This window comes from Brevundimonas naejangsanensis, from assembly GCF_003627995.1.
GTDB lineage: Bacteria > Pseudomonadota > Alphaproteobacteria > Caulobacterales > Caulobacteraceae > Brevundimonas > Brevundimonas naejangsanensis_B.
Map to the genome: position 1 here is coordinate 1570509 of NZ_CP032707.1, position 56255 is coordinate 1626763.

At 68.7% G+C, this 56255-nt stretch carries 53 protein-coding genes (2 of these 53 cut by a window edge); 28 read left to right on the plus strand and 25 right to left on the minus strand.

The features are described 5' to 3' along the window. The 4 genes from D8I30_RS07395 to D8I30_RS14400 form a co-directional block, all read left to right on the plus strand. Positions 1–56, plus strand: partial view of a DUF6481 family protein gene (locus D8I30_RS07395; RefSeq protein WP_121482171.1) — the 3' portion only. The gene continues 307 nt to the left of window position 1, outside the view; 56 of the gene's 363 nt are visible here — the last part of the coding sequence; its start codon lies off the left edge, out of view; the stop codon is at positions 54–56. 297 nt (positions 57–353) lie between these two features. Beyond that, on the plus strand, positions 354–833 hold the full coding sequence (locus D8I30_RS07400; RefSeq protein WP_121482172.1) for a Dps family protein: 480 nt from the start codon (positions 354–356) through the stop codon (positions 831–833). A 152-nt stretch (positions 834–985) separates the two neighbouring features. Beyond that, on the plus strand, positions 986–2182 hold the full coding sequence (locus tag D8I30_RS07405) for a cell wall hydrolase (RefSeq protein ID WP_121482173.1): 1197 nt from the start codon (positions 986–988) through the stop codon (positions 2180–2182). Positions 2183–2686: 504 nt separating this feature from the next. Then, positions 2687–3007, plus strand: a complete 321-nt coding sequence (locus D8I30_RS14400; protein ID WP_162938832.1) for a hypothetical protein — start codon at positions 2687–2689, stop codon at positions 3005–3007. Between the two features lie 80 nt (positions 3008–3087). Here D8I30_RS14400 and trxB read toward each other — a convergent pair whose 3' ends face one another. From trxB to D8I30_RS07455, 10 genes are all read right to left on the minus strand, one after another. Then, entirely contained in the window at positions 3088–4095 is a 1008-nt protein-coding gene (gene trxB / locus D8I30_RS07410; protein ID WP_121482174.1) for a thioredoxin-disulfide reductase, read from the minus strand. 123 nt (positions 4096–4218) lie between these two features. Continuing rightward, positions 4219–4563: a hypothetical protein gene (locus D8I30_RS07415; protein WP_121482175.1), complete on the minus strand. Its 345-nt coding sequence runs from the start codon at positions 4561–4563 to the stop codon at positions 4219–4221. Positions 4564–4760: 197 nt separating this feature from the next. Continuing rightward, the gene (locus D8I30_RS07420; protein ID WP_121482176.1) at positions 4761–5738 is read right to left on the minus strand and encodes a mitochondrial fission ELM1 family protein; all 978 of its coding nucleotides are present in this window, start codon (positions 5736–5738) and stop codon (positions 4761–4763) included. 157 nt (positions 5739–5895) lie between these two features. Next, complete coding sequence (greA, locus tag D8I30_RS07425; protein WP_121482177.1) at positions 5896–6369, minus strand: transcription elongation factor GreA; 474 nt, start codon at positions 6367–6369, stop codon at positions 5896–5898. A 198-nt stretch (positions 6370–6567) separates the two neighbouring features. Continuing rightward, positions 6568–6753, minus strand: a complete 186-nt coding sequence (locus tag D8I30_RS07430; RefSeq protein ID WP_121482178.1) for a hypothetical protein — start codon at positions 6751–6753, stop codon at positions 6568–6570. A 94-nt stretch (positions 6754–6847) separates the two neighbouring features. Then, entirely contained in the window at positions 6848–8176 is a 1329-nt protein-coding gene (locus tag D8I30_RS07435; protein WP_121482179.1) for an amidohydrolase, read from the minus strand. A gap of 62 nt (positions 8177–8238) precedes the next feature. Beyond that, complete coding sequence (locus D8I30_RS07440; protein WP_121482180.1) at positions 8239–8547, minus strand: DUF1294 domain-containing protein; 309 nt, start codon at positions 8545–8547, stop codon at positions 8239–8241. 186 nt (positions 8548–8733) lie between these two features. Next, the gene (gene carB, locus D8I30_RS07445) at positions 8734–12033 is read right to left on the minus strand and encodes a carbamoyl-phosphate synthase large subunit (RefSeq protein ID WP_121482181.1); all 3300 of its coding nucleotides are present in this window, start codon (positions 12031–12033) and stop codon (positions 8734–8736) included. A gap of 10 nt (positions 12034–12043) precedes the next feature. Continuing rightward, positions 12044–12364, minus strand: coding sequence for a ribonuclease E inhibitor RraB (locus tag D8I30_RS07450; protein WP_121482182.1), 321 nt, complete (start codon positions 12362–12364; stop codon positions 12044–12046). Between the two features lie 144 nt (positions 12365–12508). After that, positions 12509–13210, minus strand: coding sequence for an HAD family hydrolase (locus D8I30_RS07455; protein ID WP_121482183.1), 702 nt, complete (start codon positions 13208–13210; stop codon positions 12509–12511). Between the two features lie 370 nt (positions 13211–13580). Between D8I30_RS07455 and D8I30_RS14720 the strand changes: the two genes are divergently transcribed. The 5 genes from D8I30_RS14720 to D8I30_RS07475 all read left to right on the plus strand — a co-directional run bounded on the left by D8I30_RS14720 (position 13581) and on the right by D8I30_RS07475 (position 17588). Then, complete coding sequence (locus D8I30_RS14720; protein ID WP_240387172.1) at positions 13581–13865, plus strand: SDR family NAD(P)-dependent oxidoreductase; 285 nt, start codon at positions 13581–13583, stop codon at positions 13863–13865. A 3-nt stretch (positions 13866–13868) separates the two neighbouring features. Continuing rightward, a complete protein-coding gene (locus D8I30_RS14725) occupies positions 13869–14057 on the plus strand; it encodes a hypothetical protein (protein ID WP_240387173.1) in 189 nt (62 codons plus the stop codon). Positions 14058–14066: 9 nt separating this feature from the next. Next, complete coding sequence (locus D8I30_RS07465; protein ID WP_121482184.1) at positions 14067–15374, plus strand: amino acid permease; 1308 nt, start codon at positions 14067–14069, stop codon at positions 15372–15374. Positions 15375–15460: 86 nt separating this feature from the next. After that, on the plus strand, positions 15461–16621 hold the full coding sequence (gene carA / locus D8I30_RS07470) for a glutamine-hydrolyzing carbamoyl-phosphate synthase small subunit (RefSeq protein WP_121482185.1): 1161 nt from the start codon (positions 15461–15463) through the stop codon (positions 16619–16621). Position 16622: 1 nt separating this feature from the next. Then, entirely contained in the window at positions 16623–17588 is a 966-nt protein-coding gene (locus tag D8I30_RS07475) for a hypothetical protein (RefSeq protein ID WP_121482186.1), read from the plus strand. Positions 17589–17592: 4 nt separating this feature from the next. Here the strand turns inward: D8I30_RS07475 and D8I30_RS07480 are convergent, their stop codons facing one another. Then, complete coding sequence (locus D8I30_RS07480; RefSeq protein ID WP_121482187.1) at positions 17593–18783, minus strand: patatin-like phospholipase family protein; 1191 nt, start codon at positions 18781–18783, stop codon at positions 17593–17595. A gap of 142 nt (positions 18784–18925) precedes the next feature. Here D8I30_RS07480 and dnaG point away from each other — a divergent pair, with 142 nt between their 5' ends. The 4 genes from dnaG to D8I30_RS07500 all read left to right on the plus strand — a co-directional run bounded on the left by dnaG (position 18926) and on the right by D8I30_RS07500 (position 23830). Continuing rightward, positions 18926–20806: a DNA primase gene (gene dnaG, locus D8I30_RS07485; RefSeq protein WP_121483438.1), complete on the plus strand. Its 1881-nt coding sequence runs from the start codon at positions 18926–18928 to the stop codon at positions 20804–20806. Between the two features lie 66 nt (positions 20807–20872). Next, positions 20873–21139, plus strand: coding sequence for a hypothetical protein (locus D8I30_RS07490; protein ID WP_240387174.1), 267 nt, complete (start codon positions 20873–20875; stop codon positions 21137–21139). A 73-nt stretch (positions 21140–21212) separates the two neighbouring features. Continuing rightward, on the plus strand, positions 21213–23135 hold the full coding sequence (gene rpoD, locus D8I30_RS07495; RefSeq protein WP_121482188.1) for an RNA polymerase sigma factor RpoD: 1923 nt from the start codon (positions 21213–21215) through the stop codon (positions 23133–23135). Positions 23136–23200: 65 nt separating this feature from the next. Beyond that, positions 23201–23830, plus strand: a complete 630-nt coding sequence (locus D8I30_RS07500; RefSeq protein WP_121483439.1) for an HAD hydrolase-like protein — start codon at positions 23201–23203, stop codon at positions 23828–23830. 4 nt (positions 23831–23834) lie between these two features. Here the strand turns inward: D8I30_RS07500 and D8I30_RS07505 are convergent, their stop codons facing one another. The 3 genes from D8I30_RS07505 to D8I30_RS07515 all read right to left on the minus strand — a co-directional run bounded on the left by D8I30_RS07505 (position 23835) and on the right by D8I30_RS07515 (position 25295). Then, the gene (locus D8I30_RS07505; protein ID WP_121482189.1) at positions 23835–24185 is read right to left on the minus strand and encodes a DUF1428 domain-containing protein; all 351 of its coding nucleotides are present in this window, start codon (positions 24183–24185) and stop codon (positions 23835–23837) included. 75 nt (positions 24186–24260) lie between these two features. Beyond that, entirely contained in the window at positions 24261–25007 is a 747-nt protein-coding gene (locus tag D8I30_RS07510) for a YbhB/YbcL family Raf kinase inhibitor-like protein (protein ID WP_121482190.1), read from the minus strand. A gap of 75 nt (positions 25008–25082) precedes the next feature. Next, the gene (locus tag D8I30_RS07515; RefSeq protein WP_121482191.1) at positions 25083–25295 is read right to left on the minus strand and encodes a flagellar hook protein FlgE; all 213 of its coding nucleotides are present in this window, start codon (positions 25293–25295) and stop codon (positions 25083–25085) included. A 226-nt stretch (positions 25296–25521) separates the two neighbouring features. Between D8I30_RS07515 and D8I30_RS07520 the strand changes: the two genes are divergently transcribed. Next, positions 25522–27516 (plus strand): DEAD/DEAH box helicase, encoded by a 1995-nt coding sequence (locus tag D8I30_RS07520; RefSeq protein WP_121482192.1) that lies wholly within the window; start codon positions 25522–25524, stop codon positions 27514–27516. 94 nt (positions 27517–27610) lie between these two features. Continuing rightward, entirely contained in the window at positions 27611–27931 is a 321-nt protein-coding gene (locus D8I30_RS07525) for an Mpo1-like protein (protein ID WP_121482193.1), read from the plus strand. 248 nt (positions 27932–28179) lie between these two features. Here D8I30_RS07525 and D8I30_RS07530 read toward each other — a convergent pair whose 3' ends face one another. Beyond that, entirely contained in the window at positions 28180–28740 is a 561-nt protein-coding gene (locus D8I30_RS07530; protein ID WP_121482194.1) for a 3D domain-containing protein, read from the minus strand. A 394-nt stretch (positions 28741–29134) separates the two neighbouring features. Here D8I30_RS07530 and D8I30_RS07535 point away from each other — a divergent pair, with 394 nt between their 5' ends. From D8I30_RS07535 to D8I30_RS07545, 3 genes are all read left to right on the plus strand, one after another. After that, positions 29135–30166, plus strand: a complete 1032-nt coding sequence (locus D8I30_RS07535; protein WP_121482195.1) for a S1/P1 Nuclease — start codon at positions 29135–29137, stop codon at positions 30164–30166. Positions 30167–30406: 240 nt separating this feature from the next. Then, positions 30407–31192 carry an RNA methyltransferase gene (locus D8I30_RS07540; protein ID WP_121482196.1) on the plus strand — a complete coding sequence of 262 codons (786 nt, stop codon included), beginning with the start codon at positions 30407–30409 and terminating at the stop codon, positions 31190–31192. 210 nt (positions 31193–31402) lie between these two features. Next, complete coding sequence (locus D8I30_RS07545; RefSeq protein ID WP_121482197.1) at positions 31403–31726, plus strand: YnfA family protein; 324 nt, start codon at positions 31403–31405, stop codon at positions 31724–31726. Here D8I30_RS07545 and D8I30_RS07550 read toward each other — a convergent pair. Continuing rightward, entirely contained in the window at positions 31723–32424 is a 702-nt protein-coding gene (locus D8I30_RS07550) for an NAD-dependent deacylase (RefSeq protein WP_121482198.1), read from the minus strand. The genes D8I30_RS07545 and D8I30_RS07550 overlap by 4 nt on opposite strands. After that, complete coding sequence (locus tag D8I30_RS07555; protein ID WP_121482199.1) at positions 32421–33305, minus strand: LysR family transcriptional regulator; 885 nt, start codon at positions 33303–33305, stop codon at positions 32421–32423. The genes D8I30_RS07550 and D8I30_RS07555 overlap by 4 nt, the downstream gene beginning before the upstream one ends. A 178-nt stretch (positions 33306–33483) precedes the next feature. On the opposite strand from D8I30_RS07555, the gene D8I30_RS07560 reads away from it, so the two are divergent. Further along, positions 33484–34590 (plus strand): S-(hydroxymethyl)glutathione dehydrogenase/class III alcohol dehydrogenase, encoded by a 1107-nt coding sequence (locus tag D8I30_RS07560; protein WP_121482200.1) that lies wholly within the window; start codon positions 33484–33486, stop codon positions 34588–34590. A gap of 86 nt (positions 34591–34676) precedes the next feature. Next, positions 34677–35057, plus strand: coding sequence for a VOC family protein (locus D8I30_RS07565; RefSeq protein WP_121482201.1), 381 nt, complete (start codon positions 34677–34679; stop codon positions 35055–35057). A gap of 17 nt (positions 35058–35074) precedes the next feature. Here D8I30_RS07565 and D8I30_RS07570 read toward each other — a convergent pair whose 3' ends face one another. Next, complete coding sequence (locus D8I30_RS07570) at positions 35075–35356, minus strand: DUF4242 domain-containing protein (protein ID WP_121483440.1); 282 nt, start codon at positions 35354–35356, stop codon at positions 35075–35077. A gap of 108 nt (positions 35357–35464) precedes the next feature. On the opposite strand from D8I30_RS07570, the gene fghA reads away from it, so the two are divergent. From fghA to D8I30_RS07600, 6 genes are all read left to right on the plus strand, one after another. Beyond that, the gene (gene fghA / locus D8I30_RS07575; protein WP_121482202.1) at positions 35465–36298 is read left to right on the plus strand and encodes an S-formylglutathione hydrolase; all 834 of its coding nucleotides are present in this window, start codon (positions 35465–35467) and stop codon (positions 36296–36298) included. A 5-nt stretch (positions 36299–36303) separates the two neighbouring features. After that, entirely contained in the window at positions 36304–36534 is a 231-nt protein-coding gene (locus D8I30_RS07580; RefSeq protein ID WP_121483441.1) for a hypothetical protein, read from the plus strand. A gap of 103 nt (positions 36535–36637) precedes the next feature. Further along, entirely contained in the window at positions 36638–38461 is a 1824-nt protein-coding gene (locus tag D8I30_RS07585) for a DUF885 domain-containing protein (RefSeq protein WP_121482203.1), read from the plus strand. Positions 38462–38554: 93 nt separating this feature from the next. Continuing rightward, positions 38555–40345, plus strand: a complete 1791-nt coding sequence (locus D8I30_RS07590) for a DUF885 domain-containing protein (RefSeq protein WP_121482204.1) — start codon at positions 38555–38557, stop codon at positions 40343–40345. A 163-nt stretch (positions 40346–40508) separates the two neighbouring features. After that, positions 40509–41729, plus strand: coding sequence for an NADP-dependent isocitrate dehydrogenase (locus tag D8I30_RS07595; protein WP_121482205.1), 1221 nt, complete (start codon positions 40509–40511; stop codon positions 41727–41729). Between the two features lie 513 nt (positions 41730–42242). After that, entirely contained in the window at positions 42243–42791 is a 549-nt protein-coding gene (locus D8I30_RS07600) for a DUF2939 domain-containing protein (protein WP_121482206.1), read from the plus strand. Between the two features lie 187 nt (positions 42792–42978). On the opposite strand, the gene alaS is transcribed toward D8I30_RS07600, so the two are convergent. The 4 genes from alaS to D8I30_RS07620 form a co-directional block, all read right to left on the minus strand. Then, on the minus strand, positions 42979–45624 hold the full coding sequence (gene alaS / locus D8I30_RS07605; protein WP_121482207.1) for an alanine--tRNA ligase: 2646 nt from the start codon (positions 45622–45624) through the stop codon (positions 42979–42981). 250 nt (positions 45625–45874) lie between these two features. After that, the gene (gene rraA / locus D8I30_RS07610) at positions 45875–46357 is read right to left on the minus strand and encodes a ribonuclease E activity regulator RraA (RefSeq protein WP_121482208.1); all 483 of its coding nucleotides are present in this window, start codon (positions 46355–46357) and stop codon (positions 45875–45877) included. 477 nt (positions 46358–46834) lie between these two features. Beyond that, positions 46835–47914: a recombinase RecA gene (gene recA, locus D8I30_RS07615; protein ID WP_121482209.1), complete on the minus strand. Its 1080-nt coding sequence runs from the start codon at positions 47912–47914 to the stop codon at positions 46835–46837. Positions 47915–48083: 169 nt separating this feature from the next. Beyond that, positions 48084–49598: a CYTH and CHAD domain-containing protein gene (locus tag D8I30_RS07620; protein WP_121482210.1), complete on the minus strand. Its 1515-nt coding sequence runs from the start codon at positions 49596–49598 to the stop codon at positions 48084–48086. Between the two features lie 80 nt (positions 49599–49678). Here D8I30_RS07620 and D8I30_RS07625 point away from each other — a divergent pair, with 80 nt between their 5' ends. Then, positions 49679–51250, plus strand: coding sequence for a bifunctional GNAT family N-acetyltransferase/carbon-nitrogen hydrolase family protein (locus D8I30_RS07625; RefSeq protein ID WP_121482211.1), 1572 nt, complete (start codon positions 49679–49681; stop codon positions 51248–51250). A 143-nt stretch (positions 51251–51393) separates the two neighbouring features. On the opposite strand, the gene D8I30_RS07630 is transcribed toward D8I30_RS07625, so the two are convergent. From D8I30_RS07630 to D8I30_RS07640, 3 genes are all read right to left on the minus strand, one after another. Further along, the gene (locus D8I30_RS07630; RefSeq protein WP_121482212.1) at positions 51394–52452 is read right to left on the minus strand and encodes a CaiB/BaiF CoA transferase family protein; all 1059 of its coding nucleotides are present in this window, start codon (positions 52450–52452) and stop codon (positions 51394–51396) included. A 238-nt stretch (positions 52453–52690) separates the two neighbouring features. After that, entirely contained in the window at positions 52691–54628 is a 1938-nt protein-coding gene (acs, locus tag D8I30_RS07635) for an acetate--CoA ligase (RefSeq protein ID WP_121482213.1), read from the minus strand. Positions 54629–54656: 28 nt separating this feature from the next. Next, on the minus strand, positions 54657–56018 hold the full coding sequence (locus tag D8I30_RS07640) for a DcaP family trimeric outer membrane transporter (protein WP_121482214.1): 1362 nt from the start codon (positions 56016–56018) through the stop codon (positions 54657–54659). Between the two features lie 175 nt (positions 56019–56193). Here D8I30_RS07640 and D8I30_RS07645 point away from each other — a divergent pair, with 175 nt between their 5' ends. Continuing rightward, positions 56194–56255 carry the beginning of a response regulator transcription factor gene (locus D8I30_RS07645; RefSeq protein ID WP_121482215.1) on the plus strand. Its footprint extends 553 nt past the window's final position, so 62 of the gene's 615 nt are visible here — the first part of the coding sequence; it begins with the start codon at positions 56194–56196; its stop codon lies beyond the right edge, outside the window.

Genomic DNA, 56255 nt, shown 5'->3' on the forward strand with positions numbered 1-56255 from the left:
AGCAGAAGGCCGCGCGCGACGCCCGCTACGCCGCGCGCAAGGCGCGCCAGCGCTAAGACGCTGCGTCCTTCTCCCCTCGCGGGAAAAGGTGGCCGAGCGGAGCGAGGTCGGATGAGGGGTTGCTGGACGCCAGCTTCCCCCCTTCGTCAGACTTCGGAGAAAACCCCTCATCCGTCGGCCTGCGGCCGCCACCTTCTCCCGCAAGGGGAGAAGGACCGCTGGCGCAACGCCGGTGAGGCTCGAGCGTTACGGCAGCGAAGATTCCGGCGACAGGTCGCCGCCCGGCTCTTGGATGTCGGGCGGAAAGACCTAACTGCAAGGCTGGACCTTCGCCACACGCAACAGGAGCAGCCATGACCGCCGCCATCGACACCGGCCTGAAAGCCAAGGAGCGCGAGACCGTCGCGCGCGAACTGTCCAAGGTCCTGGCTGACAGCTTCGCCGTCTATCAGAAGACGCACGGCTATCACTGGAACGTGCGGGGGCCGGAGTTCTTCAGCCTGCACAAGCTGCTGGAACAACAGTACAATGACATCTGGGCCGCCTTGGACGACATCGCCGAGCGCATCCGCGCCCTGGGCGAGCTGGCCCCGCAGAGCGCCTCAGCCTTCGCCAACCTGACCTCGATCAAGGACGGCGATCCCGAGAAGGAGGCGTCCGAGATGCTCAAGGAGCTGATCCAGGATCATGGCGTGCTGATCGCCACGGCCCGCGCCGCCCTCGACGCCGCCGACGAAGCGGGCGACGAGGCCTCGGTCGACCTGATGACCGTGCGTCTGGCCGCCCATGAAAAGGCCGCCTGGATGCTGCGCTCCAGCCTGGGCCAGCGCTGAGCCTGAGCCTGGCGTGACGAGGAGGGTCGCGATTCTCCTCACGGAACGTTAATATCGCCGTCCGAAAAGCGCCGGATTGAGCCGCCAGTAGCGTTTGCTTCGTCTCCGGCGCCGATGCGGGCGCCGCCCGACCGACCCCTCACGTGGAGCCCATGCCGCACCGCCGCCTGCCGCCGCTGAGGATCACCGGACGCCGCGCCCTGGCCGCGGCGCCCGCGGCCCTGGCCGTGACCCTGGCGGCGATGGGGGTGGCCATGTCGGCCAGCTCCTCGCCCCGCCCCGACATCGACCGTACGGTCGAGGCGGTGGCTCGCACGACCGGCGGCGACCTGGGGCCGCAGGGCATGGCGGCCGTCATGGCGCGTCTGGACGCGGCCCAGCTGGCCACGGCGCGACGGCATGACCCGGCGCTGAACCTGCCCGAACTCTATGGGCTGACGCCCGGCTGGGAGAGCCTGACGCTCGGCGGCAAGCCCAGCCTGGACCAGGGCGCCAGCGGCCTTGCGGCCCAGCTACTGAACGCCGCCATGCCCGTGGCCTTGGGGGCCCTGCGCCCGGCCCAGCCCTATGTCTTTCGGCCAGCCAGCGCGGCGGACCGCCAGCGCGCCCTGCGCTGCCTGACCCAGGCCGTCTATTACGAGGCCGCCCTGGAGCCCGACGAGGGCCAGGCGGGCGTGGCTCAGGTGGTGCTGAACCGGGTGCGCGATCCCAACTATCCCGACAGCGTCTGCGGCGTCGTCTATCAGGGCGCCGAGCGGACCACGGGCTGCCAGTTCAGCTTCACCTGCGACGGCTCCCTGGCGCGCGGCCCGGTGCGCTGGGCCTGGGAGCGGGCCGAGCGGGCCGCAGCGCGGGCGCTGAACGGCCATGTGGCGACGCGCGTGGGCACGGCCACCCACTATCACGCCGACTACGTCCATCCCTGGTGGTCGCCGACCCTGGCCAAGATCACCCAGGTGGGGGCGCATATCTTCTATCGCTGGAAGGGCGCGGCCGGAGAGACCGCCGCCTTCGTCGACCGCCCCTCGGGCCATGAGCCGTCCATTGACGAGGCGCGCTTCGCCAGGCCCCGGGTCCTATTGGCCACCGTCGCCGACAGCGTCGAGGAGGCCCTGGCCGGCGCCGCGCCGAACCAACTGCGCACCGTCGAGATCAACGGCCAGACCCGCGTCGTCGGCATCGCCAGCCTGGGCGGCCGCCGTCAGGCCGACAAGGAAGAGATCGCCGCCATCAACGAACGGCTGAAGGCCTATGAGGCGACGTCCACGCCGACCGCCGCCGTGACCGCCCCGCCCCCCGCCGGGGTGACGCCGATGGCCGTCGAAGAGGTTGGCAAGCCGCAGGGATGATCTGGCGGACGCCCGCGCGACGGCGCGCTCGGGCCGGGGAGCAGCCCGTTTGAACGTCTGCTAAGGGTGGTTAGCGGAAACCTTAGAGGTTAGAGGTAGGCCATGAGAAGAACGGTTGCTTCCGGTTCCTGGCTCTATAACGGAAACGTCCGACGGCCCGTTGAAATCACCGCCAAGCCGGTCGGCGAAGCGTCCGCGCGATACGATGATGAGGAACGTCTCGTTCAAAGCAGGCCGATCCCGCAAACACCTGACGGCTATCTCTACGAGGTTGGAGCAACGACGGGTGGCGAGTTTGCATCGCTAGCCGAAGCAAAAGCTTGGGCAGATGCACAGCCTTGGGGCCCGGTGGAGTGGGAAGAGTAGCTAGGAAGGGCTGCTTTGGGTCGATTTGCGACATAGGCATCTGGCCCGAAGCCGGACCTTGGCCAGAAGGCCTGAAGCGGACGCCCCCAACTTCAGCTAGGGGTGGCAAGCGGACATCCTGATGTGCATTCTGCTGATATGAGCAAACCGCTTCGCATCATGCACCGCGACAGTTCTGGCGCGATCAATCTCCCCGACCATGACGCCGGAGATGATCTAGACGGTGTCGAGAGGGCGTTGCTGGAGTTTGGAGCCGAGAAACTCCAAACTGTAGGAAATCCGCTAGAGGAAATGAGACTATATCGACTTGGGCCGATTGATATCGCGCTGACTTGGGACGGCTTCACGGCCGACTTGCAGGTCGTTGGTGAAGGTGACCTGCAAGCCCTTTTCGCCGCAATGTCCGCATCCCACCTTTTTGAGGTCTATCAAACTGCGGGGCAGCCCAAAGTCCGTTGAGGGTCGAAAGCAGTCATGGCCGACGGCGCCGAAAGCGGGCGTTGGCGTCCACGCCCGAGAACGGACCCCCTGACCAGCGCTCACCAAGCGCCGATCTTCTCGGCTTCCTTGTGGCTGATGGGGTGGTGGGCGGCCTTGTGGTCTTCCTCGGCGAGGAAGCGGGCGGCCTCAAGCGCGGCCATGCAGCCCATGCCGGCGGCGGTGACGGCCTGGCGATAGACGTCGTCGGTCACGTCGCCGGCGGCGAAGACGCCCTCGATGGCGGTCGAGGCCGTGCCCGGCTTGACGCGCAGATAGCCGCCGGAGTTGACCTCCAGCTGGCCCTTGAACAGCTCGGACGAGGGGGCGTGGCCGATGGCGATGAAGACGCCGTCGGCGGGGATTTCGGTCAGGTCGCCGGTCTTGACGTTCTTGAGGCGCACCCCGGTGACGTGGGAGGCGCCGGCCTCGCTGACGCCCAGGATCTCGTCGACGGCGGAATCCCACACCACCTTGATCTTGGGGTGGGCGAACAGGCGGTCCTGCAGGATCTTCTCGGCGCGGAACTCGTCGCGGCGGTGAACGACGGTCACGGTCTCGGCGAAGTTGGTCAGGAACAGGGCCTCCTCGACGGCGGTGTTGCCGCCGCCGACGACCACGACCTGCTTGCCGCGGTAGAAGAAGCCGTCGCAGGTGGCGCAGGCCGAGACGCCGAAGCCCTGGTATTTCTGCTCGCTCTCCAGGCCCAGCCACTTGGCCTGGGCCCCGGTGGAGATGATGACCGTCTCGGCCAGCAGCTCGGTCCCCGAATCCAGCGTCAGGCGGAAGGGGCGCTGCGACAGGTCGGCCTTGACGACGATGTCGTGCAGGACCTCGGTCCCGACGTGCATGGCCTGGGCCTGCATCTGCTCCATCAGCCAGGGACCTTGGATGGTCTCGGCGAAGCCGGGATAGTTCTCGACATCGGTGGTGATGGTCAGCTGGCCGCCGGGCTGCAGGCCGGCGATCATCACCGGGTTCAGAGACGCGCGGGCGGCGTAGATGGCGGCGGTCCAGCCGGCGGGGCCGGACCCGATGATGGCGACGCGGACAGTGCGAGGAGTGGTCATGCCCCTATTTAGGCCCTGATTCCCCCAAGTGCGATGCCGCCTCGCCATTTCAAGCGAGGGATAGGCCGAAAGAAGGGCCGCGCCAGCGTGGGCGGACCCACGCAGGCGCGCGCCGTCCACTAATCAGGCAAGGGCCTTGTTCTCGGTTTCCAAGGAACGCGCCGACCGGAGACGTTCCAGCGTATCGGCGACGTTCGACAGAAAGGCTCGACGACGCTCCGCCGCCTCGACGGGGTCGGCGCCATGGCGCATCACGCGGCCGTTGAACAGAGCGGCCTCGTCGCGAATACGCGCGACCAGGGCGGACAGATGGCCCTTGCCCTTGCGCTGGTCCATCAGCTTGGCGTGCGCCTCGGCGTCTCGAACGCGCCGCGCCACGGCTTCATCAACATCCACGCCCATCTCGGCTCGGCCGGCCATCTGGCTGAAGTCATGGGCGTAGAGACGGATGAAGTTTTCTTCGATCAAGTCGGATGTCCTCCAATGACGGCGGTCGAGCCGGGGGCGTGCCAAGACGCAGCCGGTCAGCCGGCGTCTCCGCCGGGGCATTCGGGCTGAAATCTTGTGTTTGAATTCTTCATATGGGGACGGCGACGTCTTTTTGCCACCTCATCGCCCGGAGGCGGGTTTCCATCGTCCATTAGGGAGGTCGCGCAGGCGGGCGTTTAGCGCGACCGCACTGCTTCCAGCACGGCGCGGGCGGCGCGCTCGGTCTCGTTGAGCGGGGCGTAGGTCCAGGGCGCCAGCGTCCCGTCGAAGGGGCGGGCGGCGCCGCGCGCCTGGAGGTCGGCGTGCAGGCGAGCGAACTTGCCCGGCGCCTTCCGGGCGATCATGGGCAGGATGTGGACCGGCTTGCCGGTCGAGGCGGCCTCGGTCGCCATATTGGCGCTGTCCTCGGTGACCAGGACGTGGTCGGCGGCGTCCAGCATGGCGAACAGGGGGTTGTCGCCGGTCCCGTCCCAGATCCAGCCGGGCAGGGCCGACAGGCGCGAGGTCATCGCCGCCTTGGCCGCCTCGGGCGTGCGGCGCGAATAGGTCAGCAGCAGGGAGCCGCCCGCGGTCGTTACGGCGGCGGCGATGCGCTCGGCCAGGTCGGCGGCGTGGGCGGGCGGCAGGTCGAAGGCGGCCGAGGCTCCGCCGACCATGACCGCCACGCGCGGGCGGGGCAGGGGGGCGATGCGGGCGGCGAAGGCGGGCGCCGCCTCGGCCAGGCGCTGCGGCGTGATGCGATGGGGGCTGCCGGTGATCGACAGGACGTTGGCGCCGCTGAGGCCGTCGTGGGCGGGGGCGACGATCAGGTCGTAGCGGTCATTCTTCCAGCGCGGGTCCTGGGTCTGGACCACGAAGGTCCGGCCGCCGCTCCAGTCGCGCACGCGCGCCGACAGGGGCAGGCTGGCGCGGCCCGTGGCGATCCACAGATCAGGCCATTCGGAGACCGTGCGCGGATCGAACGACCCCGGCGCCAGCATGGCGGGGGTCTTGAGCGCCGACGGCAGCCGGTCGAAGGCGGGACGCCAGCGGACGTGTTTGACGTCAACGTCGGCGGGGGTCAGGCGGGCGACGGCCTCGGCCAGGCCCAGGGCCTGGTTCTGGATGCCGGTGCGGCCGTCGGAGACCACCCAGATGGACAGAGGGGCGCTCACCCCTCTCCCTCCCCGTCCCGGGGAGGGGGGTCGCGCAGCGACCGGGTGGGGAGGGCCGGGTGATACGAACGCGGCGTTTGAATAGCCAAGCCGCCCCCACCCGGCCTCGCCTGCGGCTCAGCCACCCTCCCCGGGACGGGGAGGGAGAGGCTTTGTGTTACTTCCACTCGACCTTGAGGATCTCATAGGCCTTCACGCCGCCGGGCGTGTTGACCTCGACCACGTCGCCGACCTCTTTCGAAATCAGGGCGCGGGCGATCGGCGAGGCGATGGAGATCTTGCCCAGCTTCACGTCGGCCTCGTGTTCGCCGACGATCTGATAGACGCCTTCTTCCTCGGTGTCCTCGTCCACGAAGGTGACGGTGGCGCCGAACTTGACCTGGTCGCCCGACAGCTTGGACACGTCGATGACCTGGGCGCGGGACAGCTTGTCCTCGATCTCGGCGATCGAGCCTTCGATCCAGCCCTGACGTTCCTTGGCGGCGTGGTATTCGGCGTTTTCAGACAGGTCGCCATGCTCGCGCGCCTCGGCGATGGCGGCGATCACGCTGGGCCGCTCCACCGACTTCAATTGCTTGAGTTGCTCGTCGAGGGTGCGATAACCCTCGGCCGTCATCGGCACTTTTTCCATTGTGTCGTGAGTTTCTTGCTACGCCCGAAGACAGATGAGAGACGTTTCCGGTGCACCGCGGCCACGGGGGCGTCACGTGACCGGGCAAGGAAGGTAAGGCGCCCGACGCCCAAACTCAAGGTGGCGAAACGGCGGCGGGCGAAATGCGGCCCGCGCTCGGGCGCGGCGCGACGTCGCGCCGCCGAGGCCTGGCCGGGGTCATCGGTCCGGGCGATTCCGGCCGAAGGCGCGCTTCAGGGCGCTCCAGGCGATGAAGCCCAGGGCGGCCAGGGCCAGGAGCATGAAGACGCCGGAGACCACCGCCGTTCCGGCGGCGACGAAGGCGATGACCAGACAGACGGCCGCGAACACGGCCGCGATCAGTTGCAGAACGGACAGACGCATGACGTCTTAACGGCGGCGGGGAGTGGGGGTTGCCTGCCGGGCCGCCCCGGCCGCCGCCTCGCGGGGTCGTGACGGGCGGGCGTGACGAGCGGCCTCAATCGCGCGGCATCAGCGCCTCGGCGGCCAGGACCGAGCCCTCGATCCCCAGGGTGACGGCGGGCTCGGGGGTGATGCGGAACAGGCCCGAATGGTGGCCGGGCGCGCTGTCCGCCTGATCGGCGGGGGTGCCGCCGACACGGAAATAGACGCCCTTCACCCCGCTTTCGGGAGTGACGAAATAGGCGAAGTCCTCCGCGCCCATGCCGCCGCGCGGCTTGTCGATCAGCACCTCCTCGCCGAGGCCCGCCGTCAGGGCGGCGCGCACGCGCGTTGCGGTCTCGGCGTCGTTGATGGTCGGCGGGGTGTTCTCGAGCTTGGAGCGCACGACGGTCGGCAGCTTGTCGTCCGGCACGCCCATCGCCAGGGCCGTGTTCCGGGCGACGCGGTCGATGCCGTCCAGCAACTGGGCGCGGACCTCGGGGCTGTCGGCGCGGACGGTCAGCTGCAGGTCGACGCGATCGGAGATGATGTTGTGCTTGATGCCGCCGCGAATGGCGCCGACCGTGACCACGGCGCCCTCCAGGGGGCTGGTCTCGCGGCTGCGCAGGGACTGCAGCGCCACCACGATGTGCGAGGCGACCAGGATGGGATCGACCCCCAGGTGGGGCGAGGCGCCGTGGGTGCCGACCCCGTGGACGGCGATGTCCACGCTGTCCGAACTGGAGGAGGTGATGTCCAGCGGGACCCCGATCCGGCCCGTCGGGGTGTCGGCCGAGACGTGGAAGGCCAGGGCGTAGTCCGGCTTGGGGAAGCGGGAGTAGAGGCCGTCCTCGACCATGGCGCGGGCGCCGAAGATGCGCTCCTCGGCCGGCTGGGCGACCAGCACCAGGGTGCCCGACCAGTTGGCCTTGCGCGCCTGCATCTGGCGCGCCGTGCCGACCAGGGCGGTGATGTGGACGTCGTGGCCGCAGGCGTGCATGACCGGCTTCTCCACCCCGTCGCTGTCGACCTGACGCACGGTCGAGGCGTTGGCCAGGCCCGACTTCTCCTCGACCGGCAGGCCGTCCATATCGGCGCGGATCATGACGGTGGGGCCGGCGCCGTTCCGCAGCACCGCGACCACGCCGGTGCCGCCGACGCCGGTCGTGACCTCATAGCCGAGGGCGCGCAGCTCCTGGGCCATGCGGGCGGCGGTCTGGACCTCCAGCCCCGACAGCTCGGGATTGCGGTGGAAGTGGTCGAACAGGGCGCCGAGGTTGGCGTCGTAGTCCGCCTTGACCGCCGCCTTCAGCCCGGCGTCGTTTCCCGCGCCTTGGGCCATGACCGGCGCGGCGCCGGCCGCCAGAACCGCCGCCAGAACGGCCGTGATCGTCGCTCGTTTCATGTCGCTCCCCTGATCCCTCAGGCCGAGCTTATGCCTTTCTCCGGGGACGGCAACCGCCGAGATCATAGCCTCCAGGCGGCCAGGCCGGGCAAGACGACATAGGCGGCGGCGGCCAGAAGGCAGAGCACATAGATGGTCAACAGAACGCCAAGCCAGCTTCGGAACGGCTCCTTGCGCGTCTTGTGACGCAGGAATTGCTGACCCATCCAGGCGCCGAAGCCGCCGTAGAGAACCGCCAGCAGCAGGGCGCTCTCCGAAATGCGCCAGCCGCCCGCCCGCGCCCGTTCCTTGTCCAGCCAGAACAGCAGGAAGGCGATCAGGTTTCCGGCCAGCAGGAGCAGCAGGATCAGGTCGATGAGGGGCATGGGCATGGCGTCGCTCGCGCTTGGGGGAGCAGGATGCCGCTGTGAAGACTGAGAAAGCGTTTCCGGCGCCGGGGCGCGTCGGCGAGGGCTTACCGCTCATCCCGGCGGACGCCGGGATGAGCGGGAGAAGGGCTCCACGAAAAAGCCCCCGGCGTCGGAACGCCGGGGGCCGTTTCAGGACTGGGCCGAGGCTCAGTTGTAGCTCTGGATCGGGCGCACATCCATTTCGCCGTGGCGGACGGCGGCGATGCCCTGGGCCGCGGCCAGCGAACCGGCGGCGGTGGTGTAGTAGGGGATCTTCATCATCAGGGCCGTGCGGCGGATGGAGAAGCTGTCGGCCAGGGCCTGCTTGCCGTCCGTGGTGTTGAAGACCAGCTGGACCTCGCCGTTCTTCATGGCGTCGACGATGTTCGGGCGGCCTTCCAGCACCTTCTTGACCAGGCCGACGTCCAGGCCCTGCTCGGTCAGATAGGCGTGGGTGCCGCCGGTGGCGATGACGGCGAAGCCTTGCGCCAGCAGCGTCTTCACCGCCTCGACGATGAAGGGCTTGTCGGCGTCCTTGACCGAGACGAAGGCCGTGCCTTCGGTCGGCAGGATGGTGCCGCCGCCGGTCTGGGACTTGGCGAAGGCGCGGGCGAAGGCGGGGGCCAGATCGGCCTCGCCCTCACGCTTCCAGTCCAGGCCCATGACCTCTCCGGTCGAGCGCATTTCCGGGCCCAGGATGGTGTCGACCCCGGCGAAGCGGGCGAAGGGGAAGACGGCTTCCTTGACCGCGATGTGGTCCAGTTCCTTGTCGACCAGGCCGAAGGACGCCAGCGGAACCCCGGCCATGACCTTGGCGGCGATGGCGGCGACCGGCTGGCCGATGGTCTTGGCCACGAAGGGCGCCGTGCGGCTGGCGCGCGGGTTCACTTCCAGCACGAAGATGCGCGGGTTCTCGCTGTGCGGCTCCTCGATGGCGAACTGCACGTTCATCAGGCCGCGGACCTTCAGGGCCTTGGCCATGGCGGTGGTCTGGCGCTTCAGCTCGGCCACGGTGGCGGGCGAGAGCGAGAAGGGCGGCATGGAGCAGGCGCTGTCGCCCGAGTGGACGCCGGCTTCCTCGATATGCTCCAGCACGCCGGCGACGAAGACGGTCTCGTCGTCGCACAGGGCGTCGACGTCCACTTCGGTGGCGCGGTTCAGATAGTGGTCGATCAGCACGGGATCGCTGCCCGAGACGCGCATGGCCTCATGGACGTAGCGGTCCAGCTGCTCGCGGTCGTGGACGATCATCATGCCGCGGCCGCCCAGGACGTAGGACGGACGCAGGACGACCGGATAGCCGACTTCCTCGGCCTTTTGCGCCGCTTCCTCGGCCGAGCGGGCCAGGGCGTTGGGCGGCTGCTGCAGGCCGATGGCCTGGAGCATCTGCTGGAAGCGCTCGCGGTCCTCGGCCAGGTCGATGGAGTCGACGCTGGTGCCCAGGATCGGCACGCCGTCTTCCTGCAGCGCATGGGCCAGCTTCAGCGGGGTCTGGCCGCCGAACTGGACGACCACGCCGATCAGCTCGCCCTTGGAGCGTTCGACGTCGATCAGCTCCAGCACGTCCTCGGCCGTCAGCGGCTCGAAATACAGGCGGTCGGAGGTGTCGTAGTCGGTCGAAACCGTCTCGGGGTTGCAGTTGACCATGATGCTCTCGACGTCGATGTCGGCGAAAGCGAAGGCGGCGTGCACGCAGCAGTAGTCGAACTCGATGCCCTGACCGATGCGGTTCGGACCGCCGCCCAGGATGACGGCCTTGCGGCGATCCGACACCTCGGCCTCGCAGGCCGGGACCTGGCCCAGGGCGCCGGTCTCATAGGTCGAATACATATAGGCGGTGGCGCTGGCGAACTCGGCGGCGCAGGTGTCGATGCGCTTGAACACCGGGCGCACGTCAAGCGCGCGGCGGGCCTTGCGGACCTCGCCCTCGGTCTTGCCGGTCAGGGCGCCCAGGCGGGCGTCGGAGAAGCCCTTGGCCTTCAGCTTGCGGAAGTCGGTCGCCTGGGTCGGCAGGCCCTGGACGCGGACATGGCCCTCGGTGCGGACGATGTCGGCGATCTGGCGCAGGAACCACGGCTCGTAGGAGCAGGCGGCGTGGACCTCCTCGACCGTCAGGCCGTGGCGGAAGGCCTGGGCGATGACGCGGATGCGGTCCGGCGTCGGCTGGCCGAGCGCGCGCACGACGGCGGCGCGGACCGAGGCGTCGTCCTCGGCGCCGGCCACGCCGTCGATCTCGATCTCGTCGAAGCCGTTCAGGCCGGTCTCCAGGCCGCGCAGGGCCTTCTGCATGGATTCCTGGAAGGTGCGGCCGATGGCCATGACCTCGCCGACCGACTTCATGGCCGTGGTCAGGTGCGGCTCGGAGCCCGGATACTTCTCGAAGGCGAAGCGCGGGATCTTGGTGACGACGTAGTCGATGGCCGGCTCGAACGAGGCCGGGGTAACCATGGTGATGTCGTTCTTCAGCTCGTCCAGGGTGTAGCCGACGGCCAGCTTGGCGGCGATCTTGGCGATCGGGAAGCCGGTGGCCTTGGACGCCAGGGCCGAGGAGCGCGACACGCGCGGGTTCATCTCGATGACGACCATGCGGCCGTCGGCCGGGTTCAGGGCGAACTGGACGTTCGAGCCGCCGGTCTCGACCCCGATCTCGCGCAGCACGGCGATCGAGGCCGCGCGCATCATCTGATATTCCTTGTCCGTCAGGGTCATGGCCGGGGCGACGGTGATGCTGTCGCCGGTGTGGACGCCCATCGGGTCGATGTTCTCGATCGAGCAGATGATGATGCAGTTGTCCGCATGATCGCGGACGACCTCCATCTCATATTCCTTCCAGCCCAGCACCGACTCCTCGATCAGCACTTCGGTGGTCGGCGACAGGTCCAGGCCGCGCTCCACGATCTCGTGGAATTCCTCGACGTTGTAGGCGATGCCGCCGCCGGTGCCCGCGAGCGTGAACGACGGGCGGATGATGGCGGGCAGGCCGACGAAGGCCAGGGCGTCGTCGGCTTCCTCGATGTGGTGGATGGCGCGCGAGCGGGGCGATTCCAGGCCCAGCTTGTCCATGGCGTCGCGGAACTTCTGACGGTCCTCGGCCTTGTCGATGACCTCGGCCTTGGCGCCGATCATCTCGACCCCGTATTTGGCCAGGGCGCCCGAGGCGTTCAGGGCCAGGGCCGTGTTCAGCGCGGTCTGGCCGCCCATGGTCGGCAGCAGCGCGTCGGGGCGCTCCTTGGCGATGATCTTCTCGACCATCTCGGGCGTGATCGGCTCGATATAGGTGGCGTCGGCCACCTCCGGGTCGGTCATGATGGTGGCCGGGTTCGAGTTGACCAGGATGACCCGGTAGCCTTCGGCCTTCAGCGCCTTGCAGGCCTGGACGCCGGAATAGTCGAACTCGCAGGCCTGGCCGATGACGATCGGGCCGGCGCCGATGATCAGGATGGACTGGATGTCTGTGCGCTTGGGCATCGGCGTCTACTCAGTTCGTCACGACCGCGCACTCCCAGCCATCGTAGTCGAGCTGGAAGGCCGCGGCCCAGGTTTGCATCATGGCCGACACAGGCGCGAAGGACGCCTCGTCGACCGCCATCGTCGTCTCCAGGACGGTCATGTCGCCCTGGCCCCGCGTCAGGAAGCCCGCACGGCGGGCCACCTCGCACAGGTCGCCGTGCGCCTCTTCCTCGCCGTAGAAGTAGAACAACGTATGGCGCGGAGTGATCCCGCTGTCGCCTTGCTCTGCGAGCGCGGCGCGCACCATGGCGTCCTTCTCTTCGTGGCTGGTCAGGGCGGCGGTCTCCACGCGCGCAGACGGCCGGGCGCGAGCGCTGTCGCGGCCGATCCGTCCGGGTTGTCGGTTAAGCGGCCCGTTTAGAGAGGGTGGGGCCGGTCGGCAAGGGCCAGATTGGGGCGCGGGCGATTTCTTGGGGGCGGGGTTTGTGGCGACCTACTTGTCGTCGATCGCGGCGATCCAGTCGGGCAGTTCGCCGATGCGGCTGAGGCTGACGTAGCGCGGGTGGGCCTCGGGGGCGTCGGCCAGTTCGTGGGCCCAGGTGACGTGGTAGGGGATGTGCGCCGCCCAGGCCCCGGCCTCGATGGCGGGCAGGACGTCGGACTTCATGGAGTTGCCGGCCATCACCGCCTCGGCCGCGCCCGAGCCATGGCGGGCGAAGACGCGGTCGTAGGTCGAGCGGTCCTTCTCGGAGACGATCTCGACGGCGGCGAACAGTTCGCCCAGCCCCGAGGCGGCCAGCTTGCGCTCCTGGTCCATCAGGTCGCCCTTGGTCACCAGCACCAGGCGGTAGGTCTCGGCCAGCTCGGCCAGCACCTCGTCGACGCCGGGCAGGGTCTCGACCGGATGGGTCAGCATCTCGCGGCCCGCGGCCAGGATCTCGCGCACGATGTGGGGCGGGGCCGAGCCGTCGCACAGCTCCATCGCCGTCTCCAGCATCGACAGGGTGAAGCCCTTCACGCCGTAGCCGTAGAGCCGCAGGTTGCGGCGCTCGACCTCGGCCAGGCGGCCCATCATCACCGGCTCTTCGGCGTGGTCGGCCAGCAGTTCGGCGAAGCGCTTCTGGCTCAGGCGGAAGATGGTCTCGTTGTGCCAGAGGGTGTCGTCGGCATCGAGGCCGACGGTGGTGATGGTCATGGGGGCGTCGTCCAGGCGTGAGGGGCTGCCCGCTTCCTAAACCCGCGTGGATGGCGAGGGTAGGGCGTCATCGGTCCAGAGACGGTTCAGCGGCGTATTCCCGGCGACAGGAGCGCGCGAAAGGTGAAAGACATGAGGACGGGTTCGGCGATCATCGTGGGGGTGTCGGGCGGCGTGGGGAGGGCGCTGGCGCAGCAGCTGGGTCAGGCGGGCGACCGCGTGGTGCACGGCCTGTCGCGTACGCCGGCGGCGCCCATCAAGGGCGTGACGCACGGCTATCTGGATCTGGAGGACGAGACTAGCATGGCCGTCGCCGCCGCGCGCATCGCCGAGGGTCATGCCCCGACCCTGGTCATCGTGGCGACCGGGGGTGCTGCACTCCGGCCAGACGCCCGAACGGAGCTGGCGCGAGTTGTCGGCGGAGCATCTGATGCGCGACTATCGGATCAACGCCGTGGGGCCGGCTTTGGCGGCGCGTCACTTCCTGCCCTTGCTGCCGCGCGACGAGCGGGCGGTGTTCGCGGCCCTGTCGGCGCGGGTCGGTTCAATCGGCGATAACCGGCTGGGCGGCTGGCACAGCTATCGCGCATCCAAGGCGGCGCTGAACATGATCCTGAAGACCCTGTCGGTGGAACTGGCGCGCACCCATCCGTAGGCGGTGGTCGCGGGCCTGCATCCGGGCACGGTGGACACGGCCCTGAGCGCGCCCTTCCAGCGCGGGGTCAAGCCCGAGAAGCTGTTCTCGCCCGCCTTTTCCGCCGCCAGCCTGCTGACGGTGATCGAGGGGCTGACGCCGGCGGACAGCGGCGGCGTATTCGCATGGGACAGCGCGCGAATTCCCGAGTAAAGGGCGCGTATGAGCCAGTTGGACGTCCTGCCTGAACCGTCGCGCCGCATCGGTTGGGGTCTGGCCGCCCTTGTGGTGGCGGGCAACATGATCGGGTCGGGCGTCTATCTGCTGCCGGCCACCCTGGCGCCGACGGGCAGCAGCAGCATCATCGGCTGGCTGGTGTGCGGGGTCGGGGCGGTGACCCTGGCCCTGGTGTTCGGCGGCCTGGGGCGGATGCAGCCGGACGCGGACGGCCTGTCGGACTTCACCCGGCGCGGCATGGGCCGCTTCATCGGCTATCAGACCGGGCTGGCCTATTGGGCCGCCTGCCTGACCGGCAATGTCGCCGTGGCCGTGGCGGGCACCGGCTACCTGGCCTTCTTCATCCCGGCGCTGAAGGAGCCTCTGTGGGGCGCGGTCAGCAACCTGATCCTGATCTGGATCACCACGGCAGCCTATGCGGCGGGGTCGAGGACGGCGGCGCGGTTCGGGGCCGTGACCCTGGTCCTGGGGCTGATTCCGATCGTCCTGGCCATCATCGCCGGCGTCATCGCCTTCAGCGGCGAGACCTTCGCCGCCTCCTGGAGCCCGGCGGGCGAGCCGCTGCTCAAGACGGTCCCGGCCTCGCTGGCCATCATCTTCTGGGCCTTCCTGGGGGTCGAGAGCGCCGCCGCCCTGTCCAGCCTGGTCAAGAACCCGGCGACCGACGTGGGGCGGGCCTCCCTGGGCGGGGTGAGCCTGGCCTTCGTCGTCTATGTGGCCGCCAGCGCGGCCGTGTTCGGCGTCATTCCGGCCGACGTCCTGGCCCATTCGACCAGCCCCTACGCCGACCTGGTGGCGCGGGTCATGGGGGCCTCGGTGGCGGGCCTGGTGGCGGCCTGCGCCGTCATCAAGGCGACCGGCACCATCGCCGGCTGGACCATGATGGGCGGCGAGACGGCGCGCGCCTCGGCCGAGCAGGGCTGGCTGCCGCGCTGGTTCGGCGGGGCGAAGAAGGGCCGCACCCCCGTGAGCAATCCCCTGATCAACGGCGCCCTCATGAGCGCCATGGTGGTGGCCAGCGCCCAGCCGACCCTGGGGCAGCAGTTCGGCGTGCTGATCGGGGTGACCTCGGTGCTGACCCTGTGCCTCTACGCCCTGTGCTCGGTGACGCTGTGGAAGCTGACGGCCAAGGCGGGCTGGCGGGCGCTGGCCGTGGCGGGCGCCGTCTTCTCGGCCTTCGCCGTGGCGGCGGCGGCGGGCGGCTACATCTGGCCCAGCGTGGGCTTCTTCGCGGTGACCAGCCTGGCCTGGCTGTGGGTCCGCAAGGGCCAGGGACGCTTCCAGAACACTTAATCAGGCGACGTGTTGACCCGGCCCCTGCATCTCTTTAGTCACGCCGCCGTTTGTCCGCCCGTATTCACTGCTAGGAGCCCTGCGCCATGACGACTCACATCCTGTCCGGCGCCACCGGCGTCCTCGTGCTCGCAGATGGAACGGTCCTGTCGGGGATCGGCGTCGGCGCCTCCGGTTCGGCGGTCGGCGAGGTGGTCTTCAACACCGCCATGACCGGCTATCAGGAAATCCTGACCGACCCCTCCTACATGAGCCAGATCCTGGCCTTCACCTTCCCCCATATCGGCAACGTCGGCGTGAACCTGGAAGACGTCGAGCAGATCGGCGAGGCGCCCGAGCGCGCCGCCCGCGGCGTCATCTTCCGCGACGTGCCGACCGAGCCGGCCAACTGGCGCGCCACCGGCAACCTGGACGGCTGGATGAAGTCGCGCGGCGTCATCGGCCTGGCGGGCGTGGACACCCGCGCCCTGACCCAGTTGATCCGCGAGAAGGGCGCCCCGCACGCCGTCATCGCCCATGATCCCGACGGCCAGTTCGACCTGGAGGCCCTGACGGCCCAGGCGCGCGACTGGAAGGGCCTGGTCGGCCTGGACCTGGCCAAGGACGCCTCGACCACCCAGGCCTTCGAATGGACCGAGGGCGCCTGGGAATGGCCGACCGGCTACGCCAGGCCCGAGGCCGGCGACAAGTCGGTGGTGGTCGTCGACTACGGCGTGAAGCGCAACATCCTGCGCGCCCTGGCCTCGACCGGGGTGAAGATCACCGTGGTCCCCGCCTCGACCACGGCCGAGGACATCCTGGCCCGCAATCCCGACGGTGTGGTCCTGTCGAACGGTCCGGGCGATCCGGCCGCGACCGGCCAGTACGCCGTGCCCGAGATCAAGAAGCTGTTGGACAGCGGCAAGCCGCTGATGGGCATCTGCCTGGGCCACCAGATGCTGGCCATCGCCCTGGGCGCCAAGACCATGAAGATGGAGCAGGGCCACCACGGCGCCAACCATCCGGTCAAGGACCTGACCACGGGCAAGGTCGAGATCGTGTCGATGAACCACGAGTTCTCGGTCGACCGCGACAGCCTGCCCGAGGCGGTGGTCGAGACCCACGTCTCCCTGTTCGACGGGACCAACTGCGGCATCGCCCTGAAGGACCGGCCGGTGTTCAGCGTCCAGCATCACCCGGAGGCCTCGTCGGGTCCGACCGACAGCCTCTATCTGTTCAAGCGTTTCGTGGATTCCATGGGAGCCTAAGATGGGTTCACCGGCGGCGAAGTCAGCCTATCTGGGCTGGGTCGCCGCCGCGATCGCGGGCGAGAGGGGGGCCTCTCCGACCTTTGCGGCGGGCGAGCATGATCTGATCCTGGGCTACGCCACCGGCTATGACGCCGCGGACGTGGCGATCTTCGTGCGCTCCTTGCGCGCCGTCTATGGCGGCGCGGTGGTCCTGGTGACCGATCAGGCGCCGGCGCTGCTGGCCTTCCTGGCCGAGCACGGGGTGGAGTCGGTCCCGCCCGCGTCCGTCGGCGGCGCCTGGCGGCCGCATCCGGTGATGCAGCGGTTCGCCGCCTTCGACGCCCTGATGAGCGCGCGGCCCTGGGCGCGCAACGTCCTGCTGACCGACGTGCGCGACGTGGTGTTCCAGGCGCCGCCCTTCGACCCGGCGCCCCGGACGTCCGAGTTCTACGTCGAATACGACGGCGGCCTGAAGGGCCATGCCTTCAACATGAAGTATTTGCGCGGCGTCGGCGGCGAGGACGTGGCGCGCGCCCTGGCCGACCGCCCTTGCGTCTGCGTCGGCACCGTCATGGGGCCGCGCGAGTGCATGATCCGCTTCTGCCGCACCCTGCTGATGCTGGCGGCCATTCCCCGCTCGGAGATCGGCGGCGCCTTCGGGGCCGACCAGGCGGCCTGCAACATCGCCCTGCACCTGGGCCTGGTGGAGGGCGAGGTGAAGGCCAACTACGGCCGGATCGCCACCATCGGCCTGACGCCGGGCGAGGTCCTGTCGCTGGACGGGATGGGGCGGATCGTGAACCCCGACGGCGGCGTCAGCCCGATCGTGCACCAGTATGACCGCCACCCGGCCCTGATGGCCGCCATGCGCGCCCGCTGGGGCGGCGGTCTGGAGGTGCGCGAGCGGCGTCGCGCCAAGACCCTGTCCGAGCGCGGCCGCAAGTTGAAGGACTCCCTGGCGCGGCGCCTGCCGGAGCTGCGCTGAGCCGTCAGCTCTCGGGATCGGACGGCGTCGGCGTGAAGCGCGGCGGACGCGGCTGGACCGGGGCGACCTGGGTCTCGAAGGCGCGGCCGGCGCGGGCCTGGGCCTCGCCCGCCTGGAACAGGGCGGTCATGTGGGCCTGGGTGAAGTCCAGGGTGTTCGCCGGCGTCTCGTCGGGAATGGCGGCGACCGACAGGGTCACGCCGTAGCGGCGGGCGAACTGGGTGACGGCGATCAGATCCGAGCGCTGCAAGGCCTTCACCATGGTGTCGAAGCTGCGGGCGGCGATGCCGACGGCCGAGATGCGGGCGACCTCGAAGCGGGGCTCCGACTTGCCGTTGACGACGATCCAGATGCGGGCGTCGTCCAGGGGGCGGCTGATCGGCCCGCTGCCGAGGAACAGGGCCTGGGGCACGACCAGGAAGCTGGAGACCGTACTGCCGTCGACGTGCAGCTCCTGGACGCGCCGCCCCTGATGGGCGACGTCCAGCAGGACGGGCGGGAAGGCGCCGGGGATGCTGGCCGAGGCGATCAGCACATTGACGAACAGCAGGCGCGAGGCCGGGTCGGTGCGCTGGGCGATGGCGCCCATGTCCCAGACGACCTGGGTCTGGGCGTCCAGGCTGGTGGTCGAGACATAGAGGCGCCGTCCCTTGCGATGCTCGGCGGCGATGGCGTCCAGCAGTTCGGGGGTGACGTTGTCGACCACCAGATTGGTCAGGGGCTCGGGCTTGAACACGCCCGGAAAGATCAGGGCGAACAGGCCGCGCGAGCGCAACAGCCGGTCGGTCTGGCCGCTGGTGTAGGCGTGTCGCAGGTCCGGGTCGAACGCCGGGCCGGCGAAGACGAAGGGGGCGATCAGGGCGCCGGTCGAGACCCCCGTCACCACCTCGAAATCGGGCCGGTCGCCGGCCTGGCTCCAGCCGACCATGACGCCCGCCCCATAGGCGCCGTTAGCCCCGCCGCCGGACAGGGCCAGGATGTCGAAGGTCCCGTCGGTGGTCGCCTGGCTGGCGTCGAGCGTCTCGCGCACGAAGCGGTCGCGGGCCTCCTGCGACAGGAAGTCGTAGCGCCACGGCGGACTGGCGGCGGCCAGGTCGGCCGCCTGGAAGGCCGGGCGCGGCATGGTCTGGCAGGCGCCCAGGGCCAGGGCGGCCGTCGGCAGCAGGATCAGGGCCAGAAGGCGAAGAAGGCGCATCGTCGCGAGGACTCCGGCAAGGCTGGGGGACTTAAAGCCCAGTGCGAGCCAGCCGGAAAGAGGAGGCTGTTGGCGTGGCGAAGCCCGACGTTCTAAGGTAGGGGACCCTCCCCCTGACTGAGGGGGAGTGCAGGGGTCTATTTTGCGGTTCGACGAGCGGTTCATCGAGGAGCTGAAGGCGCGCCTTCGGCCGTCCGACATCATCGGGCGGACGGTGAAGCTCAAGCGTCAGGGACGCGAATACGTCGGCCTGAGCCCCTTCTCGAAGGAGAAGTCGCCGAGCTTCTTCGTCAACGATGACAAGGGCTTCTTCCACGATTTCTCGTCCGGCAAGCACGGCGACGTCATCAGCTTCCTGCAGGAGACGGAGCGGCTGAGCTTTGTCGAGGCGGTCAGCCGCCTGGCCGCCGAGGCTGGGATGCAACTGCCCGCCGAGGACCCCCAGGCCGCCGAGCGCGAGCAGAAGCGCCAGGGTCTGGCCGACTGGATGGACCTGGCCCAGAAGTGGTTCGCGGCCAATCTGCGCCGCAACGTCGGCAAGGCGGCGCGCGAATACCTGGAAAAGCGCGGCCTGCCCGAGGACCAGTGGGAGCGCTTCGGCCTGGGCTATGCGCCCAACGACCGCGAGGGACTGAAGGCCGCCTTGATCCAGCGCGGGGCGCGGCCGGGCGATCTGGTCGAGGCGGGGCTGCTGATCGCGCCGGAAGGCGGGGGCCAGCCCTATGACCGCTTCCGCGACCGGCTGATGTTCCCGATCCTGGACGCGCGCGGGCGCATCGTCAGCTTCGGCGGCCGGGCCATGAACCCCGACGACCGGGCCAAATATCTGAACGGGCCGGAGACCTCGCTGTTTCACAAGGGGGCGACCCTCTACGGCCTGCCCGAGGCGCGGCGCATCCTGGGCGTAGAGAAACGGGGCGAGCAGGGGATTGTAGTTGTTGAGGGCTACATGGATGTGATTGCTTGCCAGAGAGCCGGGATCGCAGCAGTAGCGCCTATGGGGACAGCGCTTACCGAAGAGCAAATGGGGCTTTTGTGGCGCACTAGTGCGGAGCCCACTCTTTGTTTCGATGGTGATGGAGCCGGGCAGCGAGCGGCGGCTAGAACTGTTGAAAGAGCGCTCCCGCTATTGAAGCCAGAGCGTAGCTTCCAATTTGTGACGTTGTCGGGTGGACTCGACCCTGACGATATGCTGCGAGAAAAAGGCGCTGCGGCTTTACGTGAAGCTATGCAGCAAACCGTTCCTTTCTCGAAGAAATTATTTGAAAAAGAGTGCTTCGATGTTGGGGCATTGGATACACCTGAAAAGGAAGCATCTTTATTAGTTCGACTCAGGAAGGCTGCTGCGACCATCGCGGATCCTGATCTTTCAAAAACCTATAAAGATTATCTCGTTGGCGCATTTTACCAGCTAGTCAGGCCTACCGAGCAGGAAAAAAAGCAAGCCCATCGCGTCATTTATAGAGACCGTAAGGCTCGCCAAGCGCAGGCGATCATGGATGTGACGCCGGAGGCAAGGCTAGCTGCGAAAAGTCTTTCACAAGCGCCTAAGCCTATAATGTCTGCGGTGATTGAAGGATTGATTTCTTATCCTTCTATTATCTCCGAACGCGCGGAGGTTTTGGGTACGCAGAGCTTTGGTGATCCTGATCTTGATCGTTTGTTAGGTGATTTGGTTCGGATCACTTATGATGTGTCGTCCATGAGTGATGGGCTTCTGCGTTCTCGACTGCGTGCTCTCGGTCATGATGGCATTTTGAAGCGAGTTGATCGGACTGCAAGCATTGCGCATGCGCCGTTTCTAGAGACGGGTATCTCCTTGGAGGAGGCGGAGAAATCGCTCAGGCGAGCAATTGATGCGTTGCTGCAAGCGTTGGCGTTGAATCGGGCGTTGACGGAGCTGAAACGTGATGCCGATTTCGATTTGGTGACTTTTGGGGGACTCAAGGGGCAGCGCGATGCTCTGGAGAGGTACATTTCCAGCGGAGAGATATGGACGGATTCGGAGATGACCGTTCATTGAGGGAGCCGGACCCTTGACTCTGCCGCCCTGCGCCGCCATCTGGCCCAATCGGGTCATGATGCCTTGATGCACGAGGTCGAGAAGGCGGCGGCGAAGTCCGGCGCGCCATTCCTGGCTGCAGACAAGCCCCTCGGCGAGGCGAGGATCCGGTGGTCGCAAGCGTTCGACGCTCTGACCCGCGCAGCGGCGTTGGACGAGGCGCTGGCGTCGGCGAAGTCGGAGGCTCATCGGGCCTTCGATAACTCGGCTTTCGCTTTGGTGAAGGCCGAGCGCGATGCCCTGCGGCGAGCCATCAAGACCGGAACGATTTGGGAAGATGCAGCGACTTCGTAACCAAGGAAGTCGTCAGGCGTTGTATTTTAGCCGCAGGGGTTTGATCGCCCCCTGGACGGCCGTGGAGAAATGAATGAGCGCGCAGACCGAGACGCAGGACACTGAAGTCAACTCCGACGGGCCCCTGCTCGATCTCACCGACGCCGGCGTCAAGAAGTTCATTCGTCAGGCCAAGGCGCGCGGCTACGTCACGATGGAGGAGCTGAACAAGGTCCTGCCGTCCGAGGAAGTCACGCCGGACCAGATCGAAGACACCCTGGCCATGCTGTCGGAAATGGGCGTCAACGTCGTCGAGGCCGAGGAGGACGCCGTCGAGGCGACCGGCACCGACGTGGCCGCCGCCGCCGAGACCTCGATCGCCGAGGCTCCGGCCAAGGCCGCCTATGACCGCACCGACGATCCCGTGCGGATGTATCTGCGCGAAATGGGCACGGTCGAGCTGCTGAGCCGCGAAGGCGAAATCGCCATCGCCAAGCGCATCGAGGCCGGCCGCGACGCCATGATCTCGGGCCTGTGCGAAAGCGCCCTGACCTTCGAGGCCATCATGGTGTGGCGCGAGGAACTGGCCAACAACCGCATCCTGCTGCGCGAAGTGATCGACCTGGACGCCACCTACGGCATCCTGAACCCCGCCTCCCTGCCGCACAACCAGCCGGCCCCGGCCCAGCCGACGGGCGAGCCCGAGGGCGACGGCGAAGAGGACGACGACGAGGACTTCGACGACGGCGGCGCCATGTCGATCTCGGCCCTGGAGGCCGAGCTGCGCGACGGCGTCATGGAAGTTCTGGACGCCATCGCCGCCGACTTCGGCGACTTCCGCAAGCTGCAGGACAAGCTGGTCGAGGCGCGCCTGAAGGGCGAGGTTCTGACCGCCAAGGACCAGAAGACCTATGAGGCCCTGTCGACGGCGATCTCGGACCGTCTGAAGACGATGAAGCTGAACAACGCCCGCATCGAGGCGCTGGTCGAGCAGCTCTACGCCATCAACAAGCGCCTGATCGGCCAGGAAGGCCGCCTGCTGCGCCTGGCCGACGGCTACGGCATCTCGCGGCCCGAGTTCCTCAAGGCCTATTTCGGCTCGGAGATGGACCCGACCTGGGCCGAGCGCATCAAGGAGATGGGCGTGCGCTGGACCAAGTTCAGCGAGAACGAGTCGACCCAGATCGCCGACATCCGCGCCCACATCGCCGCCGTGGCCACCGAGGCGGGCGTGCCGATCGACGACTATCGCCGCATCGTCCAGATGGTGCAGAAGGGCGAGCGCGAGGCCCGTCAGGCCAAGAAGGAGATGGTCGAGGCCAACCTGCGCCTGGTGATCTCCATCGCCAAGAAATACACCAACCGCGGACTGCAGTTCCTGGACCTGATCCAGGAGGGCAACATCGGCCTGATGAAGGCCGTCGACAAGTTCGAGTACCGCCGCGGCTACAAGTTCTCGACCTACGCCACCTGGTGGATCCGTCAGGCGATCACCCGCTCGATCGCCGACCAGGCGCGCACCATCCGCATCCCGGTGCACATGATCGAGACGATCAACAAGATCGTCCGCACCCAGCGCCAGATGCTGCACGAGATCGGCCGCGAGGCGACCCCGGAGGAGCTGGCCGAACGCCTGGCCATGCCGCTGGAGAAGGTCCGCAAGGTGCTGAAGATCGCCAAGGAGCCGATCAGCCTTGAGACGCCCATCGGCGATGAGGAAGACAGCCACCTGGGCGACTTCATCGAGGACAAGAACGCCATCCTGCCGATCGACGCCGCGATCCAGTCGAACCTGCGCGAGACGACGACCCGCGTGCTGGCCTCGCTGACCCCGCGTGAAGAGCGCGTCCTGCGCATGCGCTTCGGCATCGGCATGAACACCGACCACACCCTGGAAGAAGTCGGCCAGCAGTTCAGCGTGACCCGCGAACGCATCCGTCAGATCGAGGCCAAGGCCCTGCGCAAGCTGAAGCACCCGTCGCGCTCGCGTCGGCTGCGGTCCTTCCTGGACAGCTGATAGCGAACCGATGAGACGGGGGCGGCACCGGGGACGGCGCCGCCTCCTTTTTCATGACCCCCGCCATGCCCCCCTATCGCCTCGTCATCTTCGACTTCGACGGCACCCTGGCCGATTCCCTGCCGTGGTTCCGGTCCGTCTTCAGTGACATGGCCGACCGCTTTGGCTTCGCCCGGCTGACGCCCGACGAGATGGAGGCGCTGCGCGGCCTATCGGCGCGTGAGATCATCGCACGGATGAAGGTGCCCGCCTGGCGCCTGCCTCGCATCGTCAGCCATATGCGGCGCGAGAAGCTGGCGGCCGCCGCCTCGACGCCGCTGTTCGCCGGCGCCGCCGCCTGCCTGGCCGACCTGCGGGCAGCCGGGGTGGAGACGGCCATCGTCAGTTCCGACAGCGACGAATCGGTGCGCGCCGTACTCGGCGAGGCGGCGGCGAGCATCGATCATTTCGACTGCGGCGCGTCGCTGTTCGGCAAGGCGGCCAAGTTCAGGGCCCTGTTGAAGCGGACCGGCGTGGCGGCGTCGGACGCGCTGTGCGTCGGCGACGAGATCCGCGACATCGAGGCGGCGCGCGACGCCGGGACGGCTGCGGGGGCGGTGGCCTGGGGCTATACCCTGCCGGAGGCCCTCGCCGCGCGCGCGCCGGATCATATGTTCGCCGACGTCGAGGCGATGCGGCGCATGCTGCTGCCCTAAGGCGTCAGCGCTCCTCGAACACCGTCTCGAAGCCGCCCCACATCATGCGCTTGCCGTCGAAGGGCATGTCCATGTCGGCGAAGGCGGGGTCCTTCTCCATCTTGGCCCAGGCGTCGTCGGCGGTCTTCTTGTCGGGCCAGACCAGCCAGGAGAAGACCACGACCTCGCCGTCTTCCAGCTTCACCGCCATGGGGAAGCTGGTCAGCTTGCCGTCCGGCACGTCCGTGCCCCAGTTCTCGACATGGGCCAGGGCGCCGTAGCCCTTGAACAGGGGCCAGGCGACGCGGGCGGATTCGATGTAGCGGTCCTTGTTCTCGGTCTTAACCGGGGTCAGGAAGCCAGTGATGTAGCTCATCGTCGTCGTCTCTCTTTCAGGCTTACGTCGGTCGGCAAGGTGGCGGGAACGGGCGGCGATGTCACGCGCCGCGGCCTAGAGGCGGAACGGCCGCTTGGGGTCGGGCGGTTCGCCGCCGCGCGGGCGCACCACGCCCTCGGGGTCGTGGGGGGCGTGGCGGTCGATGTCGCCGGAATCCAGCGGGCCGCGGCCGGCGGCCTCCTCGGCGCGGGTCACATGGTCGACCGCCGGATCGACGCCGTAGGAGCCGGTGCGCGCCGGGGAGGCGGCGTCGCCGACGTCGACCGGTCCCCGGAAGCGGCCGATCAGTTCGCCCTTGAACAGGGTGGCGGCCTTCAGCACGTGCAGAACCTCGGCCAGGGGCGTGTCCACCGGCAGGTGCAGCCGCCGGTCCAGGCCGAACAGCTGGAAGTGGTAGCGGTGGGTTTCGCCGGGGGGCGGGGCCATGCCCAGCCAGGCGTGCTCGCCCCGGCTGTTGCGGCCCTGGATCATGCCGGGCGTGGCGGCGGGGTGGAAGCCGGCCTCGATGTCGCCGGGCAGGGCGGTCGTCGATCCGGGGATGTTCCACAGCAGCCAGTGCAGGGCCGGCTCCTCGCGCGGGGCGTCGGGATCCTCGACCACCAGGGCGTAGCTGGCGGCGCCGAGGGGGCCGCTCCAGCTCAGAGGCGGCGAGGAGGCGTCTTCCGCCTGGCTGTGCACGGCCGACAGCCAGCCGTCAGCATCGACCGAGGGCGAGGCCAGGATCAGGTCGCCGCCCTGATAGGGATGGACCTGCATGAAGATGGTCGACCGGCCCGAGGGGCCGGGACGGGACTGGGCCATGAGCGTCCTCCTGCGCGCGACGTGCGGGGACAACGCGCGGCGCGGCCGATCGTTCGCGGTGGCGCTCCGGGGGCGTCAAACCAGGATGTCGAGCAGGGTCCCCGCCATATCGTCCGCCGTGCGGGCCACGGCGGCGTTGGCCGAGAAGTCGCTCTTGGCGCGGATCTGTTCGACCGCCTCGATGGCGTAGTTCTCCATCTCGCCCGAGGCGACGCGGCGGGCGCTGCTTTCCAGTCGGGCCGAGGCGGCCTGCATGCCGGCGGCGGCGGTGCTGAGCGGCGGGATCATGGGCGGTCCTCGGCTGTCGCAGGTTGGAGCCCGACCATGATGCGGGCCGCGTGGTCAACGCCCGATCAACGGACGTGGTGAACGCCGGTAGATTTTATGCGATTCGGCCCCACCCCGGCCCTTATTCGTGTATAGGGAGCGCCTTCCCCGACGCCCGGCAGGCCGCGACGCCTCGCCGGGCGCGGCCGTTTAGACGGTCGCCTCGCATCTGAACTTCAGGCCCTTCATGCCCTTTCCCGCCATCCATCCCGCGCTTGACCGCGCCCTGCTGAACAAGGGCTACCTTGAGCCTACGCCGGTTCAGGCCGCCGTTCTGGAAGGCCATGGCGAGGCGGACCTGCTGGTTTCGGCCCAGACCGGCTCGGGCAAGACGGTGGCCTTCGGCCTGGCCGCGGCGCCGACCCTGCTGGGCGAGGACGAGCGGTTCGGCCAGGCGGACACGCCGCTGATGCTGGCCATCGCCCCGACGCGCGAACTGGCCTTGCAGGTCGCGGCCGAGCTGGAGTGGCTCTATGCCGAGGCGGGCGCCAAGATCGTCACCTGCGTCGGCGGCATGGACGCCCGCAAGGAGGCGCGCGCCCTGAACTACGGCGCTCACGTCGTGGTCGGCACGCCGGGGCGCCTGAAGGACCATATCGACCGCGGGGCTCTGGACCTGTCGGCCGCCCGCGTCGTCGTGCTGGATGAAGCCGACGAAATGCTGGACATGGGCTTCCGCGAGGACCTGGAATACATCCTGGAACAGGCGCCGGAAGAGCGCCGCACCCTGCTGTTCTCGGCCACCATCGCCCGCGACATCGCGATCCTGGCCAAGCGCTATCAGAAGGACGCGGTGCGCATCGACACCGTCGACCGCAGCCAGCCGCACAACGACATCGAATATCGCGCCATGCGCATCGCGCCGAACGAGATCGAGCGCGCCGTGGTCAACGTCCTGCGCTATTTCGAGGCGCCAGGTGTGCTGGTCTTCTGCTCGACGCGGGATTCGGTGCGTCACCTGCAGGCCTCGCTGCAGGAGCGCGGCTTCGCCTCGGTGTCGCTGTCGGGCGAGATGGGCCAGCGCGAGCGCAATGAGGCGCTGCAGGCCCTGCGCGATCGCCGCGCCCGCGTCTGCGTCGCCACCGACGTGGCCGCGCGCGGTCTGGACCTGCCCGACCTGGGCCTGGTGATCCACGCCGAACTGCCGATCAACAAGGCGACCATGCTGCACCGCTCGGGCCGCACCGGCCGCGCGGGCAAGAAGGGGATTTCGGTCCTGCTGGTGCCGCACAGCCGTCGCCGCAAGGCCGAGATGCTGCTGGGCTCGGCCGGGGTCGAGGCCGTCTGGTCCGGCGCGCCGACCGCCGACGAGATCCGCGCCCAGGACGAACAGCGCCTGCTGGCCGCGCCCGTCTTCGCCGAGGAAGGTTCGGACGAGGATGCGGGTCTGGTCGAAAAGCTGGTCAAGGAGCGCACGCCGGACGATCTGGCCCGCGCCCTGCTGGTCTTGCTGCGCAAGAACCTGCCCGCGCCGGAAGACCTGACCGATCCGGGCGAAGGCCCGCAGCGCAAGCCGCGCCGCGAGCGCGATGCGGCCGGCGGCGATGACTACGCCCCCGCGCCGTGGCCGGGCGACCGTCTGCAGCCGGACGAGGTCACCTGGTTCCGCCTGGACATCGGCCGCAACCGCAACGCCGATCCCAAATGGCTGATCCCGCTGATCTGCCGCATCGGCGGCGTGACCAAGCAGCAGATCGGCTCGATCCGCACCTTCCCGGAAGAGACGCGCTTCGAGATCGCTCTTAGCCACGCCGACGCCTTCCGCGCGGCCGCCGCCCAGAGCAAGGAAGAGGCTCGCATCACCCCGTCCGAGGCGCCGACGCCCGGGTCGATGAAGGGCGCGCGCAACCGCAATGTCGAGCGCGACGGCGAGGCCCGCCCCTTCGCCAAGAAGCCCTTCCGTCGCGACGAGGACGGCCAGGCCCGTCCGCCGTTCAAGAAGAAGCCGTGGAGCCCCGAGGGCGACGCAGGCCGCAGTGAAGGCGGCGAGCGTCCCTTCAAGAAGCCCTACGCTGCGCGCGCCGACGCGGCGCCGGGCGAAGGCGGCTTCGCCAAGAAGCCGGGCTTCAAGGACAAGGGCGACAAGAAGCCGTTCAAGCCCAAGGCGGGCTTCAAGGGCAAGCCGGACTTCAAGGCGGGCGGCAAGCCGTTCGCCAAGGGGCCGAAGGCCAAGCGGGCCTGATCGCTTGGGCGGTCCCGGATAGCGGCTGCGCCGCTTCCGGGATGACAAGCCGCCAGAACTTGCCCCCGGCGCGATCCGGGGGCAGGCTGGGGTCATGAGCATCGAGCAACCCGAAGGGCGATACGCCTCGTTCGAGGCCTTCTACCCCTATTACATCCATGAGCACGCCAACCGGACCTGCCGCCGCATCCATGTGGTCGGCACCGGGCTGGTGATCGCGGCCTTCGCGGCCTTCCTGGCGACGCGGAACCCGTGGTGGCTGCCGGCCATGCCGGTGGTCGGCTACGGCTTCGCCTGGGTCGGGCATTTCTTCTTCGAGAAGAACCGGCCGGCGACGTTCAGATATCCGCTGTGGAGCCTGATGGGCGACTTCCGCCTGTTCTTCGAGACGGTCAGCGGCAAGCGGAAGTTCTGACGGCGCTTTCCTCCCCATGAAATGGGGAGGGGGACCACGAAGTGGTGGAGGGGCCGGGGCGTCGGAACCAAGAAGCCCCTCCGTCGCGTCGCCTTCGGCGTCGCGCCACCTCCCCACTACGTAGGGAGGAGAAGCCTCTCCGTCTCGTCGGCTTCGCCGCCGATCCACCTCCCCACTGCGTCGGGAGGAGAACGAAAAAGGGCGGCCGGTTCGATCCGGCCGCCCTTTTTGTCGTCAGGCCTAGGGCCTTACTTCGAGGCCGTCTCCCACGCCGGGGGGCAGCCGTCGAAATCGCCCGCGTCGGCGATGGTCAGGGTCTTCATGTTCAGGCCCTGGGCCTGGCGCATCGAGCCGCGGCCGTGGCCGGTGTAGAGGTCGATCTTGGCGCCCTTGATCGCGCCGCCCGTGTCAGAAGCGTACCAATAGCCGTCGTGCACCTCGCCGTTGGCCAGGCGCAGGCCGACCGTCTCGCGGATGAACAGCTTGGTGCGGCGCGGGATGACGCGCGGGTCGACCGCGACGGTGCGCATCGGCACCGGACGGCAGCCCAGGGAATCGTTGCCCGTCGCCCCGCCGCCGCCGGCGTGATAAAGGCGGGCCGAGGCGCGCCAGTCGGGGTCGCCTTCCATCAGCTCGAGCTGTTCGGGCGAAAGATCTGTTTCCGAGGACTCGATGGAACCGGGGGCCGTCGCGGCGGTTTCCAGGACAGCCGCGTCGCGAGCGACGGCGGCGTCGTATGGGACAGGCTCTCCGGAACCGGAGAAGGCCATCGTCCATAGCATGGCAAGCGCGGCGGCCGTGCTCAGCATCGATCAAACTCGTGGAAGCACCGGTCCCAACACGCGCCGGCGACGGGTTTTTGACGGTCAATTGCGGCATAATTGCGGCAAATGAGATCATCCGCTGTATCGGGCGGCCATGAGGCCTGAATGCGGCTAGTCGATCGCCGTGTTGTGACAGACCATTATGACTATACGATCGAAATATTCACCTGTATTGATTTCTATACTTTATCATGAGTCTCTATCGTTAACGACTTGAATGGTCGAGCTAACACTTTATTGGCAAGAAAAGCTGACGCGCTCCTCAAGATAACGGCCGCGTGATCGGCGTCGGGGCGGCCGGAAGCGACGGGTGGAGGCGCGGCCGGGAATGGGATAAGCCGTCGTTTCCTCTTCCCAATTTTTCGCCGGCGCCGCTTCCATGAACCGTCAAGTCAAACGTCTGATGATCTCCGCCGCCGCCGTGATGCTGGTCGCGGCGCCCGCCGTTCAGGTCGAGGCCTGGGGCAGTTCGGGCCATCGGGTGATCGGCGTGGCGGCCATGCGGGCCCTGCCGGGCGACCTGCCGGCCTTCCTGCGCACCGCCGACGCCGCCGCCGACGTCGGCGAATATTCGCGCGAGCCCGACCGCTGGAAGGGCGCGGGCCAGCCGCACGACCGCGAGCGCGACACCGCCCACTTCGTCGACATGGACGACCAGGGCCGGGTGATGGACGCGCGCGGCATGACCCTGGCCGACCTGCCGCGCCTGAAGTCGGAATACGACGCCGCCCTGACCCGCGCGGGCTTGGACGTGGATAAGGCGGGCTACCTGCCCTACGCCATCATGGACGCCTGGCAGAACCTGGAGCGCGACTTCGCCTATTGGCGCGTGCTGACCGCCGCCGAGGCGCGCGAGACGGACCTGTCCAAGCAGGCCTGGTACCGCGCCGACCGCGAGCGCCGCGAGCAACTGATCCTGCGCGACATCGGGGTGCTGAGCCACTTCGTCGGCGACGGGGCCCAGCCGCATCACACGAGCATCCACTTCAACGGCTGGGCGGGCGAGGCCAACCCTGAGCGTTTCACCACCTCGCGCCGCACCCACGGCGAGTTCGAAGGCGCCTTCACCAGCCGGACCCTGCGTCTGGATGCGGTCGAGGCGGCCATGGCGCCGATGAACGTCGAGGGCTTCGACGTGCGCGTCCGCACGGCCGCGCACCTGAACGCCACCCTGGCGACGGTCATCCCCTTCTATCGGATGGAGAAGGCCGGGGCCTTCAAGGACACGGACCCGCGCGGCGCCGTCTTCGTCAACGAGCGGCTGGCCGCCGGAGCGGCGGAGCTGCGCGACTTCGTGTCGGCCGCCTGGCGCGTGTCGGCGAGCAGCAGCATCGGCTGGCCGGCCGTCAAGGTCGCCGAGGTCGAGGCCGGCCGCGTCGATCCGTGGACCTCGCTGGTCGGCGAAGACTGATCTTAGAATCCTTCTCCCCTTGCGGGAGAAGGTGGGCCCGAAGGGCTCGGATGAGGGGTTTCTCGAGACTTGAGCCAGATGAGGCGGTCAGCGACAGCGCGACCCCTCATCCGTCTGTCCTCGGGACGAGCCCGAGGACAGCCACCTTCTCCCGCAAGGGGAGAAGGAAGTTTTCTGCGCTAACGCCTGCGGCTGCTTGAGCGCCTTCTCCCGCAAGGGGAGAAGGATTAAAGACCGCCCATGACTGAACTCACGCCCCCCGTCGTCATCCTCGACAAGTCGCAGATGGCCGACAACATCGGCGCGGTCGCCCGCGTCATGGCCAATTTCGGCCTGTCGGAGCTGCGCCTGGTCAGCCCGCGCGACGGCTGGCCCCAGGACCGCGCTTGGGCCACGGCCTCGGGCGCCGACTGGGTGCTGGAGGGCGTGCGCGTCTTCGACAGCGTGGCCGAGGCCATCGCCGACCTGAACACCGTCTTCGCCACCACCGCCCGCCCGCGCGAGACGCGCCAGCCGGTGCGCACCCCGCGCGAGAGCGCCCGCATCCTGTATGACGACACGGCGTCGGGGCTGAAGACCGGCCTGCTGTTCGGCGGCGAGCGCGCGGGACTGGAGACGACCGACATCGCCCTGTGCGCCGGGATCACCACCATTCCGATCGACCCCCGGCACCATTCGCTGAACCTGGCCCAGGCGGTGGCGATCAACGCCTATGAGTGGCGCACCCTGATCCTGGACGCCCCGCCGCCGCGCTTCCGCGAAGGCGAGCCGCCCGCCTCGAACGACCTGCTGGTCGGCATGTACGAGCATCTGGAGGCGGAGCTGGACAACGGCGGCTTCTTCTATCCGCCCGAGAAGAAGCGCTCGATGAGCCAGAACCTGCGCGTCATGCTGGGCCGCGCCGCCTTCACCGAGCAGGAGGTCGCCACCCTGCGCGGCGCCATCCACGCCCTGGCCAAGGGGCGGGGGCGGGTGCTGGCCAAGCTGGCGGCCGAACGGGCGGAGGCGGCGAAGAAGGGGGAGTAGGCGGGCTCTCACTCCCGTTATCGCCTCATTCTCTGTCATCCTCGCTCACGCTCCGTCATCCTCGGGCTTGACCCGAGGATCGGGTTTTCCACTTGCGCGACATCGGCCAGGAAGAGCGCGCCTCTACGCTCGATCCTCGGGTCAAGCCCGAGGATGACGGCGGGGGGGGGCGAGACGCTGACATGATGTCGGCGCCGTGAAGGAGCGCGGATGAAGACGGTTCTGGTCTATCCCCTGGCCGCCCTGGCCGAGATCGGCGGCTGCTTCGCCTTCTGGGCCTGGCTGAAGCTGGACCGCTCGCCGTGGTGGCTGGTCCCGGGCGTGCTCAGCCTGATCGCCTTTGCGTGGTTGCTGGCGCTGGTTCCGGCGGATGCCGCGGGGCGGGCGTTCGCGGCCTATGGCGGGGTCTATATCGTCGCCTCGCTCGCGTGGATGGCGCTGGTCGAGAAGACGACGCCGGACCGCTGGGACGTCATCGGCGGCGCGGTCTGCCTGATCGGTGCCGCGATCATCCTGTTCGGGCCGAGGGCTTAGAGCGCGCCGAAGAAGGCCGGCACGGTCTCGCTGGCGGGACCATAGACGCCCTCGTCGAACAGGGACGCGCCCTGCGTCGGCTCCAGATTGATCTCCACCGTCCGGGCACCCGCCATGCGCGCCAGCTGAACGAAGCCCGCCGCCGGATAGACCGCGCCCGAAGTGCCGATGGAGACGAACAGGTCGCACCGCGCCAGCGCCCGCTCGATCCGCTCCATCTCCAGCGGAATCTCCCCGAACCAGACGATGTGCGGGCGCAGGACCCCGCGCGGGTGATGCGGCGAGACGTGGGCGGCCTCCAGATCGCCGTCCCAGTCGCAGACGACGCCCGACGCCGTGCAGCGTGCCTTCTTCAGCTCGCCGTGCATATGGATCAGCTCGAACCCCGAGGCGGGCGGGGTCTCGAGGTGCGCCCGGTCGTGCAGGTCGTCGACGTTCTGCGTCACCAGCAGGAAGTCGCCCGTCCACCGCGCCGCCAGATCGGCCAGGGCCCGGTGCGCGGCGTTGGGCTGGACGCTCGCCAGTTGCCGTCGCCGCTGGTTGTAGAAGTCCTGCACCAGGGCCGGGTTCGCGGCGAAGCCCTCGGGCGTGGCGACCGCCTCGACGCGATGCCCCTCCCACAGGCCGTCCGAGGCGCGGAAGGTCGGCACCCCGCTCTCGGCCGAGACGCCGGCGCCGGTCAGGACGACAAGGTTCATGCGGGGCTCCTTTGGGCGAGACTTTCGTGCAGCCAGTCGATCATGGCGCGGACCTTGGGTGGAACGTGGCGGGGGTGGGGGTGGACGGCCCAGACGCCTTCGTCGGGCGGGCGCTGGTCGTCGAGCAGGGAGACGAGGGCACCCGACGCCAAAGCCTCGGCGACGTAGAAGTCGGGCAGCTGGCACAGGCCGAGGCCCTGCAGGGCCGCATCCAGCACCGCCGCGCCGGAGTTGCAGCGCCAGCGGCCGGTGGGGCGCAAGGACACTTCACGCCCAGCCTCGGTGAAGCGCCAGTGCTCGGCCGAGCCGATCAGGCCGTCGTGGCTGGCGATCTCGGACAGGTCGCGCGGGGCGCCGCGCCGGGCCAGATAGTCGGGGCTGGCGCACAGGATCAGCCGGCGCGAGGCCAGCCGCCGCGCCATCAGGCGGGAGTCGGTCAGGTGGCCGAACCGCACCGCCAGATCATAGCCGTCGCCGACCAGGTCCCTGAGCCGATTGTCGAGATCCAGCTCGATCCTCAGTTCGGGGTTCTGGCGGGCGAAGGCGTTGACCGCGGGGGCGATGAAGCGCTCGCCGTAGGAGACCGAGCAGGTCATCCGCAGCAGGCCGCGCGGAGCCTGATCGTCGGGCTGGACGGCGGCCAGGGCCTCGTCGCGCTCGTCGATCAGGCGGCGGCAGCGGGCCAGGAAGTCGCGGCCCGCGTCGGTCAGCTCGACCCGGCGGGTGGTGCGGTGCAGCAGGCGGGTCTGCAGCCGGTCCTCCAGCCGAGCGATCTCGCGGCTGACGGCGGAGGTGGACAGGCCCAGGCGCCGGGCGGCGGCCGAGAAGCTGGCCTGTTCGGCGACAGCGGTGAATTCGTCGATCCCGTCCCAGCGGCTCATCGGGACGTTCGATCATGATTGTTGCCGAGCGGCAATAATGTTTTGCGGTTGTCGCCGTTTCGACGCCGCCGCGACCGGCGTAGAACAGACGCCAATTCCGTCACCCTCCAGCCTCCTGTCTCTCAAGCAGCGAGCCGCCGCGCGGCGAGCGATAGAGACATCCGAAGGACCAAACATCATGAAGACCCGCGCCGCCGTCGCGTTCGAAGCCAAACGCCCGCTCGAGATCGTCGAGGTCGATCTGGAAGGTCCGCGCTGGGGCGAGGTGCTGGTCGAGATCAAGGCGACCGGGGTGTGCCACACCGACGCCTATACGCTGGACGGCCTGGACTCCGAGGGCATCTTCCCGTCGATCCTGGGCCACGAGGGCGCGGGCGTGGTGGTGGAAGTCGGGCCGGGCGTGACCTCGGTCGAGGTCGGCGATCACGTGATCCCGCTGTACACGCCGGAATGCCGCCAGTGTAAGTCGTGCCTGTCGCGCAAGACCAACCTGTGCACCTCGATCCGCGCCACCCAGGGCAAGGGGCTGATGCCCGACGGCACCTCGCGCTTCAGCTACAAGGGCCAGGCGATCGCCCACTACATGGGCTGCTCGACCTTCTCGAACTATACGGTGCTGCCCGAAATCGCCCTGGCCAAGATCCGCAAGGACGCGCCGTTCGACAAGGCCTGCTACGTCGGCTGCGGCGTGACCACGGGCGTCGGCGCGGTGACCAACACGGCCAAGGTGACGCCGGGCTCCAACTGCGTGGTGTTCGGTCTGGGCGGCATCGGCCTGAACGTCATCCAGGGCCTGAAGATGGTCGGCGCGGACAAGATCATCGGCGTCGACATCAACAACGACAAGGAAGAGTGGGGCCGTCGCTTCGGCATGACGGACTTCATCAACCCGAAGACTGTCTCGGACGTGGTGGCCGAGGTGGTGCGCCTGACCGACGGCGGCGCCGACTACACCTTCGACTGCACCGGCAACATCGACGTCATGCGCCAGGCGCTGGAATCCTGCCACCGCGGCTGGGGCGAGAGCATCATCATCGGCGTGGCCGAGGCGGGCAAGGAGATCTCGACCCGTCCGTTCCAGCTGGTCACCGGCCGCGTCTGGAAGGGCTCGGCCTTCGGCGGCGCGCGCGGCCGGACCGACACGCCGAAGATCGTCGACTGGTACATGGACGGCAAGATCGAGATCGATCCGATGATCACCCACACCTTCGGTCTGGAAGACATCAACAAGGCCTTCGACCTGATGCACGAAGGCAAGAGCATCCGTTCGGTCATCGTCTTCTAAGGAGGAGCGTTGCCAAACGAAACCTAGTCGACCTAGGTTGCGGCGCCCGGCGAACCTTCCGGGCGCATCATCGCGGGAGGAAGCTCATGTTCACCCACATCACCCTGGGCGCCAACGACGTCGAGGCGTCGCGCAAATTCTATGACGCCGTGTTCGGGGCCCTGGGCCTGGAGCCCGGCGCGGCCGATCCCAGGGGCCGCTACTGGTGGCGCACCTCTCGCGGCGCCTTCGCCGTGGGCAAGCCGATCGACGGCGAGGCCGCCTGCCACGCCAACGGCGGCACCATCGGCTTCGCCGCGGCCAGCCCGGAAGCGGTCGTCGCCTTCGCCGAGGCCGGCGTCGCGGCGGGCGGCGTGGCTATCGAGGACCCGGCGGGCCCGCGCGAGACCCCCTTCGGCGTCATGCACCTGGCCTATCTGCGCGATCCTTCGGGCAACAAGATCTGCGCCGTTCACCGGCCGGGTTGAGCCGGCCGGGCTGAGTCTTAGGCGGGGGCGTCGGCGGTCGAGGGATTGATCACCGCGCGCACCTCGGAGATGCGGTCGGCGGGCATGTGCGCGGCTTCGGCGTGGCGGCGGATCGTCGCCTCGTCGGGCGCCGTATAGACGCAGTAGATCCGGTCGTCGGTGACGAAGCTTTCGACCCATTCGATCTGCGGACCCATCTGCTGCAGGACGTCGCGCGACGCGCGCGAGGCCTCCTTCAACTGGGCGGGAGACATGGCGCCGGCGCCGGGCATGTCGCGTTCAATGACGAATTTATGCATCACATTCTCCAGTGTCAGGGCGGCCTGACCGACGGGGTTCATCTTGCGGGGCAGGCCCGCAACGCGGCGCGCTGATCAGCAGTTCCGCCAGTCTGGAAAGAACGAGTTATGGAAACGACCAAGACCCACATCGTCCACGGCGGCACGCTGCGCTATCTGAAGCACGACAGCGCGACCACGGGCACGTCGATGACCCTGTCGGTCTTCACGCCCGCGGGCGAGGGGCCGTTCCCGGTCCTGATCTGGCTGTCGGGCCTGACCTGCACCGAGGACAACTTCACCACCAAGGCCGGGGCCTATAAGGCCGCCGCCGAACACGGCGTCATCATCGTGGCGCCCGACACCTCGCCGCGCGGCGAAGGGGTGGCCGACGATCCGGCCTATGACCTGGGCCAGGGCGCGGGCTTCTATGTTGATGCGACGCAGGCGCCGTGGGCGCCGCACTTCCGCATGGAGAGCTACGTCACCGGCGAACTGATCGACCTGATCGACGCCGAGTTTCCGACCACGAAGACGCGCTCGATCTTCGGCCACTCCATGGGCGGGCACGGGGCGCTGACCCTGGCCCTGCGTCATCCCGAGCTGTTCAAGTCGGTCTCGGCCTTCGCGCCGATCGCCTCGCCGACGCGCTGCCCCTGGGGCGAGAAGGCCTTCACCGCCTATCTGGGCGAGGACCGGGCGCAATGGGCGAAACACGATGCAGCCCTGCTGATCGAGAGCGGGGCGGCGAAAGGCGTATTCGACGACATCCTGGTGGATCAGGGCGACGCCGATTCCTTCCTGACCGATCAACTGAAGCCGGAACTGCTGACGGCGGCGGCGGAAAAGGCGGGGCAGGGGCTGACCCTGCGCATGCAGCCGGGCTATGACCACTCCTACTTCTTCATGGCCAGCTTCGTGGACGACCATGTGGCCTTCCACGCCGAGCGGCTGAAAGCCTGAGTGTGATGACGACTTCCGCCCCCGACTTCGACGCCATGTTCGCCGACCTGTGCACCCAGGTCGGCTTCTGCCTGCACGAGAAGGGGCAGAAGAAGGTCGTCGCGGCCCTGCCCAAGGGGCTGGACGCGGCGGTGCGCGCCGTCTTCGCCGCCGAGGGGGTGGACGAGCCCAACGCGCCCGGCGACCTGAAGCGCGCCGTGCGCGACTGCATCAAGGCCCACGTCAAGCCGGGCTGATCGCGGCCGAAGGCGAGGTCATCGTCCGATGACGACGATGAAGCCTTGCGGGCGGTCTTCGCTTCGATAGTGTCCCCTCCCATCGCTTTGGGAGGGAAAGCCTATGATGGATCGTCGCCGGCTGTTGATGTCGGTCGCCGCGGGGGGCGCCCTGGCGGCGTCGGGCGCGGTTCGCGCTCTGGCGCAGACGGCCCCGGCGGGCGGCGTCTCGGCCCAGTTCCGCGCCCTGATGGACAAGATCGCTCAGGATCTGGTCCTGTCGAACCCCGAGACCCTGACCATGCTGGGCATGGACCGCGGCCCGATGGCCGCCGCCCGGTGCAAGCTGAATGACCGCTCCCAGGCCAAGGTCGACGCCGACAAGGTCAAGTTCGTCGAAGCCATGAAGGCGACGAAGGCCATCGACCGGGCCCAGCTGACGGGCGTCGAGCAGACCTATTACGACTCGCTGGAGTTCTTCGGCGACACGGCGATGGAAGGCTACGCCTTCCCCTACGGCGGCGGCTTCTTCCCCTCGCCCTATACGGTCAGCCAGCTGGGCGGCGCCTATCAGCAGATTCCCGACTTCCTCGACAGCCAGCATCGCATCGAGGCGGCGGACGATGCCGAGGCCTATCTGTCGCGCCTGTCGGACTTCGCCAAGGGTCTGGACGACGAGCGGGCCCGGATGCGGGCCGAATTCGCCGCCGGGGCCGTGCCGCCGGACTTCGTCATCGACCGCACCCTGACGCAGATGGCGGCCATCACCGGCACGGCGCCCGCCGACTCGGTCATGAGCCAGTCGCTGGCTCGCCGTACGGCCGAGAAGGGCATCGCCGGCGACTGGGCCGCGCGCGCCCAGGCCATCCTGACCAAGGAGGTCTATCCGGCGATCCAGCGCCAGGCCGACGCCTTCACCGCCGTGCGCCCGGGCGCGAGCCATGACGGCGGCGTCTGGCGCCTGCCGGACGGCGACGCCTACTACCGCTACGGGCTGAAATACTACACCACGTCGTCCATGACGCCGGACGAGGTGCACCAGATGGGGCTGGAGCAGGTAGCCGACATCTCGGCCCGCGCCGACGCCCTGTTGAAGGCGCAGGGGATGACGCAAGGCACGGTGGGCCAGCGCATCGCCGCCCTCGGCAAGGACCCGCGCTTCGTCTATCCGAACACGGACGAGGCCAAGGACGAGCTGCTGCAGGCGCTGAACGCCCAGATGGTGGCCATGCAGGCGCGCCTGCCGGAATACTTCGGCCGCCTGCCCAAGTCGCCGTGCGAGATCAGGCGCGTGCCCAAGGCCATCGAGGCGGGGGCGCCGGGCGGCTATTACCAGCAGCCGGCCCTGGATGGCTCGCGCCCCGGCGCCTACTACATCAACCTGCGCGACACGGCGGAGTGGCCCAAGTGGACCCTGCCGACCCTGACCTATCACGAGGCGGTGCCGGGCCATCACTTCCAGATCGCCCTGCAGATGGAGCGGCCGGACACGCCGATCCTGATGAAGGTGCTGGGCTTCTCGGCCTATTCCGAGGGCTGGGGCCTCTATGCCGAACAGCTGGCGGACGAGATGGGCGTCTATGAGAACGACCCCTTCGGCCGGATCGGCTATCTGCAGTCGCTGATGTTCCGGGCCGCGCGCCTGGTGGTCGATTCCGGCCTGCACCACAAGCGCTGGAGCCGCGAGCAGGGCATCCGCTACATGGTCGACACCCTGGGCGACCAGGAATCCAGCATCGCCACCGAGGTCGAACGCTACTGCGTCTGGCCGGGCCAGGCGTCCAGCTACAAGGTCGGCCACACCACCTGGGCGCGCCTGCGCGAGGACGCCAAGCGCCGCCTGGGGCCACGCTTCGACATCAAGGGCTTCCACGACGCCGGGCTGAACCTGGGCGGCGTGCCGCTGACGGTGCTGGAGCGGACCATGAACGCCTGGACGCCCGCCTAGGCCCTTTTGAACCCACGGGCGCGCCGGCCCGACTATTTGTCAGAGTTTGAGGGGGCGCGCGGCGTCGCGCCATCCTCGTCGGGGAGTACCACAATGATCGACCGCCGCCGCCTTTTGCTGACCGCCGCCGCCACGGCCGCCGTCGCCCCCTCTATCGCCCATGCGGCGGCCAACGGCGCCGACGCGCGCCTGAACGCCCTGCTGGACGGCTGGTTCGAGGCCGACATCGACGAGTCGCCCGAACGGGCCACCAACCTGGGCCTGGACAAGGGCGCCCGCGCGGGCCTGGCCTTCCAGCTCAGCGAGGAGGGGCCCGACGCCATCCGCAAGGACCGCGAGAAGGCCGTCCGTCGCTGGAACGAGCTGCGCGCCTTCGATCAGACCGGCCTCAGCGAGGCCGGGGCGCTGAACTACGCCATCGCCGCCTTCGGGCGCCAGACCTCGGCCGAGACGGCGCGTTTCGACTACGGCGCGGGGCCGGGCCGCCCGTCCCCCTATGTCGTGACCCAGCTGTCGGGCGCCTATTTCTCGACGCCGGACTTCATGGACAACCAGCACCGGGTCGAGGACAAGAACGGGGCTGACGCCTTCCTGTCGCGCCTGGACGCCTTCGCGGGCGTGCTGGACGGGGAGACGGCCAAGATCCGCGAGGACGCCGGGCTCGGCGTGATCCCGCCCGACTTCATCATCGACCGGATGCTGCCGCAGGTCCGCGCCCTGCGCGATGCGCCCGCCGCCGACATGGCCATGATCCAGTCGCTGGCCCGCAAGACCGGAACGCTGAACCTGTCGGGCTATGACGCCCGCGCCGCCGCCATCGTCGATCAGAAGGTCAAGCCCGCCCTGGCCCGCCAGATCGAGGCCCTGGAGACGCTCCGCCCGCAGGCCACGCATGACGCCGGCGTGTGGCGTCTGCCGGACGGCGAGGCCTTCTACGCCGCCGGGCTGAAGTCGAACACCACGACCACGCTGAGCGCCAAGGAAATCCACGCCATGGGCCGCGAGCAGGTGGCCGAGATCAGCGCCGAGATCGACGCCATCCTGAAGGCCCAGGGCTATACCCAAGGCACGGTCGGCGAGCGCATCCAGGCCCTGAACAAGGACCCGGCCCAGCTCTTCCCCAACACCGACGCGGGCAAGGAAGAACTGCTGGCCTGGCTGAACGAACAGGTCGCCGCCCTGGAGCCCAAGCTGCCGTCCGTGTTCGGCCGTCTGCCCAGGACGCACGTCGAGATCCGCCGCGTGCCGGTGTCGATCCAGTCGGGCGCGCCGGGCGGCTACTATCAGGGGCCGCCGCTGGATGGCTCGCGCCCGGGGGCCTACTACATCAACCTGCGCGACAGCGGGAACTGGCCGCGCTTCGCCCTGCCGACCCTGACCTACCACGAGGCCTCGCCGGGCCACCACCTGCAGGTGGCGCTGCAGCGCGAGTCGGGCGAGCTGCCGCAATGGCGCCGCGCCGGCGGCTTCTCGGCCTTCAACGAGGGCTGGGCGCTGTACGCCGAGGCGGTGGCGGCCAACGACCTGGACGCCTATGCGACCGACCCGCTGGGCCGGGTGGGCTTCCTGATGTCCTATCTGTTCCGGGCGGTGCGCCTGGTGGTCGACACCGGCATCCACTCCGAGCGCTGGAGCCGCGAGCAGGCGGTCGACTATATGGCGGCCTCGGGCGCCAAGCCGCTGGACGCCTCGAACAGCGAGATCAACCGCTACACCGTCTGGCCGGGCCAGGCCTGTTCCTACAAGGTCGGGCACACCGTCATCGCCCGCCTGCGCAAGGAGGCCGAGGCCAAGCCCGGCTTCGACCTGCGCGGCTTCCACGACCGGGTGCTGGGCAGCGGCTCCCTGCCGCTGGCCGTGCTGGAGGCGCGGATGCGCGCCTGATGGGTCGCTGACGCTTGAAACGAAGACGGCCCGGACGTGCGCGCATCCGGGCCGTTTCTTTCGCGACACAGACGGACGGCGCGCGGCCCTTTGCACCCACGCCCGCGCCTCGCTATACCCGCCGCACGAATTCCTTCCCTGATTGAGAGACAGAGGCGTAAGCATGGCCAAGATCAAGGTCGCCAACCCCATCGTGGACATCGACGGCGACGAAATGACCCGGATCATCTGGCAGATGATCAAGGACAAGCTGGTCTTCCCGTATCTGGACCTGGAGCTCGACTACTACGACCTGGGCATGGAGAGCCGTGACGCCACCGACGATCAGATCACGATCGATGCGGCCCACGCCATCCAGAAGCACGGCGTCGGCGTGAAGTGCGCCACCATCACCCCGGACGAAGCCCGGGTGAAGGAGTTCGGCCTGAAGAAGATGTGGAAGTCGCCGAACGGCACCATCCGCAACATCCTGGGCGGCGTGGTCTTCCGCGAGCCGATCATCTGCTCGAACGTGCCGCGTCTGGTGCCGGGCTGGACCCAGCCGATCGTCGTCGGCCGTCACGCCTTCGGCGACCAGTACAAGGCCACCGACTTCCTGATGCCGGGCGCCGGCACCCTGTCGATCAAGTTCGTGGGCGACGACGGCCAGGTCATCGAGCACGAGGTCTACAAGTCGCCGGGCGCCGGCGTGGCCATGGGCATGTACAACCTGGACTCCTCGATCCGCGAGTTCGCCCACGCCTCGTTCGCCTACGGCCTGCAGCGCAACTACCCGGTCTATCTGTCGACCAAGAACACCATCCTCAAAGCCTATGACGGCCGCTTCAAGGACATCTTCCAAGAAGTGTTCGACGCCGAATACGCCGAGGAATTCAAGAAGCGCGGCCTGACCTATGAGCACCGTCTGATCGACGACATGGTCGCGGCCGCGATCAAGTGGTCGGGCGGCTTCGTCTGGGCGTGCAAGAACTACGACGGCGACGTGCAGTCGGACATCGTGGCCCAGGGCTTCGGCTCGCTGGGCCTGATGACCTCGGTGCTGATGACGCCGGACGGCAAGGTCATGGAGACCGAGGCCGCCCACGGCACCGTGACCCGTCACTACCGCCAGCATCAGAAGGGCGAGGCCACCTCGACCAACTCGATCGCCTCGATCTTCGCCTGGACCCGCGGCTTCAAGCACCGCGCCAAGCTGGACGACAACGCTGCCCTGGCCGAGTTCGCCGACACCCTGGAGAAGGTGGTCGTCGAGACCGTCGAGTCGGGCTTCATGACCAAGGACCTGGCCCTGCTGGTCGGCGACCAGCAGTCGTGGCTGACGACCGAAGGCTTCCTGGACAAGGTGTCCGAGAACCTGCGCAAGGCCCTGCCGCACGTCGGCTAAGGCTTTTTGTTGGGCCGCGGTCAAAAGGCTCCGCCTTTTCGACCCGACGCGGCCTGACGCGCTCAAGCAGCGCGAAGCGCGATAGCGCAACAAGAACGGCCCGTCGGAGAAATCCGGCGGGCCTTTTTGCTGGGCCATGTAGATTCTTCTCCCTTCCCCCTCGATGGGGGAAGGGCGGGGATGGGGGTGTGGTGGCGAGGCCTGAGGATGGGCGCAGGAGGCGCGGCGTCTCCTTGGCTTGCCCATGAGAACGGCTGCCTGCACCCCCGCCCACCCCTCCCCCATCGATGGGGAGGGCTTAATAAACGCGGCGTCCGCAAGGTCGAGCGCGCGGCGCCCTCGATCCTCGGGTCAAGCCCGAGGATGACGGGGGAGGGAAGAGCGCAGTGGGCAAGCGAGGCGCCGCATGAAAACACGCATTGACCCGCCCCCGAACCCTGTCCCTAATCGTCGTGGGGGTTTTGGCGCCGTTTGGTCGTCGTCCCGTCGCGTTCGTAGGGCAGGGGAGGGCCGATGAACCGCAAGCTGATCATTCGTCTGGGGGCCGCCGCCGTGGCGGCCTTCGTTCTGGCCTACGCCGCCTCGCCCCTGCTGGCGGCGCGTTCCCTGGTGCAGGCGGCCAAGGCCGGCGACGCGCAGGGGCTGGAGCGCCAGGTCGACTTTCCGGCCTTCCGCCAGAGCCTCAAGGACGAGCTGAACGCTCGCATGATGGCCGAGATGCGCAAGGACCCGCGCCTGGCCGACAGCGGCCTGTCGGGGCTGGGCATGCTGCTGGCCCCGGCCATCGTCGGCGGGGCGGTGGACGCCTTCGTCACCCCCCAGGCCATCTCCGCCATGGTGCGCGAGGGCCAGGCCCCCAAGCCGGAGTTCAAGCGCCAGGCCGACGAGCCGAAGGCCGAGGACAAGCGGGTGCGCCAGTCCTGGGGCTATCGCGACCTGGACACCTTCGCCGTGACCCTGACCCGCGACGACCAGCCGGGCGAGCGGGTCGCCCTGCTGATGAAGCGCCGCAACCTGTTCGGCTGGAAGCTGGCGGGGATCGATCTGGGGGCGCCGGAGTAGGCTTCTCCTCCCCATGCAATGGGGAGGTGGATCGCCGGCACAGCCGGCGAGACGGAGGGGCGGCTTGGTTCCGCTGCCGTAAAGCCCCTCCACCGCTTCGCGGTCCCCCTCCCCATTGCATGGGGAGGAAAGAGAAAGGGCGGCGCAACCGATGCGCCGCCCTTTCCTGTTTCAGCTCCGAAGGGGCTTAGCCCTTCAGCGCAGCCCGGATCGCGTTCAGGCCATCCTCGGCCTTCGACCCGTCCGGGGCGCCGCCCTGGGCGAAGTCGGGCTTGCCGCCCGCGCCCTTGCCGCCCATGGCGATGACGGCGTCGCGGGCCAGGTCGGCCGCATTGACCTTACCCGCCATATCCGGCGTGGCGGCGACGGTGATGGCCGCCTTGCCGTCGGTGACGCCGACCAGGGCGACGACGCCCGAGCCGAGCTGCTTCTTGAAGTCCTCGGCGACGCCGCGCAGGCCCTTGCCGTCGACGCCGTCCAGAACGCGGGCGATCAGCTTGATCCCGCCGATCTCCTCAGGCGCGGCGTTGGCGCCCGCGCCGCCGCCCAGGGCCAGTTGCTTCTTCAGCTCGGCTACCTGCTTCTCCAGCGTCTTGACCGAGGCCTGCAGGCCCTCGACGCGCGCTGGAACTTCGGCGGGCTGGATCTTGAAGCTCTGGGCCAGATGGCGGGCGACGTTGGCCTGGTCCAGCAGGAAGCGGCGGGCCGCGTCCCCGGTCAGGGCCTCGACGCGGCGCACGCCGGCGGCCACGCCGCCTTCGGACACGATCTTGAATAGGGCGATGTCGCCGGTGCGATAGACGTGGGTGCCGCCGCACAGCTCGACCGAATAGGCGCCCGGGCCCGACAGGGCGTGGCCCAGGGTCAGAACGCGGACCTCGTCGCCGTACTTCTCGCCGAACAGGGCCACGGCGCCCGCCGCGATGGCGGCGTCGGGCGTCATCAGCTCGGTCGTGGCCGGCGCGTTCTGGCGGATGACGGCGTTCACCTCGTCCTCGATGCGGGCGATCTCCTCGTCCGTCAGCGGGGCGTTGTGGCTGAAGTCGAAGCGCATGCGCTCGGCGTCGACCATCTGACCCTTCTGGGCGACGTGGGCGCCGAGCACGTTCTTGACGGCGGCGTGGAACAGGTGGGCGGCCGAGTGATTGGCGCGGGTGGTCGGGCGCGAGCCTTCCTCGACCGTGGCGGTCACGAGCGCGCCGGTCGTCAGCGCGCCTTGCGTCACCTCGACGGTATGCACGTGCAGGTCGCCAGCGTGCTTCTTCGTGTCCAGCACGCGGCCTTCGCCGCCGTTCCAGACGAAGACGCCCTTGTCGCCCGCCTGGCCGCCGCCCTCGCCGTAGAAGGGGGTCTGGTTCAGCAGGACCTCGACCGTTTCGCCGGTCGCGGCGGACGCAGCTTCGGCGCCGTCCTTGACGATGGCCAGGACCTTGCCCTCGCCGGTTTCGGACTCATAGCCGGTGAACTCGGTGCCGCCGTGCTGGTCGCGCAGGGCCAGCCAGGCGCCGGCCGAGGCGGTCTGGCCCGAGCCCTTCCAGTGCTCGCGCGAGCGGTCGCGCTGTTCGGCCATGGCGGATTCGAAGCCGTCGACGTTGACGCTGAAGCCGCGACGGCGGGCTTCGTCCTGCGTCAGGTCCAGCGGGAAGCCGTAGGTGTCGTACAGGGTGAAGGCCGTCTGGCCGTCCAGCATGTCGCCGGCCTTGAAGTCGGCGGTGGCCTGATCGAACAGGTTCATGCCGCGGCCGAGCGTGGTGCGGAAGCGGATCTCTTCCTGCTTCAGGGTGTCCTCGATGAAGGCCTGGGCGCGGCCCAGTTCCGGATAGGCCTCGCCCATCTCCTCGACCAGGGTCGGCACCAGACGGTGCATCAGCGGGTCCTGGGCGCCCAGCAGGTGGGCGTGGCGCATGGCGCGGCGCATGATGCGGCGCAGGACATAGCCCCGGCCCTCGTTCGAGGGGGTCACGCCGTCGGCGATCAGGAAGGCGGTCGAGCGCAGGTGGTCGGCGATGACGCGGTGGCTGGGGGCGCGGTCGCCCTCGGCCTTGGTCGAGGTCAGTTCTTCCGAGGCGTGGATCAGGCTCTTGAACAGGTCGACGTCATAGTTGGAGTGGACGCCCTGCAGGACGGCGGCGATGCGCTCCAGACCCATGCCGGTGTCGACCGAGGGCTTGGGAAGGTCGCGAACGATCTCGTCGTTCTCCTTCTCGTACTGCATGAAGACGTTGTTCCAGATCTCCACGAAGCGGTCGCCGTCCTCGTCCGGCGAACCGGGAGGGCCGCCGAAGATGTGGTCGCCGTGATCGTAGAAGATCTCGGTGCACGGACCGCACGGGCCGCTGTCGCCCATGGCCCAGAAGTTGTCGGCGGTGGGGATGCGGATGATCTTCTCGTCCGCGAAGCCGGTGACCTTCTTCCAGATGTCGAAGGCTTCGTCGTCGGTGTGATAGACGGTGACCAGCAGGCGCTTGGGATCAAGGCCGAATTCCTTGGTCAGCAGCCCCCAGGCGCTCTCGATGGCGTGGTCCTTGAAGTAGTCGCCGAACGAGAAATTGCCCAGCATTTCAAAGAAGGTGTGGTGACGCGCGGTGTAGCCGACGTTGTCCAGGTCGTTGTGCTTGCCGCCGGCGCGCACGCATTTCTGCGAGCTGGTGGCGCGCTTGTAGGGCGGAACAGCGGCGCCGGTGAAATAGTCCTTGAACGGCACCATGCCCGCGTTGACGAACAGCAGGGTCGGGTCGTTCTGCGGCACGAGCGGAGCCGACTGCACCTTCTCGTGGCCGTCGGCGGCGAAGTAGTCGAGGAAGGTGGAACGGATCTGCTTCAGGCTGGTCATGGGCGTATCGCTCTGGAACTCGGGCGCGCGGGAGGAATATCGGAACCGGCGTCATATAGGGATTTTGCGCCGAACGCATCACTGGCGCGTGATGCGGCGGGCGGGCGGGGCTTTTTCCTCCCCATTTCATGGGGGAGGGGGACAGGCTACGCGGTGGAGGGGCCGGGAGCGGCGGCAAAACCGGCAGCCCCTCCGTCACGGTCGCTTCGCGCCCGCGCCACCTCCCCATGAAATGGGGAGGAGAATACGCTTAGCCGTGCAATCGCTCGGCCGACACGATCACCCCGTCCGCGTCGGCGTAGAGCCAGTCGCCGGGGGTGAAGATGACGCCGCCGAAGCTGGTGGGGATGTCGATTTCGCCGAGGCCGTCGCGGTCGGCGCGCAGGGGGATGGTCCCCACGGCCTTGACGCCGACGTCCATGGTGTCGAGCACGGCGCTGTCGCGCACCGCGCCGTGGACGACGATCCCGGCCCAGCCGTTGTCGATGGCGAGCCGGGCCAGGTTGTCGCCGACCAGGGCGCGTTTCAGCGAGCCGCCGCCGTTGACCACCAGGACCGCGCCCTGGCCGGGCCGCTCCAGCGTCTCTCGGACCAGGGCGTTGTCGTCGAGGACGCTGAGAGTGCGGATCGGGCCGTGAAAGGCTGTGACCTTGCCGAAGCTGCGGAAGAGGATGTGGCAGACCTTCACCGCGTCAGGATGGGCGTCGCACAGGTCGGCGGTGGCGAAGGTCATGGGGAGGCTCCGTTGGTTCGCAGGGGGACTCTGCCCGTTCGTACCGAGGGGAAACAAGGCTGTTGGCTGGGAAACGCGTTCGGCGGGCGTGCCTCAATCTCCGCTCATCCCGGCGGACGCCGGGATCCAGTGCTTTGGCTTCAATGTGCGGGGCCCAACGGATGGTGATGCGTGTGGCGCTCTTACTGGATCCCGGCGTCCGCCGGGATGAGCGGGAGAGGGGGCTGGGCAAAAAAAGAGGCCCGCTCGAGATGCTCGAGCGGGCCGGTCTCCGTCCGACCGGCCCCGCGGGGTCGGTAGGCGGGTCGCGAGGCGGCGAACGGAGAAGCTCTGTCGGAAGATGCCCGTCCCGCCGTCATCCTCGGGCTTGACCCGAGGATCGGATCGTCCGCGCGATCCCGGCTGGAAAGGAAGAGCGCGCTTCCTGGCTGGATCCTCGGGTCAGGCCCGAGGATGACGGCGCTAGGGGTTGGCGGATCAGCCCTCCAGGTCCTGGCCCTCGTCGGGTTCGGGGGCGCCCAGCATGTCGTCGGCGATCTTGGTCGTGGACTGGCGCACGGCCTTCTCGATGGCGAGGGCCATGTCGGGGTTGTTCTTGAGGAACTCCTTGGCGTTCTCACGACCCTGGCCGATGCGCGTGGAGTCGTAGGAGAACCACGAACCCGACTTGTCGATGACGCCGGCCTTGACGCCCAGGTCGATGATCTCGCCGATCTTGGAGATGCCTTCGCCGTACATGATGTCGAAGATGACCTCGCGGAACGGCGGGGCGACCTTGTTCTTGACCACCTTGACGCGAGTGGTGTTGCCGACGACCTCGTCGCGGTTCTTGATCGCGCCGGTGCGGCGGATGTCCAGGCGCACCGAGGCGTAGAACTTCAGCGCATTGCCGCCCGTCGTCGTTTCGGGCGAGCCGTACATGACGCCGATCTTGTGACGGATCTGGTTGATGAAGAGGACGATGCACTTGGACTTGGAGATCGAGGCCGTCAGCTTGCGCAGGGCCTGGCTCATCAGGCGCGCCTGCAGGCCGGGCAGGCTGTCGCCCATCTCGCCCTCGATCTCGGCGCGCGGCGTCAGGGCGGCGACGGAGTCGACCACCACGATGTCCACGGCGCCCGAGCGCACCAGGGTGTCGACGATCTCCAGCGCCTGCTCGCCAGCGTCGGGCTGCGACACCAGCAGGTCGTCGAGGTTCACGCCCAGCTTCTGGGCATAGACGGGATCGAGCGCGTGTTCGGCGTCGACGAAGGCGGCCACGCCGCCTTTCTTCTGGACCTCGGCCACGGTGTGCAGGGCCAGGGTGGTCTTGCCCGAGGATTCGGGGCCGAACACCTCGATCACCCGGCCTACCGGCAGGCCGCCGATGCCGAGCGCCAGGTCCAGGCCCAGCGAGCCGGTCGAGACGCTCTCGATCTCGGCCACCTGTCCGGCCTTGCCCAGTTTCATGACCGAGCCCTTGCCGAAGGCGCGATCGATCTGCGCGATCGCCGCCTCCAGAGCGCGTTGCTTGTCGCCGTCTTCTTTACCCACGAGCTTCAGTGCCGCCTGTGACATTGGTTTTCTCTCCCTTGCCATGATTCCCATCTGACTTCGGGAGAGACCCGCCCGGACCCGCTCCCTTGGTGAGCCGGACTATGGACATGGTTTGTTCTTGTTCGCAAGATGTTCTCGTGAACTGAACGAGAACATTCGTTGGGGTGCGACCGATTCAGCCGCAACGGCATCAGCGGCGCCAGAAGGGCCGGGTCTCGGACAGCCGGGCGAAGGCGCGGTCGGAGGCGGCGTGCAGGGCGGCGGCGTCCTGTTCGCGGCGGCCGATCAGGCGCCCGGCGGCGAAGGCGATCTCGGGCGCGGTCAGGCGCGCCTCGGCGGGGATGCGGTCGCGCGCCACGGCCAGGTCGTTGAGGGCGCCGAAGGCGTCCTGCGTCGTCTCCAGCGCCTTGAGGAAACGTCTTTCGCGGCGGGGATGGTCGAACAGGCCGGCGAAGAACTCGGCGGCGTAGCGCAGGCGTTTCACCCGGATGCGCAGCCGGTGGCGGCCCGCCGCGTCCAGACGGTCGAGGCGGCGGCCGCCGCGCCGCACGCGCCGGTTGAGCCGCTCCAGGGCCTCGCCGGCGAACGCGGCGACAGGGCGCGCGCGTCGCCAGGTCCGCACCGGGTCGGGATCGGTCCGCCAGGGGCCGGTCTCGATCCAGGCCAGGGTCTCGAGCATCAGGGCGGCGTAGCGCGGCGAGTTAATCGCTGTCATGGCCCGGCGGTAAGCGCCGCTGCGCGCCGCCAGCAGGCGCAGGCCCAGGGGCGCGAGGCCGGGGTCGGGCGTCGCCAGCGCGGCGGGGTGGAAGACGTCGCGGATGAAGACGTCCAGGTCGCGGGCGGCGTCGGTCTCGTGCGCCAGCCATCTCAGCTCGGCGACGACGGGCTCGGCGTCCTCCCCCAGCAGGGAGGCGAAGACGGACAGGGCGGCGCGTAGGCGGCGAAGGCCCACCCGCATCTGGTGCAGGGCCTCGGGCCGCCGCACCCGCCGCAGCAGTTCGGCGTTGGCCGAGACCTGGCCGAGGGCGACCAGGGCCGTGCGGCGCAGGGCCTCCTCGGTCGTCAGGGCGCGGGGCAGGGGATCGGCGACGGCGAAGCGCGGCGCGCGTTCGGCGCCCTCGGCCAGGCGCCAGCCGCGCTCGGCCTTGCTCTCGAACAGGGGGACCAGGGCGACGTCGGCCGACAGGCGTCGGGCCAGGGCGAACAGGGCCTCGGGGGGGCCGTCCTTCAGCTCCAGCTCCAGTTCGCGCAGGGGTTCGGCGCGGTCGCCGGCCGACAGGTCGCCCTCGTCATAGGCGGCCTCGATCACGGCGCCCTCGAAGGCGATCAGGCGAGCACGGCGGCGCACCGTGCTGGCGAAGCGGGGCGACAGGTCGCGGCGGCCCTTGAGCCGGGCGGCGACGGGCGTGGCCTTCAGCGCCGTCATGTCCAGGGCCTCGCTGGAGACCGGCGTCTCCCATTCGGCGCGGCGCAGGACGTCGCCGCCGGTCTGCCCTTTCAGCGTCTGGACGAAGCCGCGTCCTGTGGCGCGCACCCGCAGGCCCCAGCCGGCGCGCCGCAACGCCTGGTCGGGGGTGTCGAAATAGACGGAGCGCAGGTCCTGGACGCTTTCCTCGCCCGCCAGCGCCGGATGGACGGCCAGGCGCGCGGCCGCCCCCGGCCCAAGCCGGAACTTGAGTTCTATTTCCTGCGCGGCGCCGGACATGACGCCATTGTGCGCCCATCCCCGCGCGGGGCAAAGGCGCCCGGAATGATCCAACGGCCAAGCTCGCGCGTTAGGAGGGGATGACCGACCTCCAGACCGCCCCGCCCGCCGAACCGGCCAAACCCGCCGTCCTGACCATCCGCAACGCCCGCCTGGGCGACGTCGCCGGGATCAAGGCCCTGGTGGCGCGGGTCTACAAGGATATGCCGCCCTATACGCCCGGGATGCTGCGCGGCCAGATCGCCACCTATCCCGACGGCCAGTTCGTGGTCGAGTTCGAAGGCGAGATCGTCGGCTACGCCGCCAGCTTCCGCATCGACGAGGCGTCGGCCATGGGCCCGCACACCTGGGACCAGATCACTGGCGGCGGCTATGGCGCGCGGCACGATCCCGAGGGAGAGTGGCTGTACGGCATGGAGGTCTGCGTCGACCCCGCCCGGCGCCGCCTGCGCATCGGCCAGCGCCTGTACGACGCGCGCCGCGACCTGTGCGAGGCGCAAAACCTGAAGGGCGTGGTGTTCGGCGGCCGGATGCCCGGGCTGGCGCGGCGCCGCGCCGCCTATCCCGACCCGAACGCCTATGTCGAGGCGGTGCGCGACCGCAAGGTGAAGGACCCGATCATGGCCTTTCACCAGCGCTCGGGGTTCGAGCCGGCGGGGGTGCTGCTGAACTATCTGCCGTCGGACAAGGCGTCGCTGGGCCACGCGGCGCGCTGGGTCTGGCGCAACCCCTACTATGTCGAGGCGACGGGCAAGGGGGCGGCCTTTGCGGTCAAGGAGACGGTGCGCGTCGCCACGGTCCAGCTGCAGATGCGCAAGGTCGACAGCTTCCAGGAGTTCATCGACAACGTCGAATATTTCGTCGACGTGGTGTCCGACTATCGCGCCGACTTCGTGGTCTTTCCCGAGCTGTTCACGCTTCAGCTGCTGTCGCTGGCGACCAAGAAGCTGACCCCGGCGGAATCGATCGAGGCGCTGACCCGCTACACGCCGCGCTTCGTCGAGGCGATGCGCGAGCTGGCGGTCGGCTACAACGTCAACATCATCGGCGGCTCGCACCCGACGCGGACCGAGGACGGCGAGATCCAGAATGTCGCCTATGTCTTCCTGCGCGACGGCTCGGTGCATGAGCAGGAGAAGATCCACCCGACCCCGAACGAGCGGCACTGGTGGAACATCAAGGGCGGCGACCGCGTCCACGCCATCCCCACCGACTGCGGGCCGATCGGGGTGATGATCTGCTACGATTCCGAGTTCCCCGAACTGGCGCGGCGTCTGGCGGACGAGGGGGCGCGCATCCTGTTCACCCCCTTCTGCACCGACAACCGCCAGGGGTATCTGCGGGTGCGCTACTGCTCACAGGCGCGGGCCATCGAGAACCAGTGTTACGTCGTGCTGTCCGGCAACGTCGGCAACCTGCCGAACGTCGAGAACATGGACATCCAGTATGCGCAGTCGTGCATCCTGACGCCGTGCGACTTCCCCTTCGCGCGCGACGGAGTGGCGGCCGAGGCCAGCGAGAACGTCGAGACGGTGACGGTGGCGGACCTGGACCTGTCCGACCTGGCCTGGGCCAAGGCGCAGGGGACGGTGCGGAACCTGCGCGACCGCCGGTTCGATCTCTATAAGACGGTGTGGACGGACGGGGGCTGACCTTACCCCCGCTCATCCCGGCGGACGCCGGGATCCAGTAAGGGCCGCGCGCACAGGACTTGCCTATTCATGCCGCGCGTTTGAGGCCAAAGCACTGGGCCCCGGCGTCCGCCGGGGTGAGCGGTGATTTCGTGACCTGCCTTCTATTCCGGTCGCCGCGCCGGGCTGTCCCGGAACCGGGGCGCGGGCGCTGGCTGCATCACCCCCTGCGCCGTGACGAAGGCCTCGCGGGCGCGGTTGTGCGGGTGGTCGGGGGCCTCGGTCATGGACAGGACGGGGGCGACGCAGGCGGCCTGGGCGTCGGGATCGCTGCACCAGTCGTCGCGGGTGCGGGTGCGGAAGACGGCGGCCAGCCTGTCCTTCAGCCTCGGCCATTGGTCTGGATCGAAGGGCATGGCGAAATCGGGATCGCTCCCTAGTCCCGTCAGCCGCATCAGGGCGATATGGAAGGCCGGTTCGATGGCGCCGACGGCGACGTATTTTCCGTCCGACGTTTCATAGACCTCGTAAAACGGCGCGCCGGTGTCGAGCAGGTTGACGCCGCGCTCGTCGCGCCAGGCCAGACTGGGCGGCAGGGGCGCGGGCAGGTTCTGGCGGAAGCCCCAGATCATGCTCATCAGCAGGGAGGAGCCGTCGGTCATGGCGCAGTCGATGACGTCGCCGCGCCCGGTGCGCTGGGCCTTCAGCAGGCCTGCGACCATGCCGAAGGCCAGCAGCATGCCGCCGCCGCCGAAGTCGCCGACCATGTTGATCGGCGGGGTCGGCTTCTCGCCCGCCCGGCCGAAGGCGTGCAGGGCGCCCGAGACGGCGATGTAGTCGATGTCGTGGCCCGGCGCCGGGGCCAGCGGTCCGTCCTGACCCCAGCCGGTCATGCGGCCGTAGACGAGGCGCGGATTGTCGGCCAGCAGCGCGTCGGGACCGAGGCCGAGACGCTCCATGACGCCGGGGCGAAAGCCCTCGATCAGGCCGTCGGCCGTGCGGGCCAGGTCGCGGACCAGGGCGGCGCCCTCGGGCGTCTTCAGGTCGGCCTCGACCAGGCGGGCGCGACTGCGGTTCAGCGGATCGCGCAGGTCGGGCGCCGCGCCGGGGCGGTGGACCAGCACCACCTCGGCGCCGTGATCGGCCAGCATCATGCCGCAGAAGGGGGCGGGGCCTATGCCGCCGATTTCGATGATGGTCAGGCCGTCGAGGGTTCCGCTCATGCCCCGCACTGAAGCCGAGGCGGGTGGCCCCGTCCAGCTTGCGCCGTCCGGGACCGCCTCTTCGGGGGGAGGTCTATGAAAGCCCTCCCCCTCGATGGGGGAGGGTTGGGTGGGGGTGTCGGCAGACGGCTGCCGGTGAAGCGCAGGAGGCGCTGCGCCTCCCGTGCTCGATCGTCGTCGTCGCGTCCTCACCCCCATCCCCGGCCCTTCCCCCATTGAGGGGGCAGGGAGAGACGGTTCAGGCCGCCCGGTTCTTCACCAGATCATCCACCACCGACGGATCGGCCAGCGTCGAGGTGTCGCCCAGGGCGCCCAGTTCGTTCTCGGCGATCTTGCGCAGAATCCGCCGCATGATCTTGCCGGAGCGGGTCTTGGGAAGGCCCGGCGCCCACTGGATCACGTCCGGGGCGGCGATGGGGCCGATCTCTTCGCGGACCTGGGCGACCAGAGCTTTGCGCAGGTCGTCGGTCGCCTCGACCCCCTTGTTCAGGGTGACATAGGCGTAGATGCCCTGACCCTTGATGTCGTGGGGGAAGCCGACGACGGCGGCCTCGGCCACGTCGTCGTGCAGGACAAGGGCGCTCTCGACCTCGGCGGTGCCCATGCGGTGGCCCGAGACGTTGATGACGTCATCGACCCGGCCGGTGATCCAGTAGTAGCCGTCCGCGTCGCGGCGGCAGCCGTCGCCGGTGAAATACTTGCCCGGATAGGTCGAGAAATAGGTCTCGAAGAAACGCTGATCGTCGCCATAGACGGTCCGCATCTGGCCGGGCCAGCTGTCGGTGATGCACAGATTGCCCTCGGTCGCGCCGGTCAGCACTGCGCCCTCGGCGTCGACGATTTCAAGCTCGACGCCGGGCAGGGGCTTGGTCGCCGAGCCAGGCTTCAGGTCGGTCGCGCCGGGCAGGGGCGAGATCAGGGCGCCGCCCGTTTCGGTCTGCCACCAGGTGTCGACGATGGGCAGGCGGCCTTCGCCGACCACCTCATGATACCAGCGCCAGGCCTCGGGGTTGATCGGTTCGCCGACGGTGCCCAGCAGACGCAAGGATTGGCGGCTGGACGCCTTCACCGGCGCGTCGCCGTCGCGCATCAGGGCGCGCAGGGCCGTGGGGGCGGTGTAGAAGATGTTGACCTGATGCTTGTCCACCACCTCCCAGAAGCGGCTGACGGTGGGATAGTTGGGCACGCCCTCGAACATCAGGGTCGTCGCCGCATTGGCCAGGGCGCCGTAGACGACATAGGTGTGGCCCGTGACCCAGCCCACGTCGGCGGTGCACCAGAAGACTTCGCCGGGGCGATAGTCGAACACCAGCTCATGCGTATAGCTGGCCCAGAACAGATAGCCGCCGGTGGTGTGCAGCACCCCCTTGGGCTTTCCGGTCGAGCCGGAGGTGTACAGGATGAACAGCGGGTCTTCGGCCTTCATCGGCTCAGGCGCGCAATCGGGCGAGGCCTTGTCCGTCTCGACGCCCCAGTCCAGATCGCGGCCCTCGACGAAGGGCACGTCGGTGCCGGTGTGGCGCAGGACGACGACGGTTTTCACCCCCGCGACCTTCTCCAGCGCCTTGTCGACGTTGGCCTTCAGCGGAACCTTCTTGCCGCCGCGGCAGCCTTCGTCGGCGGTGATGACGAAGGTCGACTGGCAGTCCTCGATGCGCCCGGCGATGCTGTCGGGCGAGAAGCCGCCGAAGATGACCGAATGCACGGCGCCGATGCGGGCGCAGGCCAGCATGGCGTAGGCCGCCTCGGGGATCATCGGCAGATAGATGGTGACGCGGTCGCCCTTCTGGACGCCGTTGGCCTTCAGCACATTGGCCAGGCGGCACACACGCTCATGAAGCTGGCCGAAGGTGACGGTTTCGCTGTCGGTCGGCTCGTCGCCTTCCCAGATGATGGCGACCTCGTCCCGGCGGTGGGGCAGGTGGCGGTCGATGCAGTTGACCGAGGCGTTCAGCACCCCGTCCTCGAACCAGCGGATGCGGAAGTCTTCCTTGTTGAAGGACACGTCCTTGATCTTCGTCGGGAAGCTCATCCAGTCGAGGCGCCGGGCCTGTTGGGCCCAGAAGGCGTCCGGCGTTTCGCGCGCCGCGATCCGGGCCGCCTCATAGCCGGCGCGGTCCATGTGGGCGCGGGCGGCCAGATCGGCGGGAACGGGATAGATTTCCGGATCAGTCACGCGATTTCCTCCAGTCTCTTTTTCTTTTCTAGAAGCCGTATTTGGCGAACAGGATCAGACGCGTCATGTCGCCGTCCTGTCCCGACTCCAGCTTGCGGTCAGCGAACATCAGTTCGGCGCCGACATCAAACGCCGCGACCGGCGACCAGATCAGGTTGGCGTGGAGGCTCTGGGCCGAACGGTTGGCGCCGGTCCCGGTCAGGGCCACGTCGTTGTCCACCTTCTGCGTCGACCAGATCAGGCTGGAGCGCCAGCCCGGGGTCCAGACGTGGCGATAGGCGGCGAAGCCCGCGATCACGCCGATGGCCTCCAGATCGCCCGAAGCGTCCAGCACCGCGTCGTTGGAGAAGTTCAGCCCGACATAGCGGCCGACGCCTTCGCCCCCCGTCAGCATCAGGCGGATGTCGTCCTGGGCGCCGACCTTGACCTTGGCCGAGGCCGACAGGCCCCAGCCCGTGGCGGTGGAATCGATGTCGGTCGCCGGGTTCTGATACTTCAGCTGACGCAGCAGGCCGGACAGCTGCACGTCGCCCCACGGGCGGCTCAGCGCATAGCGGGCGGTCAGATCGGGCAGGCTGTTGTCGTCGGCGATGATGCGGGCGCCGCCGCCGAAGGGGGTGACGGTGGTCTCAGGGTTCTCCAGCGCGATGGAGAAGGGGCCGCGCGTATAGCGGACCTGCACCTGGCGGGCGAAGACCGTGCCCTCGGCCGCTCCGACGAAGTCGGCCGATTCCGGCAGGACGGCGGTGTTCTGGAAGTTGGTCCACTCCTGGCCGATCAGCCACTCATCGATGGTGACGAAGGCGCGGCGCAGGGCCGGGTTGGAGGCGCTGGTGATGCGCTGATCGCCGGCGCCGGGCAGGCTCTCGAAGTCCATCTCCAGCCGCGTGCCGACCTTGCGCCCGCCGACCAGGCCGTCGGTGGTCAGCCAGAAGCGGGTCTGGCGCGCGTTGAAGTCGGTCGCGACGTCCTCGTCCGCGCCGCCGACCGGAATGGCGCCGGGCAGGTGGTAGTCGCGCAGCAGGTCGCCGTTGGCCGGATCGCCGCCGGAGTATTTCGACGCCATGAAGTCGGTCTTGATGAAGCCGCCGAACTTCACCGTATGGTCGCCGATGCGGAAGCCCTCCGACGGCGCGGCGGGGGCCGGGGCCGGCGTCGGCGCAGACGCCGGGCGGGTCTCCAGGCGGATGATATCCTGGGCCAGGGCCTGATTTTGGGACGTCTGCTGCGTTCGGGCGGCGGCGACTTCGGCCTTGAGGCTGTTCAGCTCCGCTTCGAGCTGGGCGATGCGGGCCTCGAGGGCGGCGCCGGCGTCCTGGGCCAGGACGGCGCCGGGCGTGAGCAACAGCGCAGCCGCGGCCGCGCCGCCGAGCAGGCGGCAGCTTTTCATGTCGGTTTCCTCCCGGGCCCGTCTGCTGCGGACCTCAGAACGGCAGCATTCCGCGCGGGTCGGGTTTGCGGCCATTAGCCATTCGTCTAGTTTCGACCAAAGTCGAGGCGCGGCATGGTGCCCCTGCGGCGCGGCGCCGAGACTCAAACAAGAACCGCGCGCGGGAAGGACGTTCATGGACCGCATCGTCGTCGCCGACGACCACCCCTTGTTTCGGGCGGCGTTGAGGTCGGCCGT

Coding starts and splice junctions, on each gene's coding strand:
- D8I30_RS07465 (WP_121482184.1), top strand. CDS start 14,067: ATGAGCCAGTTGGACGTCCTGCCTGAACCGTCGCGCCGCATCGGTTGG.
- D8I30_RS07520 (WP_121482192.1), top strand. CDS start 25,522: ATGCCCTTTCCCGCCATCCATCCCGCGCTTGACCGCGCCCTGCTGAAC.
- D8I30_RS07455 (WP_121482183.1), bottom strand. CDS start 13,210: ATGACCATCACCACCGTCGGCCTCGATGCCGACGACACCCTCTGGCAC.
- D8I30_RS07490 (WP_240387174.1), top strand. CDS start 20,873: ATGCACGAGGTCGAGAAGGCGGCGGCGAAGTCCGGCGCGCCATTCCTG.
- D8I30_RS07475 (WP_121482186.1), top strand. CDS start 16,623: ATGGGTTCACCGGCGGCGAAGTCAGCCTATCTGGGCTGGGTCGCCGCC.
- carB (WP_121482181.1), bottom strand. CDS start 12,033: ATGCCCAAGCGCACAGACATCCAGTCCATCCTGATCATCGGCGCCGGC.
- D8I30_RS07525 (WP_121482193.1), top strand. CDS start 27,611: ATGAGCATCGAGCAACCCGAAGGGCGATACGCCTCGTTCGAGGCCTTC.
- trxB (WP_121482174.1), bottom strand. CDS start 4,095: ATGACCACTCCTCGCACTGTCCGCGTCGCCATCATCGGGTCCGGCCCC.
- D8I30_RS07515 (WP_121482191.1), bottom strand. CDS start 25,295: ATGATCCCGCCGCTCAGCACCGCCGCCGCCGGCATGCAGGCCGCCTCG.
- D8I30_RS07640 (WP_121482214.1), bottom strand. CDS start 56,018: ATGAAAAGCTGCCGCCTGCTCGGCGGCGCGGCCGCGGCTGCGCTGTTG.
- D8I30_RS07550 (WP_121482198.1), bottom strand. CDS start 32,424: ATGAACCTTGTCGTCCTGACCGGCGCCGGCGTCTCGGCCGAGAGCGGG.
- D8I30_RS07435 (WP_121482179.1), bottom strand. CDS start 8,176: ATGAAACGAGCGACGATCACGGCCGTTCTGGCGGCGGTTCTGGCGGCC.
- D8I30_RS07590 (WP_121482204.1), top strand. CDS start 38,555: ATGATCGACCGCCGCCGCCTTTTGCTGACCGCCGCCGCCACGGCCGCC.
- D8I30_RS07595 (WP_121482205.1), top strand. CDS start 40,509: ATGGCCAAGATCAAGGTCGCCAACCCCATCGTGGACATCGACGGCGAC.
- D8I30_RS07500 (WP_121483439.1), top strand. CDS start 23,201: ATGCCCCCCTATCGCCTCGTCATCTTCGACTTCGACGGCACCCTGGCC.
- D8I30_RS07530 (WP_121482194.1), bottom strand. CDS start 28,740: ATGCTGAGCACGGCCGCCGCGCTTGCCATGCTATGGACGATGGCCTTC.
- D8I30_RS07560 (WP_121482200.1), top strand. CDS start 33,484: ATGAAGACCCGCGCCGCCGTCGCGTTCGAAGCCAAACGCCCGCTCGAG.
- D8I30_RS07555 (WP_121482199.1), bottom strand. CDS start 33,305: ATGAGCCGCTGGGACGGGATCGACGAATTCACCGCTGTCGCCGAACAG.
- D8I30_RS07570 (WP_121483440.1), bottom strand. CDS start 35,356: ATGCATAAATTCGTCATTGAACGCGACATGCCCGGCGCCGGCGCCATG.
- D8I30_RS07405 (WP_121482173.1), top strand. CDS start 986: ATGCCGCACCGCCGCCTGCCGCCGCTGAGGATCACCGGACGCCGCGCC.
- recA (WP_121482209.1), bottom strand. CDS start 47,914: ATGTCACAGGCGGCACTGAAGCTCGTGGGTAAAGAAGACGGCGACAAG.
- D8I30_RS07505 (WP_121482189.1), bottom strand. CDS start 24,185: ATGAGCTACATCACTGGCTTCCTGACCCCGGTTAAGACCGAGAACAAG.
- alaS (WP_121482207.1), bottom strand. CDS start 45,624: ATGACCAGCCTGAAGCAGATCCGTTCCACCTTCCTCGACTACTTCGCC.
- D8I30_RS07545 (WP_121482197.1), top strand. CDS start 31,403: ATGAAGACGGTTCTGGTCTATCCCCTGGCCGCCCTGGCCGAGATCGGC.
- carA (WP_121482185.1), top strand. CDS start 15,461: ATGACGACTCACATCCTGTCCGGCGCCACCGGCGTCCTCGTGCTCGCA.
- rraA (WP_121482208.1), bottom strand. CDS start 46,357: ATGACCTTCGCCACCGCCGACCTGTGCGACGCCCATCCTGACGCGGTG.
- D8I30_RS07535 (WP_121482195.1), top strand. CDS start 29,135: ATGAACCGTCAAGTCAAACGTCTGATGATCTCCGCCGCCGCCGTGATG.
- D8I30_RS07620 (WP_121482210.1), bottom strand. CDS start 49,598: ATGTCCGGCGCCGCGCAGGAAATAGAACTCAAGTTCCGGCTTGGGCCG.
- D8I30_RS07510 (WP_121482190.1), bottom strand. CDS start 25,007: ATGGCCCAGTCCCGTCCCGGCCCCTCGGGCCGGTCGACCATCTTCATG.
- fghA (WP_121482202.1), top strand. CDS start 35,465: ATGGAAACGACCAAGACCCACATCGTCCACGGCGGCACGCTGCGCTAT.
- D8I30_RS14400 (WP_162938832.1), top strand. CDS start 2,687: ATGAGCAAACCGCTTCGCATCATGCACCGCGACAGTTCTGGCGCGATC.
- D8I30_RS07540 (WP_121482196.1), top strand. CDS start 30,407: ATGACTGAACTCACGCCCCCCGTCGTCATCCTCGACAAGTCGCAGATG.
- D8I30_RS07580 (WP_121483441.1), top strand. CDS start 36,304: ATGACGACTTCCGCCCCCGACTTCGACGCCATGTTCGCCGACCTGTGC.
- greA (WP_121482177.1), bottom strand. CDS start 6,369: ATGGAAAAAGTGCCGATGACGGCCGAGGGTTATCGCACCCTCGACGAG.
- D8I30_RS07480 (WP_121482187.1), bottom strand. CDS start 18,783: ATGCGCCTTCTTCGCCTTCTGGCCCTGATCCTGCTGCCGACGGCCGCC.
- D8I30_RS07600 (WP_121482206.1), top strand. CDS start 42,243: ATGAACCGCAAGCTGATCATTCGTCTGGGGGCCGCCGCCGTGGCGGCC.
- D8I30_RS07440 (WP_121482180.1), bottom strand. CDS start 8,547: ATGCCCATGCCCCTCATCGACCTGATCCTGCTGCTCCTGCTGGCCGGA.
- D8I30_RS07565 (WP_121482201.1), top strand. CDS start 34,677: ATGTTCACCCACATCACCCTGGGCGCCAACGACGTCGAGGCGTCGCGC.
- D8I30_RS07625 (WP_121482211.1), top strand. CDS start 49,679: ATGACCGACCTCCAGACCGCCCCGCCCGCCGAACCGGCCAAACCCGCC.
- D8I30_RS07585 (WP_121482203.1), top strand. CDS start 36,638: ATGATGGATCGTCGCCGGCTGTTGATGTCGGTCGCCGCGGGGGGCGCC.
- D8I30_RS07430 (WP_121482178.1), bottom strand. CDS start 6,753: ATGCGTCTGTCCGTTCTGCAACTGATCGCGGCCGTGTTCGCGGCCGTC.
- rpoD (WP_121482188.1), top strand. CDS start 21,213: ATGAGCGCGCAGACCGAGACGCAGGACACTGAAGTCAACTCCGACGGG.
- D8I30_RS07400 (WP_121482172.1), top strand. CDS start 354: ATGACCGCCGCCATCGACACCGGCCTGAAAGCCAAGGAGCGCGAGACC.
- D8I30_RS07630 (WP_121482212.1), bottom strand. CDS start 52,452: ATGAGCGGAACCCTCGACGGCCTGACCATCATCGAAATCGGCGGCATA.